Source organism: Devosia sp. (assembly GCF_048261455.1).
GTDB lineage: Bacteria > Pseudomonadota > Alphaproteobacteria > Rhizobiales > Devosiaceae > Devosia_A.
Genome location: NZ_JBLXGA010000015.1, coordinates 1 through 56,142, shown reverse-complemented (window position 1 = coordinate 56,142; position 56,142 = coordinate 1). Strand labels below are relative to the sequence as shown.

At 64.5% G+C, this 56,142-nt stretch carries 55 protein-coding genes, 1 tRNA gene and 1 rRNA gene (1 of these 57 only partly in view); 31 read left to right on the top strand and 26 right to left on the bottom strand.

What is annotated here, in order from left to right:
- Together purB and ACN0TK_RS15060 are read right to left on the bottom strand one after the other, a co-directional pair.
- Positions 1–109, bottom strand: the 5' end (the start) of a protein-coding gene (gene purB / locus ACN0TK_RS15065) for an adenylosuccinate lyase (RefSeq protein WP_417310346.1). Its footprint begins 1,193 nt before the window's first position; only the first 109 of its 1,302 coding nucleotides appear in the window; its start codon is at positions 107–109; its stop codon lies beyond the left edge, outside the window.
- 138 nt (positions 110–247) lie between these two features.
- On the bottom strand, positions 248–946 hold the full coding sequence (locus ACN0TK_RS15060; protein ID WP_417310345.1) for a hypothetical protein: 699 nt from the start codon (positions 944–946) through the stop codon (positions 248–250).
- A gap of 312 nt (positions 947–1,258) precedes the next feature.
- Here ACN0TK_RS15060 and ACN0TK_RS15055 point away from each other — a divergent pair, with 312 nt between their 5' ends.
- Entirely contained in the window at positions 1,259–1,789 is a 531-nt protein-coding gene (locus ACN0TK_RS15055) for an REP-associated tyrosine transposase (protein ID WP_417310344.1), read from the top strand.
- A gap of 136 nt (positions 1,790–1,925) precedes the next feature.
- Here ACN0TK_RS15055 and ACN0TK_RS15050 read toward each other — a convergent pair whose 3' ends face one another.
- The 5 genes from ACN0TK_RS15050 to ACN0TK_RS15030 all read right to left on the bottom strand — a co-directional run bounded on the left by ACN0TK_RS15050 (position 1,926) and on the right by ACN0TK_RS15030 (position 8,271).
- Entirely contained in the window at positions 1,926–3,143 is a 1,218-nt protein-coding gene (locus tag ACN0TK_RS15050) for a threonine synthase (RefSeq protein WP_417310343.1), read from the bottom strand.
- Positions 3,144–3,165: 22 nt separating this feature from the next.
- Positions 3,166–4,920, bottom strand: a complete 1,755-nt coding sequence (locus ACN0TK_RS15045) for an amidohydrolase (protein WP_417310342.1) — start codon at positions 4,918–4,920, stop codon at positions 3,166–3,168.
- Positions 4,921–4,987: 67 nt separating this feature from the next.
- Entirely contained in the window at positions 4,988–5,728 is a 741-nt protein-coding gene (gene radC, locus ACN0TK_RS15040; RefSeq protein WP_417310341.1) for a RadC family protein, read from the bottom strand.
- Positions 5,673–6,509, bottom strand: a complete 837-nt coding sequence (gene map / locus ACN0TK_RS15035; RefSeq protein ID WP_417310340.1) for a type I methionyl aminopeptidase — start codon at positions 6,507–6,509, stop codon at positions 5,673–5,675. The genes radC and map overlap by 56 nt, the downstream gene beginning before the upstream one ends.
- 88 nt (positions 6,510–6,597) lie before the next feature.
- Complete coding sequence (locus ACN0TK_RS15030) at positions 6,598–8,271, bottom strand: M28 family metallopeptidase (RefSeq protein ID WP_417310339.1); 1,674 nt, start codon at positions 8,269–8,271, stop codon at positions 6,598–6,600.
- A 222-nt stretch (positions 8,272–8,493) separates the two neighbouring features.
- On the opposite strand from ACN0TK_RS15030, the gene ACN0TK_RS15025 reads away from it, so the two are divergent.
- The 3 genes from ACN0TK_RS15025 to ACN0TK_RS15015 all read left to right on the top strand — a co-directional run bounded on the left by ACN0TK_RS15025 (position 8,494) and on the right by ACN0TK_RS15015 (position 10,811).
- The gene (locus tag ACN0TK_RS15025; RefSeq protein ID WP_417310338.1) at positions 8,494–9,066 is read left to right on the top strand and encodes a DUF7010 family protein; all 573 of its coding nucleotides are present in this window, start codon (positions 8,494–8,496) and stop codon (positions 9,064–9,066) included.
- Between the two features lie 64 nt (positions 9,067–9,130).
- Positions 9,131–10,216: a sensor histidine kinase gene (locus tag ACN0TK_RS15020; RefSeq protein WP_417310337.1), complete on the top strand. Its 1,086-nt coding sequence runs from the start codon at positions 9,131–9,133 to the stop codon at positions 10,214–10,216.
- A complete protein-coding gene (locus tag ACN0TK_RS15015; protein WP_417310336.1) occupies positions 10,209–10,811 on the top strand; it encodes a response regulator transcription factor in 603 nt (200 codons plus the stop codon). Before ACN0TK_RS15020 ends, ACN0TK_RS15015 begins: the two co-directional genes overlap by 8 nt.
- A 90-nt stretch (positions 10,812–10,901) precedes the next feature.
- Here ACN0TK_RS15015 and ACN0TK_RS15010 read toward each other — a convergent pair whose 3' ends face one another.
- From ACN0TK_RS15010 to sfsA, 3 genes are all read right to left on the bottom strand, one after another.
- Positions 10,902–12,602, bottom strand: a complete 1,701-nt coding sequence (locus ACN0TK_RS15010) for a tetratricopeptide repeat protein (protein ID WP_417310335.1) — start codon at positions 12,600–12,602, stop codon at positions 10,902–10,904.
- A 241-nt stretch (positions 12,603–12,843) separates the two neighbouring features.
- Positions 12,844–13,308, bottom strand: a complete 465-nt coding sequence (locus ACN0TK_RS15005) for an acyl-CoA thioesterase (protein ID WP_417310334.1) — start codon at positions 13,306–13,308, stop codon at positions 12,844–12,846.
- The gene (gene sfsA, locus ACN0TK_RS15000) at positions 13,308–14,012 is read right to left on the bottom strand and encodes a DNA/RNA nuclease SfsA (protein WP_417310333.1); all 705 of its coding nucleotides are present in this window, start codon (positions 14,010–14,012) and stop codon (positions 13,308–13,310) included. Before sfsA ends, ACN0TK_RS15005 begins: the two co-directional genes overlap by 1 nt.
- A gap of 64 nt (positions 14,013–14,076) precedes the next feature.
- On the opposite strand from sfsA, the gene ACN0TK_RS14995 reads away from it, so the two are divergent.
- The 4 genes from ACN0TK_RS14995 to ACN0TK_RS14980 all read left to right on the top strand — a co-directional run bounded on the left by ACN0TK_RS14995 (position 14,077) and on the right by ACN0TK_RS14980 (position 18,480).
- Positions 14,077–14,859 (top strand): competence/damage-inducible protein A, encoded by a 783-nt coding sequence (locus ACN0TK_RS14995; RefSeq protein WP_417310332.1) that lies wholly within the window; start codon positions 14,077–14,079, stop codon positions 14,857–14,859.
- A 123-nt stretch (positions 14,860–14,982) separates the two neighbouring features.
- A complete protein-coding gene (locus ACN0TK_RS14990; protein ID WP_417310331.1) occupies positions 14,983–16,791 on the top strand; it encodes a vWA domain-containing protein in 1,809 nt (602 codons plus the stop codon).
- A gap of 148 nt (positions 16,792–16,939) precedes the next feature.
- Positions 16,940–17,025, top strand: a tRNA-Leu gene (locus ACN0TK_RS14985).
- Positions 17,026–17,343: 318 nt separating this feature from the next.
- Positions 17,344–18,480 carry a site-2 protease family protein gene (locus tag ACN0TK_RS14980; protein ID WP_417310330.1) on the top strand — a complete coding sequence of 379 codons (1,137 nt, stop codon included), beginning with the start codon at positions 17,344–17,346 and terminating at the stop codon, positions 18,478–18,480.
- 9 nt (positions 18,481–18,489) lie between these two features.
- On the opposite strand, the gene ACN0TK_RS14975 is transcribed toward ACN0TK_RS14980, so the two are convergent.
- The 3 genes from ACN0TK_RS14975 to ACN0TK_RS14965 form a co-directional block, all read right to left on the bottom strand.
- On the bottom strand, positions 18,490–19,977 hold the full coding sequence (locus tag ACN0TK_RS14975) for a methyl-accepting chemotaxis protein (protein WP_417310329.1): 1,488 nt from the start codon (positions 19,975–19,977) through the stop codon (positions 18,490–18,492).
- Positions 19,978–20,274: 297 nt separating this feature from the next.
- Positions 20,275–22,371, bottom strand: a complete 2,097-nt coding sequence (locus tag ACN0TK_RS14970) for a TonB-dependent receptor plug domain-containing protein (protein WP_417310328.1) — start codon at positions 22,369–22,371, stop codon at positions 20,275–20,277.
- 64 nt (positions 22,372–22,435) lie between these two features.
- Positions 22,436–22,852 carry a hypothetical protein gene (locus ACN0TK_RS14965; protein WP_417310327.1) on the bottom strand — a complete coding sequence of 139 codons (417 nt, stop codon included), beginning with the start codon at positions 22,850–22,852 and terminating at the stop codon, positions 22,436–22,438.
- A gap of 84 nt (positions 22,853–22,936) precedes the next feature.
- Here ACN0TK_RS14965 and ACN0TK_RS14960 point away from each other — a divergent pair, with 84 nt between their 5' ends.
- From ACN0TK_RS14960 to ACN0TK_RS14945, 4 genes are all read left to right on the top strand, one after another.
- Positions 22,937–23,569: a DNA-3-methyladenine glycosylase family protein gene (locus tag ACN0TK_RS14960; protein ID WP_417310326.1), complete on the top strand. Its 633-nt coding sequence runs from the start codon at positions 22,937–22,939 to the stop codon at positions 23,567–23,569.
- A 58-nt stretch (positions 23,570–23,627) separates the two neighbouring features.
- Entirely contained in the window at positions 23,628–23,870 is a 243-nt protein-coding gene (locus ACN0TK_RS14955) for a type II toxin-antitoxin system ParD family antitoxin (protein ID WP_417310325.1), read from the top strand.
- Entirely contained in the window at positions 23,867–24,181 is a 315-nt protein-coding gene (locus ACN0TK_RS14950) for a type II toxin-antitoxin system RelE/ParE family toxin (RefSeq protein WP_417310324.1), read from the top strand. Before ACN0TK_RS14955 ends, ACN0TK_RS14950 begins: the two co-directional genes overlap by 4 nt.
- A gap of 134 nt (positions 24,182–24,315) precedes the next feature.
- A complete protein-coding gene (locus ACN0TK_RS14945) occupies positions 24,316–25,278 on the top strand; it encodes an NAD(P)H-dependent flavin oxidoreductase (RefSeq protein WP_417310323.1) in 963 nt (320 codons plus the stop codon).
- Positions 25,279–25,283: 5 nt separating this feature from the next.
- On the opposite strand, the gene ACN0TK_RS14940 is transcribed toward ACN0TK_RS14945, so the two are convergent.
- Positions 25,284–25,943, bottom strand: coding sequence for an HAD hydrolase-like protein (locus ACN0TK_RS14940; RefSeq protein WP_417310322.1), 660 nt, complete (start codon positions 25,941–25,943; stop codon positions 25,284–25,286).
- Positions 25,944–26,025: 82 nt separating this feature from the next.
- Positions 26,026–27,144, bottom strand: a complete 1,119-nt coding sequence (gene ald, locus ACN0TK_RS14935) for an alanine dehydrogenase (RefSeq protein WP_417310321.1) — start codon at positions 27,142–27,144, stop codon at positions 26,026–26,028.
- Positions 27,145–27,351: 207 nt separating this feature from the next.
- On the opposite strand from ald, the gene ACN0TK_RS14930 reads away from it, so the two are divergent.
- Positions 27,352–27,834: an Lrp/AsnC family transcriptional regulator gene (locus ACN0TK_RS14930; protein ID WP_417310320.1), complete on the top strand. Its 483-nt coding sequence runs from the start codon at positions 27,352–27,354 to the stop codon at positions 27,832–27,834.
- A gap of 84 nt (positions 27,835–27,918) precedes the next feature.
- Positions 27,919–28,380 (top strand): preQ(1) synthase, encoded by a 462-nt coding sequence (queF, locus tag ACN0TK_RS14925; RefSeq protein ID WP_417310319.1) that lies wholly within the window; start codon positions 27,919–27,921, stop codon positions 28,378–28,380.
- 271 nt (positions 28,381–28,651) lie between these two features.
- On the opposite strand, the gene ACN0TK_RS14920 is transcribed toward queF, so the two are convergent.
- Entirely contained in the window at positions 28,652–29,161 is a 510-nt protein-coding gene (locus ACN0TK_RS14920) for a nitroreductase (protein ID WP_417310376.1), read from the bottom strand.
- A gap of 235 nt (positions 29,162–29,396) precedes the next feature.
- On the opposite strand from ACN0TK_RS14920, the gene ACN0TK_RS14915 reads away from it, so the two are divergent.
- The 10 genes from ACN0TK_RS14915 (at position 29,397) to ACN0TK_RS14870 (ending at position 39,954) form a co-directional block, all read left to right on the top strand.
- Complete coding sequence (locus tag ACN0TK_RS14915) at positions 29,397–30,038, top strand: TetR/AcrR family transcriptional regulator (protein WP_417310318.1); 642 nt, start codon at positions 29,397–29,399, stop codon at positions 30,036–30,038.
- A gap of 139 nt (positions 30,039–30,177) precedes the next feature.
- Positions 30,178–31,275 (top strand): efflux RND transporter periplasmic adaptor subunit, encoded by a 1,098-nt coding sequence (locus tag ACN0TK_RS14910; RefSeq protein WP_417310317.1) that lies wholly within the window; start codon positions 30,178–30,180, stop codon positions 31,273–31,275.
- Positions 31,272–34,415, top strand: coding sequence for an efflux RND transporter permease subunit (locus tag ACN0TK_RS14905; RefSeq protein ID WP_417310316.1), 3,144 nt, complete (start codon positions 31,272–31,274; stop codon positions 34,413–34,415). The genes ACN0TK_RS14910 and ACN0TK_RS14905 overlap by 4 nt, the downstream gene beginning before the upstream one ends.
- Positions 34,416–34,440: 25 nt before the next feature.
- Positions 34,441–35,031, top strand: a complete 591-nt coding sequence (locus ACN0TK_RS14900; RefSeq protein WP_417310315.1) for an NUDIX domain-containing protein — start codon at positions 34,441–34,443, stop codon at positions 35,029–35,031.
- Positions 35,032–35,046: 15 nt separating this feature from the next.
- Positions 35,047–35,868 (top strand): serine O-acetyltransferase, encoded by an 822-nt coding sequence (cysE, locus tag ACN0TK_RS14895; RefSeq protein ID WP_417310314.1) that lies wholly within the window; start codon positions 35,047–35,049, stop codon positions 35,866–35,868.
- A 119-nt stretch (positions 35,869–35,987) separates the two neighbouring features.
- Complete coding sequence (locus ACN0TK_RS14890) at positions 35,988–36,212, top strand: DUF3126 family protein (protein ID WP_417310313.1); 225 nt, start codon at positions 35,988–35,990, stop codon at positions 36,210–36,212.
- The gene (locus ACN0TK_RS14885) at positions 36,209–36,988 is read left to right on the top strand and encodes an ATP-binding cassette domain-containing protein (RefSeq protein ID WP_417310312.1); all 780 of its coding nucleotides are present in this window, start codon (positions 36,209–36,211) and stop codon (positions 36,986–36,988) included. The genes ACN0TK_RS14890 and ACN0TK_RS14885 overlap by 4 nt, the downstream gene beginning before the upstream one ends.
- On the top strand, positions 36,985–38,544 hold the full coding sequence (locus ACN0TK_RS14880; RefSeq protein ID WP_417310311.1) for an ABC transporter permease/substrate-binding protein: 1,560 nt from the start codon (positions 36,985–36,987) through the stop codon (positions 38,542–38,544). Before ACN0TK_RS14885 ends, ACN0TK_RS14880 begins: the two co-directional genes overlap by 4 nt.
- Positions 38,544–39,041, top strand: a complete 498-nt coding sequence (locus tag ACN0TK_RS14875; RefSeq protein ID WP_417310310.1) for a hypothetical protein — start codon at positions 38,544–38,546, stop codon at positions 39,039–39,041. The genes ACN0TK_RS14880 and ACN0TK_RS14875 overlap by 1 nt, the downstream gene beginning before the upstream one ends.
- 136 nt (positions 39,042–39,177) lie before the next feature.
- Positions 39,178–39,954, top strand: coding sequence for a hypothetical protein (locus tag ACN0TK_RS14870; protein WP_417310309.1), 777 nt, complete (start codon positions 39,178–39,180; stop codon positions 39,952–39,954).
- Between the two features lie 58 nt (positions 39,955–40,012).
- On the opposite strand, the gene ACN0TK_RS14865 is transcribed toward ACN0TK_RS14870, so the two are convergent.
- Complete coding sequence (locus ACN0TK_RS14865) at positions 40,013–40,777, bottom strand: PhoH family protein (protein ID WP_417310308.1); 765 nt, start codon at positions 40,775–40,777, stop codon at positions 40,013–40,015.
- A 291-nt stretch (positions 40,778–41,068) separates the two neighbouring features.
- Here ACN0TK_RS14865 and ACN0TK_RS14860 point away from each other — a divergent pair, with 291 nt between their 5' ends.
- Positions 41,069–41,599 (top strand): gamma carbonic anhydrase family protein, encoded by a 531-nt coding sequence (locus tag ACN0TK_RS14860; protein ID WP_417310307.1) that lies wholly within the window; start codon positions 41,069–41,071, stop codon positions 41,597–41,599.
- Between the two features lie 126 nt (positions 41,600–41,725).
- Here the strand turns inward: ACN0TK_RS14860 and ACN0TK_RS14855 are convergent, their stop codons facing one another.
- The 3 genes from ACN0TK_RS14855 to ACN0TK_RS14845 form a co-directional block, all read right to left on the bottom strand.
- Positions 41,726–42,226 carry a DUF4339 domain-containing protein gene (locus ACN0TK_RS14855; RefSeq protein ID WP_417310306.1) on the bottom strand — a complete coding sequence of 167 codons (501 nt, stop codon included), beginning with the start codon at positions 42,224–42,226 and terminating at the stop codon, positions 41,726–41,728.
- A 138-nt stretch (positions 42,227–42,364) separates the two neighbouring features.
- A complete protein-coding gene (locus ACN0TK_RS14850; protein WP_417310305.1) occupies positions 42,365–42,988 on the bottom strand; it encodes a PilZ domain-containing protein in 624 nt (207 codons plus the stop codon).
- A gap of 58 nt (positions 42,989–43,046) precedes the next feature.
- The gene (locus tag ACN0TK_RS14845; protein ID WP_417310304.1) at positions 43,047–43,607 is read right to left on the bottom strand and encodes a PAS domain-containing protein; all 561 of its coding nucleotides are present in this window, start codon (positions 43,605–43,607) and stop codon (positions 43,047–43,049) included.
- A gap of 197 nt (positions 43,608–43,804) precedes the next feature.
- Here ACN0TK_RS14845 and ACN0TK_RS14840 point away from each other — a divergent pair, with 197 nt between their 5' ends.
- Positions 43,805–44,713: a hypothetical protein gene (locus ACN0TK_RS14840; RefSeq protein ID WP_417310303.1), complete on the top strand. Its 909-nt coding sequence runs from the start codon at positions 43,805–43,807 to the stop codon at positions 44,711–44,713.
- 79 nt (positions 44,714–44,792) lie between these two features.
- Here the strand turns inward: ACN0TK_RS14840 and ACN0TK_RS14835 are convergent, their stop codons facing one another.
- Entirely contained in the window at positions 44,793–45,602 is an 810-nt protein-coding gene (locus ACN0TK_RS14835; protein WP_417310302.1) for a dimethylarginine dimethylaminohydrolase family protein, read from the bottom strand.
- 377 nt (positions 45,603–45,979) lie between these two features.
- Between ACN0TK_RS14835 and ACN0TK_RS14830 the strand changes: the two genes are divergently transcribed.
- Both ACN0TK_RS14830 and ACN0TK_RS14825 read left to right on the top strand, forming a co-directional pair.
- Positions 45,980–46,951, top strand: a complete 972-nt coding sequence (locus ACN0TK_RS14830; protein WP_417310301.1) for an LLM class flavin-dependent oxidoreductase — start codon at positions 45,980–45,982, stop codon at positions 46,949–46,951.
- Between the two features lie 276 nt (positions 46,952–47,227).
- The gene (locus ACN0TK_RS14825) at positions 47,228–47,566 is read left to right on the top strand and encodes a tRNA-binding protein (RefSeq protein ID WP_417310300.1); all 339 of its coding nucleotides are present in this window, start codon (positions 47,228–47,230) and stop codon (positions 47,564–47,566) included.
- A 907-nt stretch (positions 47,567–48,473) separates the two neighbouring features.
- On the opposite strand, the gene hfaD is transcribed toward ACN0TK_RS14825, so the two are convergent.
- Genes hfaD through hfaA form a run of 3 tightly spaced genes read right to left on the bottom strand, consistent with a single transcriptional unit; the run spans position 48,474 to position 51,064 of the window.
- Positions 48,474–49,667, bottom strand: a complete 1,194-nt coding sequence (gene hfaD, locus ACN0TK_RS14820) for a holdfast anchor protein HfaD (RefSeq protein ID WP_417310299.1) — start codon at positions 49,665–49,667, stop codon at positions 48,474–48,476.
- Complete coding sequence (gene hfaB, locus ACN0TK_RS14815; RefSeq protein WP_417310298.1) at positions 49,627–50,634, bottom strand: holdfast anchoring protein HfaB; 1,008 nt, start codon at positions 50,632–50,634, stop codon at positions 49,627–49,629. Before hfaB ends, hfaD begins: the two co-directional genes overlap by 41 nt.
- Positions 50,627–51,064 (bottom strand): holdfast anchoring protein HfaA, encoded by a 438-nt coding sequence (gene hfaA / locus ACN0TK_RS14810; RefSeq protein WP_417310297.1) that lies wholly within the window; start codon positions 51,062–51,064, stop codon positions 50,627–50,629. The genes hfaB and hfaA overlap by 8 nt, the downstream gene beginning before the upstream one ends.
- A 156-nt stretch (positions 51,065–51,220) precedes the next feature.
- Between hfaA and ACN0TK_RS14805 the strand changes: the two genes are divergently transcribed.
- Entirely contained in the window at positions 51,221–51,904 is a 684-nt protein-coding gene (locus tag ACN0TK_RS14805; RefSeq protein WP_417310296.1) for a rhomboid family intramembrane serine protease, read from the top strand.
- Here ACN0TK_RS14805 and ACN0TK_RS14800 read toward each other — a convergent pair whose 3' ends face one another.
- Both ACN0TK_RS14800 and ACN0TK_RS14795 read right to left on the bottom strand, forming a co-directional pair.
- Positions 51,905–52,519 carry a GDYXXLXY domain-containing protein gene (locus ACN0TK_RS14800; protein WP_417310295.1) on the bottom strand — a complete coding sequence of 205 codons (615 nt, stop codon included), beginning with the start codon at positions 52,517–52,519 and terminating at the stop codon, positions 51,905–51,907.
- A complete protein-coding gene (locus ACN0TK_RS14795; RefSeq protein WP_417310294.1) occupies positions 52,516–53,838 on the bottom strand; it encodes a DUF2157 domain-containing protein in 1,323 nt (440 codons plus the stop codon). The genes ACN0TK_RS14800 and ACN0TK_RS14795 overlap by 4 nt, the downstream gene beginning before the upstream one ends.
- A 154-nt stretch (positions 53,839–53,992) precedes the next feature.
- Here ACN0TK_RS14795 and ACN0TK_RS14790 point away from each other — a divergent pair, with 154 nt between their 5' ends.
- Together ACN0TK_RS14790 and ACN0TK_RS14785 are read left to right on the top strand one after the other, a co-directional pair.
- A complete protein-coding gene (locus ACN0TK_RS14790) occupies positions 53,993–54,421 on the top strand; it encodes a CBS domain-containing protein (protein WP_417310293.1) in 429 nt (142 codons plus the stop codon).
- A gap of 1,180 nt (positions 54,422–55,601) precedes the next feature.
- Positions 55,602–56,142, top strand: a 16S ribosomal RNA gene (locus ACN0TK_RS14785); the annotation flags it as partial.

Genomic DNA, 56,142 nt, shown 5'->3' with positions numbered 1-56,142 from the left:
GCTCCGCCAGCTTCTCGGTCGCATGCGCCTCGATCAGATACCAGATCTTGTACTTGTTCTGGTCCGACCAGATGGCGGCCATTTGCGGGCGGGTATAGCGGGGGATCATGGGCGGCTCCGTCGGCGCGTTGTGAGCAAGCGCGGGAGATGCGGCAAGGGGGCGAAAAGGTCAAGGGGAGGGACGTGTGCCGCAAGCGACTACAAAGTTTGGAGTCTTCTGGAACTGGTCGGTTCCGAAGCCTTTCGGTCACCACCTGTGGCTAGTGGTCGAGAAGCCTGCCGCTATCAGTTGGAGATAGAAAGATCGACCGATATCGGTGATTTCGTATCCTGTCTGGGTCGGGCGTACCAAGCTCATCCGAACCAGAAAAGACATCCAATCACAGATGTTGCGATAGGCCCGATTGCCCGCGCGCGCCACATGAGTATCGAAGTATGGGGCCAGTGCCTCATTGGACAAGGCGCCGCGTCTCAGAGCCTCCAGGGCCTCGATTTGGCTTCCATATATATCGCGACCAACAGACTCCCAGTGCGCTCGTCTATTGGCGAGAGCGAGTTCCAGTTTTAGGTGATCAACCGAACCCAGCGATGCATCGTTCGCTATGACGTTGTTTATGTGATCAAGCCAGGGGCGAATATCTGGGTTGGGTTCTGAATCCAGACCACTCGACACTTCACTGGAATCCGGCTTCGGAAGAGACTCGCTGGCAAAGCGGGCACCTTGTTGATCCCGGGGTCTAAACTTAAATGCGGATCCATCGAAACTCATAACTCGATCAAGTAGTTCCGAGATGTCCTTCTTAAACAATAGCGCAACCGTAATCGCCACCAGTGGCCACGCGAGCGGAACAAGGACTCCTGTGAGGAATGAAAAAAGCCCTTCCACAATGAACCCTGTCCAACCGAAGAACGTCAATGTTGGGGCCTCGCCAGCGAGTGCAAGCATCACTCTCAAGAAGCAATAAACCTCAGCGCAACTTCGTGTGCAACTGATTCCCGCTTCGTCCCTGATTCGTCCTTCGGGCACCCGCTCCGCGCGGAGAGGATGACGCGGCGCTAAATCGCCGTGCTGAGAGGGACGTGTACCTCTGGTACGCGTCCCTGGGAGGACTCTATTTGGGGCGTGATTCCAGGCGATGAAGCCCGGCATCGGCCGAAGCCGGGTTTTTCTTGGGACAGGTACCAGAGGTACCTGTCCCTCTTCAGGCGTTCCGTGCAAATTATTGCATTAAATGGAAATGCACTTTATAGGTGCGCCATGCCCCGCTCCGCCCGCATCGTTCATCCCGGCGCACCCCATCATGTCACGCAGCGCGGCAATCGGCGGCAGCAGGTTTTCTTCACCGATCAGGATTATGCGCAATACCTCAAGCTGCTGACGGAAGCCTGCCAGCGCGAGCAGGTGCAGTGCTGGGCCTATTGCCTGATGCCCAACCACGTTCATCTGGTATTGGTACCTGACGATGCGGCGGGGCTGTCGCGGGTGCTTTCCTGGACACACCGCCTCTATACGCACTATTTCAACACCACCGGAGCCGGCGCCGGAATTCTTTGGCAAGGCCGTTTCAAATCGTCACCGATGGACGAGGCGCGGCTGCATTCCGTTTGCCGCTATATCGAGTTCAATCCGGTCCGGGCCGGGCTTGTGGCTCATGCGCAGGATTGGCAATGGTCGAGTGTGCATGCGCATCTCGCCGGGCAGAGTGATGGCCTGGTGAGGGTAGAGCCGATGTTGTCGCGGATACCTGATTGGCACGCCTACCTGCACGCGATTGATCCCTACGCGTGAAGAGGGACGTGTACCTCTGGTACGCGTCCCAGGGAGGAGTCTGTTCCTCCCGGCTCTTGCAGGCGCCTGCGCCCGGCATCGGCCGAAGCCGGGTTTTCCCTGGGACAGGTACCAGAGGTACCTGTCCCTCCTCAGATCACATCGCCCCCCAATCCACCTCGGCATTGCGATCCAGCACCCGCGACCCATCCGGCATCGCATACTTCAAACCCGAGCCGCAATTGAACAACACGCAGTCGGCATCGCGTTCGATCAGCCCGTCATTCATCGCCTTTTCCATCGCGGCCAGCGTTGCGGCACCTTCCGGGCACAAGAGGAGACCGTCCTCGCGGGCGCACCGCACACGAGCCGCCTCGATGGCCAACTCGGAGACGGCGATGGCGAAACCTTCGCTCTCCTTGCAGGCATCAATGATCAAGAAATCGCCGATGGCCTTGGGCACGCGGATGCCCATCGCGGCGGTGGTGGCGTCGAGCCATTCGTCGGCATGGCGTTCGCCCTTGTCCCAGGCGCGGACGATGGGGGCGCAGCCTTCCGCCTGGACGGCGATCATTTTCGGGCGGCGTTTGCCGATCCAGCCGAGTTGCTCCATCTCGTCGAAGGCTTTCCACATGCCGATCAGGCCGGTGCCGCCGCCGGTGGGGTAGAAGATCGCTTCGGGCATGCGCCAGCCGAGCTGGTGGGCGAGTTCGAGGCCCATGGTTTTCTTGCCCTCGATCCGGTAGGGCTCTTTCAGGGTCGAGAGATCGAACCAGCCCATCCTGTCCTTGCCGGCCGCGACCAGGGCGCCGCAATGATGGATCAGCCCGTTGACGCGGAAGACATGGGCGCCCTGCAGCGCCATCTCGCGGATATTCACCTCGGGCGTGTCATCGGGCGCGAAGACATAGCTCTCCATCCCCATGCGGCTGGCATAGGCCGACATCGCGGCGCCGGCATTGCCATTGGTCGGCATGGCGAGGCGCTTGATGCCGAAACGGTGGGCCATGGCGACGGCCAGCGCGAGGCCGCGCGCCTTGAAACTCCCCGTCGGCAGCCGGCCCTCATCCTTGATGCGCACGCGGCCGGTGGCGCCGGAGGCTTTCGCCGTCGCGGGGACATCGATCAGCGGTGTTGTCAGCTCGCCGAGGCGGCAGACATCCGCGTCATTGGCGACGGGCAGAAGCTCGCGCCATTTCCAGAAGCCGCCCCGGCGGGCCGAGATGGCGCCGCGATCGATCTCGCGCTTCGCCTTGGCGAGGTCATAGCGCACCAGCAGCGGCTTGCCGGCGTCGGAGAGATTGTGCGGCTGGTCCTTGTCGTAATGCTTGCCGGTCTCGGAGCATTCCAGATGGGTGACATAGTCGTGGTGCATAGGGGCGCTCCAGGGCTTGTGATCAGGTGGTGAGACTGGACCAGATTGCCCTCAACACCAATCCGGCATGGCGCAGGGTGATCATGCGGGTGTCGACCGGCCGGCCGGCGACCCAGGTGCCGCGCACTTCAAGCTGACGCAATTCGCCGGCATCAAGGCTCAGCGGATCGCGTGCCAGCCAGGTGAAATCGGCGCGCTTGCCCGGCTCGATGGTGCCGATCTCAGCCTCCAGCCCGAGCTGGCGGGCGGCATTGATCGTCATCGCTTCAAGCGCCTGTTGCGTATTGAGCCGCTGGTCGGGCCCGATCAGCTCGCCGCCCTGGCGCGGCTGGCGCTCGATGGCGGTGCCCAGGGTGCGCATCGGATCGATCGGGGTGGCGGGATGATCGCCATGCAGGGTGATGACGGCGCCGCTGGCGAAGGCGTCGCCGACCGGCATGTAGCGCGCGGTGCGGTCCGGGCCGACCAGGTCGGGCAGGATATGGCCGTAAAACCGGACATGATCGACGAAGAAGCCAAGGCTGACGCCGAGCCGCGCGGCGCGCTCGATCTGGGCCGGGGTGATCAGGGCGAGATGTTCGAGCCGGTGATGCAGCATGGGGTCCGGCGCGGCGGTCTGGGCCGCCTCGATGGCATTGAGCGCCATCTCGATCGCCGCCTCGCCCTGGGCGTGGATGGCGATCTGATAGCCGCCGCGCTGGGCCTCGAGCACCAGGGCATTGGCGGCGTCCTGGCTGTAGTTGAGTGTGCCGCGCCAGTCGGGGGCGAGGCCGAGCACGTCTTGCGTGAAATGCGAGCGCTGATAGGGCTCGGCCAGTGCCGCGCCGCCGATGAAGGGCGAGCCATCCATCCAGATCTTGATGCCGGCCAGCGAGGTGTTGGCATCCTCCCCAGTCCAGAGCTCGAGCGCATGGTCGCGCCGCGCCGGGGCCGTGTAGAGCGCGGTGCTGACCGGCGCGCGCGGCTGGCTGGCGACGCCGTGCACCAGGGCGAGCGGATCGCGGGCATTGCCGACAAGGCTGGCGGCACCGATCGTGGTGTAGCCGGCGCGGGCATAGGCATCATATTGCAGATTGAGCAGCAGGTTCAGCGCCGCATCGCCGGCCTGCGGCACGGCGGCCATCACCTGGCCGATGGCGCTGATCTCGATCAGGCGGCCGGTGAGATTGCCATCGGCATCGCGTTCAAACTGGCCGTTTTCCGGATCGGGCGTGGTGCTGCCGAGACCGGCGGCGGCCAGGGCGGCGGAATTGGCGAAGGCCTCATGCATCATCTGGGTGAGGATGATCATCGGCCGCTCCGGCGCGATGGCGTCGAGCTCGGCCAGGCCGGGCGGTGGCAGCGGGTCGAGCATGGCCGGATCCCAGCCGAAGGCGATGATCCACGGCGTCAGCCCGCGCTGGCTCGCAGCCCGGCGCAGCGTCTCCATGATCTCGTCGCGGCTGGCATGGCTGACCCCGCTGACATCAACCGCCGCGCCCAGCTGCGCCGAGGCGAGCGGATGCGTGTGCGGCTCGATCAGGCCGGGCACAAGCGTGCCGCCGAGCAGGTTGACCCGCTTGGCATTCCACGGCGCCAGCGCCTCGATCTCGGCCTTGCTGCCGGTCGCGATGATGACGCCATCGCGGACATAAATGGCCTCGACCGTTTCATCGCCGGCCATGGTGCGGATGGTGCCGCCATGGAAAATCTGGTGTTGTGACGCCGCCGGCGCCCTCAGTGACACGCCCCAGCTCAGCAAGAGCAGGGCAAGGGCGGTGACGATCAGTCGTTTCATGGCGAGGCGCTTCTGCTGCTGTGTCAGGCGCCCATGCTAGGGCAATGATCCGCCATGACCAGAGCTTTCACATCAGACCCAGAGTCTTGAAACTCGCCGTATTCTCGCGCCCGATCACGAGATGGTCGTGGACGACGATCTCGAAGGGTTTGCAGACATCGATCAGGGTGCGCGTCATCTCGATATCGGCCTGGCTGGGGGTGGCGTCTCCCGAGGGGTGGTTGTGGACCAGGATGATTGCCGAGGCCTCATTGGCCAGCGCCCGTTTGACGACTTCGCGCGGATAGACCGGGGCGTGGTCGATCGTGCCGGTGCCGAGGACCTCATCGCCGATCACCTTGTTCTTGCGGTCGAGGAAGAGGACACGGAACTGCTCGGTCGTGGCGTGCTGCATCGCCGTGCGGCAATAAGCGACCAGCGCCGCCCAGGAGGCGATAACGGGGCGGCCGATCACCTGTTCGCGGGCCAGGCGGGCGGACAGGGCCTGGATCAGCTTGAGCTCGGCGGCGCAGCGCTGCGAGACGCCATCAATGGTGGTGAGTTGTTCGACGGGGGCTGCGGCAACGCCGCCGAGATCGCCGAAGCGCGCGATCAGCGCCTTGGCGATCGGTTTGACATCGCGGCGCGGGATGGAGCGGAAGAGATAAAGTTCCAGCAGCTCGTAATCGTGCAGGGCCTCACCACCCGCCAAGGTTAGTTTCTGGCGCAAACGCTCGCGGTGACCATCGTTTTGCGCGGGTGAGGCCATGGCGTCAGGTGTTGTAGGGGGGCTTGTCGAGGCCCTTGGGCGATTTGGTGAAGATCTCATAGCCATCGGCGGTGACGCCGAGGGAGTGCTCGAACTGGGCCGAGAGCGATTTGTCGCGAGTGACGGCGGTCCAGCCATCATTGAGGACTTTCACATCGGGCCGGCCGAGATTGAGCATCGGCTCGATGGTGAAGAACATGCCTTCCTTGAGCACGACGCCTTCGCCGCGCGTGCCGAAATGCAGCACATTGGGGCTGTCATGGAAGAGCTGGCCGAGGCCGTGGCCGCAGAAGTCGCGCACGACGGAGCAGCGGCGCTCCTCGGCATATTCCTGGATGATCGCGCCGATCGTGCCCAGGGTGACGCCGGGTTTGACGGCTTCGATCCCGGCCATCATCGCTTCATAGGTAATGTCGATCAGGCGCTCGGCTTTGCGCTTGGGCTCGCCGGCCGTGTACATGCGGCTGGTATCGCCATGCCAGCCATCGACGATGACGGTGACATCGATATTGAGAATATCGTCATCACGCAGCGCCTTGGGCCCGGGAATGCCGTGGCAGACGACATGGTTGAGCGAGGTGCACAGCGAGTGGCGATAGCCGCGATAATGCAGCGTCGCCGGCGTGGCGCCATGGTCGAGGATGAATTCGCGCGTCAGCCGGTCGAGATGCTCCGTGGTGACGCCGGCCTTGACCTCGGGCACCAGCATGTCGAGCACCTGGGCGCCGAGACGACCGGCCTTGCGCATGCCCTCAAAGCCTTCCGCACCGTGCAGCTTGATGCGCCCGTCGCGCGGCGATGGGGCATCATAATCGTCAATGCTGTCATAGGCAGTCGTCAAGGGGCAGTCCTCCGCTATCCCCCCATATAGCCAAAGCGCGCGCCGTTTGAAACGGCGCGCGCTGGGATTGCTGGTATTTTATTTCCGGTTATTCGCCGGCGTGGCCGTAGAGATTGCCGAAGAAACTGTCGTCATTCCACGCCGGGCGTTCGTCGCTGTCGGCGATTTCGCGCGCGATCAGATAGTTGATATTGGCAAATTTGGCGCCCTGGTCGAACAGGACTTCCAGGTCACCGTCGAGCTGGTCGGTCTGGCGATGATAATGGGTGCTCAAGAAGCCCATAAAGCCCTCGCCCTCATCCCAGCGCGGATCCGGCGAGGAGAAGCCGGTCATCAGGAAGAGCGACGGCACGCCCTCGCGCACGAAGTTGTAGTGGTCCGAGCGCACGAAGATCGATTGCTCCGGAATCGGATCCGGGCTGACCTCGATATTCATCCGGGCCGCTGCGCGCGTGGCAATCGGGCCCAGATTGGAATGCTCGCTCCCGAAGGCGACGACGTCGTTGAACTCATAGACGATGACCGGCATGTCGAGATTGACATTGGCGACGATGGCGTCGGCCGGCACTGTCGGGTTGCGGGCAAAATGCTCGGAACCGAGCAGGCCCTTTTCCTCACCGGCCAGGGCGACGAACAGCACCGAACGCCGCGGCGTGCCCTGTTGCATGAAGGCGCGTGCCGTTTCCAGCATGATCGAGACGCCGGACGCATTGTCGACCGCGCCATTGCAGATCGAATCCTCACCGTCATTGGAGCGGCAGCCACCGCGGCCGCGCATGTGATCGTGGATGGTGCCGATATGGTCGAGATGCGCCGTCAGCACGACAATCTCGTCGGCCAGCACCGGATCACTGCCGCGCAGCATGCCGACCACATTCGGGGCGGTGAAAGGCTCCGAAATGGTGCGCTGCTGCAGGCTGACGCTGTGCGGCAGATCGAAGCGCGGGAAGGTCGGGTTTTCCTCGTCCGACATCGCGGCCCGGACGTCTTCCAGGCTCATCTCGGCGCCCTCGAACAGGCGTGCACCGAGCGTGGCGCCAACCTCGGCGCTCACCTGGATCTGGTCACGTGAGGACGGGCCTGTGGCCGGCGTCAGGCTGGTGACCGGAAGCGCGGCGGTGCCATCGGCGTAGGTGCGCATCTGCTCGTCGGTACGGCTGGTCACGGTGATCATGCCGACGGCGCCATGGGCGGCGGCGAGATTGCGCTTGGTGGTGTACGACAAGTGATGGGCCCGCTCTTCGCTGGGCAGGCCGCCGGGGACACCATTCACGATGACCACGATCTTGCCGGCAACGTCGAGGCCGGCATAGTCGTCATGATCGCGATTGGGGGCCGAGACGCCGTAACCGACAAACACCAGCGGCGCCGTGACGCTCGATTCGGGCAGGCTCGGATTGGTCGAGATATACACCCGGTCGCCCTGGGCGAAGGTCTCGCCGTCGAGGCTGAGGCTGTTATAGGCCGCGTCGGCAGTCACATCCTGCAGCGGCACTTGCTGGAAATAGCCGCCATTGTCGCCGGCCGGTTCCAGACCGAGCAATTGCATCTGCGCCGCGACATAATTGGCGGCGATCTCATAGCCATCGGTGCCGACATCGCGGCCCTGCAGATAGTCCGATGCGAGAAAGCGGATATGCGCCTCGATATTTTCCGTGCGCACATCCGGCATGAATTCGGCCGGAGCCTCGACGGCAGTGTCAGTGGATGAGCCGCAGGCGACGAGCGCGAGACAGGCCAGAACAGGTGCCAGAAACTTCATGGAAGCCTCCCCCAATAGCGGTGTTGATGTTGGCGCGGACTATAGCGGGCGCGAGTGCGGGCACAATGTGAGCGGATGTTAATTATCCGTGAGACGGAAGCCGGGTGCAGACGGGCCGGTGATGACAGCTGTCACGGGCGATGGGTGACGCCTGTTTCTGCAATGCCGGCCGCCGCCGCGGCAAGGTGATGTCCGGACAACAGCTACAGGACGGACCCGGCCATGACCGATTTGAAGGCAATGATTGATGCGGAGCGAAAGCGCTATTGTGTCGCCGCGGGCGGCGGTGTGTCGCTGCCCGTCGCCGGCGCGCTCTACTGGGCGGTGATGGGCGGGCTCGGTTTCTACCTCGCGCCACCACAGTGGGCGATCGCGGCGGCGGCAGGGTCGGGACTGATCTTTCCGCTCGGCATCCTGTTGCAGGCTCCGATGCGCTCGCCCTTCATGAAGTCGAAATCGCCCCTGTCGGGCGTCACCATGGCGGCGATCGCGGCGATCAATCTGCTGTGGCCGATTCATATCCTGCTGATCGGTGGTTTCCCCGAGGGAGCGCCGCTGACCCTCGCCATCGGCATGAGCCTGCACTGGCCGATCATCGGCTGGGCCTATCACAGCCGGGTCAGCCTGATCCACGCCTTCGTCCGGGTCGCGGCCGTGACCGTGATCTGGTACGGCTTTCCCGACTGGCGGTTGACGGGCATTCCGTTTGTCGTCGCCGGGCTTTATCTTTTCGCTGCGGCGGGCCTGCGCTGGGAAGTCCTGCGCTTTCGCCGCGCCGGGGTGAGCGCGGCCTGATCGGGCGCGCTGTGAAGGTGAAGGTGAAGGTGAAGGTGAAGGTGAAGGTGAAGGTGGAGAGGCCATGATGCAGCGGATACTTGCCCTGTTATCGCCGAACCGGCCCTGGGTGCATCTGGTCTATCTGGGCTTTTTCTTCTTCGCCTGGCTTTACCAGCCGCCCGGTCTCGAGCAGGCGCTGGTCGCGCTGGCGGCGATGGCCGGTTTTGTCACGCTGTATATTTTCAGCCTGCGTCGGCGCGACTGGACCGTCTATCCGGCAGCACTGGTGGCCGGCGTGCTCGGTTTCGCCTTCATGCCGGTGACGATCGGCGGCGCTGTCTATCTGGTGTTCGCTGCGGCCATGCTGGGTTGGCTGCCGCCCTCCGTGCCTCGCACAGCCGCCCTGGCGGCCGTCGCGCTCGCCATCCTGTCGACCGCCTGGCTGATGCAGCAACCGCTCGTCTATGTGGCCGCGCTGCTGGTCCTGGCCGTGATCGCTGCGGCGGGTGCGGCGATGGGCGCGCGGCGTCAGCGCCAGGAGGCCGAGGGTGCCGCGCGTCAGCGCCAGGCCTCGGCCCGGGCCGCCGAAGCCGAGCGCCAGCGCATCGCGCGCGATCTGCACGATCTGCTCGGCCATACCCTCTCGGTCGTGACGCTGAAGGCCGACCTGGCCTCGCGCCTGTTCGACGCCGACCCCGAGCGGGCCCGCAGCGAGCTGGCGGAAATCCAGTCAATTTCGCGCACCGCCCTGGCCGAAGTGCGCGAGGCGGTTGCCGGTCTTCGTGACCGCAGTCTGGAGACGGCGGCTGAGGAAGCCCGCCAGCATCTGGAGGCCAGCGGTCTGGCGGTGTCGCTGCAGCTGGAGGCCACGGACCTGACCCGGCCGCAATCGACGGCGCTGGCGATGGTGATCCGCGAAGCGGTGACCAATATTATCCGCCATGCCGGCGCGCGTCAGGCCACGATCCGTACGGCTGGCGATGCCGGAGCTGTCGCGCTCACCATCAGTGATGACGGATGTGGTGGAGCCTCTCTCGGTGAAGGCGGGCTGGGCGGGCTGGCGGCGCGGATTGAAGGCCTGTCGGGGCGGTTTTCGGTGGAGACGGCTGATACCGGCACGACGGTCCGGGCCTGGATTCCCGAACACAAAGAGGGTGATGATGCCTAGACTCATCCTGGCCGAAGACCAGACCCTGCTGCGCGAGGCCCTGGCAGCGCTGCTCGGACTCGAGACCGATATCGAGATCGTCGGCACGGCCTGCAATGGCCGCGAGGCGCATGATCTCGTGCGCCGCCACGACCCCGATGTCGTGGTCACCGATATCGAGATGCCGGACATGACCGGGCTGGAACTCGCCGCCCTGCTCAAGCGCGAGGGTGCGCGGGCGCGGGTGCTGATCGTGACGACCTTCGACCGGCCCGGCTATCTGCGCCGCGCGCTCGAGGCGGGCGTGGCGGGTTTCATTTTGAAGGACGGTCCTTCAACCCGTCTCGCCGATGCGGTCCGGCGCGTCGCGGCCGGTGAACGGGTGATCGCGCCGGAACTGGCGGAGCGCGCCTGGAGCGAGACCGATCCGCTGACCGATGCCGAACGCCGTCTTCTGCGTCTGGCTGAGGCGGGGCTGGAAAGCCCGGCCATGGCCGAAGCGACCGGTTTGGCGCGTGGCACGGTGCGCAATTATCTGCACAGCGCCATTTCCAAGCTCGGGGCGGGAAACCGCATCGAGGCGGCGCGTCTGGCGCGGGAGAAGGGCTGGCTCTAGGGCGCAAGCCCTGGCCGTACGCCGGCGGGAGGGTGCGTGAAGGCAAGACCGATCCATAAGCGCGTACGGCAATAATTCGCCGCGCTGCCCTCAATCGCAGGAAAATCCGTCAACGCCCTCCGCACGGCAGCGCGGCGGGAAGCCATGGGTCTGCCAGTATTCGAGCAGGCCGGTGTCGCGGGCGATGCCCTCGAACAGCTCATTTTGAAGATATCCGGATCGCGGCTCCAGCCAGAATCCCGAAAAATTGGGCTGGATCGAGGAGCCTCGCAGACCCGCGATGAGATCGGGAATGCGCGCGGCAGTGCGAACCCCCGAGCCAATGCCAAGCTCGGAGGAGTCAGCTCCCACGAAACTCAGGATATCCAGCACAAGGGCGGTGTGATCGCTCTCGGGGTGGCGGTAGGCGTCGTAGAGATCGCCATGATGCCGCCACCCCTGGAGCATGTCGGCATCATTCGTGATCGCCTCGAAAAGAGCGCGCTCGCCGCGGCGGGCCAATACAGCGAGATCGAAATAGGTGATCCGGCCAATGCCTTCGTCGAGGTTTCTCAACAGCACAGCCATCGCCTCATCATCGCGCCCGAGGCCGGACAGGACGCTGGCCTTATCCAACAGGCACGGCGCGTATAGAGGTTCCAGTGCCAGGCAGGACTCGAAATCCGCCAAAGATTCCTGCAGATAGCCCATCTCGCTCCTGACGAGGCCGCGCCAGAGCAGTGCGGTGGCATTGCGGGGATCGGCGGCGAGGGCTTCGGTATACATGTCGAGCACCCCTTGCCAGTCCACCGGCTCGTGCGCTTCCCAGGCCGTGGCGAACTCCATTTCCGCCAACGCCGTCAGGGCCAGGCTGTTGCGGGGATCCATCGCGAGTGCCCGTGCCGCGTACTCATCGGCCAACGCGCCGATTTCCGCTCGCGTCCTCTCCGAATAGCCATAGCTGACCAACAGGGTTTGCAGCACGGCCCGCATTGCCCAGGCGTCGGCATAGTCCGGGTCGAGCGTGGTGGCGCGCTCGAGCAATAGGTCAACTTCGTCGAGTTGTCCGCGTGCCTGAAACATCGGACGGGCTTGCAGGAAGAGGTCATAGGCGTCGAGATCATTCGTCGTCACCGGCACAGAGATCGCGGTTGCCGGCGCAATGCCCAGAACGGCGCCGATCTGGCTTACGATCGCATTGGAGATCTCGTCCTGGATCGCGAACAGGTTTTGCGCGCTCAGGGGCCGGTCGTAGGTCTGTGACCAGAGGTGCCGGTCGCCAACCGCGTCAATCAGCTGCGCCGTGATGCGCACTGTGTCGCCGGCGCGGCGGACGCTGCCCTCGAGGATGAAGCGAACATTCAGTTCCGCAGCAATCTGCGGCAGGCCGATTTCCCGCCCCTTGAACTGGAAGGCCGAGGTGCGAGATGTCACATCCAGATCGTCGACGCGCACGAGGACGTTGAGGATTTCCTCTGCAATGCCGTCAGAGAAATATTCCTGATCGCCATCGGGCGAGAGATCGGCAAAGGGCAGGACGGCAATCGAGGCGGCCGAAGGTGTGGGTTGGGTGCGGGTGGCGGGTTCGGCATTGGCGGCAAGCGGTGCCGGCGCGGCGCCCTTGTTTAAGACCTGGAAGCTGGCTATGCCCAGCACCAGAACGAGCAGGGCGATCAGGGCGTAATCGCCCGCCGCCATGGGTCGTATGCTGTCGGCGCGTTCGGACGTCTCGGTCGGTTTCAAACCTTCCGGTGTCAGTTCGAATGCCCAGGTAATGATCACGGCGATCGGAAATCCGATCACCAGCACCACCAGTGCCATGCCGTCCGTCCAGCCCGGCAGACCGGCAGAGCTCTCGATCGCGAGGACAATTTGCAGAACCAGCCAGCTGGCCACGAGATAGGCGGCTGCAACGCGAAATACGTTGCGCCGGCGCAGTTCGCTCAGCAGACGATTCATGAGATTCCCCTTATCGGGGTCGGAGTTATCATAGGCGTCGGCATAAAACGAATGATTTCCGGGGCCCGCGACCGGTGAGCCTGATTGTGCCGGCTCAGTCCTCTGCCGCCAACGCTGCCGCCACCGAAGGCAGAACCGAGTAGTGCGCCTTGAAGATTTCCGTCATCCGCGCCGGCTTGCCGGTCGAGAGCTGGAAACAGACGACTTTGGTGAGCGCGCGAAACACCGTCACGCCGTCACCGACGCGCACGAATTGATAGCGCCGCTCGGCGCGCAGGCGGCCATCCGATTTTGAGATCCAGACCGCGCAGTCAAGTTCATCGCCGAGCCGGACATGGCCGAGATAGTCGGCCTCGGTGCGGATGATGGCGATGCCGCGATCATCGGCCTCGCAGACCTCGCGCGAAAACCCCTTCGAGGCCCAGTGCGTCCAGGCCGCCGCATCGGCCCATTCCAGATAGCGCGCATTATTGGCATGGCCGAAATCATCGATATCGGCGGCCACCACCTTGATGCGGTGGACGTAAGGGTCGGGCAGGTCCCACTGGAGATCGCTCATCATGTCAGCTCCACGCTCATCGGATGGGTAATCGCGATGCCCGCCGGTGTCACGTCGCAGCGATAGGCGAGAATCTCGACGCCGGCCTTGTGGGCCGCGCGCAGGGCCTCGCCATAGACCGGATCGGTATCATCGGCCGGACGCAGCCGGGTGCAATCGCTGCGCTGGACGATGAAAAGCTGGACGGCGCGCTCGCCGGCTTTCGCCTTGGCGGAAAGTTCGCCGAGATGCTTGGTGCCGCGGCTGGTGACGCCATCGGGGAATTCGGCCAGGCCCGGCTGGCGCATCCAGTGGACATTCTTGACCTCGACCCAGCAGGGCGGGCGATCCTCATCTTCCAGCAGCAGGTCGATGCGGGAGTTCTCGCCATACTTCACCTCGCGCCTGAGCGAGGCATAGCCGGTCAGCTCGGTGAGAATGCCGGCCTGTACCGCCTCTTCGGCCAGCTCATTGGCGCGGCCGGGCAGGGTGCCGATCAGCGTGTCCTGGGCCTCGACAATCTCCCAGGTGAATTTGAGTTTGCGCTTGGGATTGTCGGCGCGCGACAGCCAGACACGCAAGCCGGCATCCTTGATGCCCGCCATGGCGCCGGTATTGGCGCAATGCGCTGTCACGACCTCGCCGCCGGGCAGTTCGACATCGGCGAAGAAGCGCTTGTAGCGCGAGACCAGCCGGCCCTCGATCAGCGGTGTGGCGAATTTCATGGCTTGGCATTCTCCTGTTGCGCCACCTATACCCGAGGCGAACACGGAAACGAGGGACAATCTCATGGGCAAGGCGTCAGGCGTGACCGCGGCAGTGGTGTTGATCGGTGACGAGGTTCTCTCGGGCCGCACCCAGGACAAGAATCTGCAGCAGATCGCGCAATTCCTCGCGCCGCTGGGGATCAATGTCATCGAATGCCGCACCATTCCCGACGATGCCGAAGTGATCGCCGACACCGTCAACACGCTGCGGGCCAAGGCCGATTATGTCTTCACCACCGGCGGTATCGGCCCGACCCATGACGACATCACCGCCGACAGTATCGCCGCCGCCTTCGGCGTCGACATCGATGTCCGCCATGATGCGCTCGAGGTGATCGAACACTGGTATGCCAAGACGAAGACGCCGCTGACTGAGAGCCGCAAGCGCATGGCGCGTATTCCCGACGGCGCGAGCCTGATCGTCAATCCGGTCACCGGCGCGCCCGGCTTCCAGATCGAGAATGTCTTCGTGATGGCCGGCGTGCCCTCGATCACGCGCGGCATGCTGGAAGACGTCGCCCATCGCCTGCATGGCGGCGCCGTCACCCGCTCGCGCTCGGTCAAGGCGGACAATCTGCGCGAAGGCGATATCGCCATCCCGCTCGGCGAGATGCAGGCGCGCTATCCGCAGGTCTCGATCGGCAGCTATCCCTATTTCCTCGAGGTCAAGGACGGCGAGGTGAAACGCGGCACCCATCTCGTTACCCGCTCGACCGACGACGCGGCGCTCGATGCCGTCATCGGCGAGATCGCGGCGATGGTCTCGGCGCTGGGTTTTGACGGGCGGATTGATCCGGAGGATTAGGGCGCACGGTGGCGGCGCGTGCGGAGATGAACAAAACGCCTTGAGATGGCCGCGTTCTCGCCTTTCCTCCGATCAATTCTTGCGGGCAAATGCCGGAGCTGGGAACGGGAAGGGGAGACTTGCATGACACGGAATCTGAAAATGGGCACCGCGCTGGCCGCGCTGGTTGCCGCCACCTCGATCCAGTCGGCGCCGATGGCGCTGGCACAGGACGAGGCTGCCAAGCAGGAACTGCTCGACGCCATTCCCGCCGCCTGCCGCAATCGCGGGCGCGGCGGTGTCGGTCTGCGCGAACAGGTCAGCGTGACCGGCTCGCGCCTGATCGCCGGCGCGGTCCAGGCCGAAGCGCCGCAGCCGTCACCGCCGCCACCCCCGCCGCCACCGCCGCCACCGCACTCTTCGGTGGCACAGGCCGACATGATGGCGCCGCCGCAGGAGCAGAACATGCGCGGCTATGCGCCACTGCCCGTGATGCCGCATCCGGGCAATGTCGACCGCGAACGCTATGAGCATGTCGAGCTCAACACCGTGCACGCCACCGCCGAGGAACCGGTCTCGACCTTCTCGATCGATGTCGACACGGCCAGCTATGCCGTGGTGCGTGACTATCTCAATGACTGCAACCTGCCGCCCCAGGATGCGGTGCGCGTCGAGGAGATGGTCAATTATTTCGATTATGACTACGCGCTGCCCGAAAGCATGGACGAGCCCTTCGCGGCCCAGGTCCAGGTGACACCCAATCCTTGGAATCCGGCGACGCAGCTGATGCATGTCTCGGTGCAGGGCTATGAGCTGGTGCCGGAAGAGCGGCCGCGCGCCAATCTGGTCTTCCTGATTGATGTCTCCGGTTCGATGAATTCGCCCGACAAGCTGCCGCTGGCGGTGCAGGCGATGCATTTGCTGGTCGATGAACTCGATCCCGACGATACCGTCGCGATTGTGGTCTATGCCGGTGCTGCCGGGGCCGTGCTCGAGCCGACCCAGGCCCGCGATGCGCGGCAGATCCACGAGGCCCTGGACCGCATGCGTGCCGGCGGATCCACCGCCGGCGGGGCCGGTCTGTCACTGGCCTATGAGCTCGCGGAACGCAATTTCGACCCCGAGGCGGTCAATCGCGTCATGCTGCTGACCGATGGCGATTTCAATGTCGGCGTCACCCAGAATGAGCGGCTTGAGGATTTCGTCGCCCGCAAGCGCGACAGCGGGATTTATCTCTCGGTGATGGGGTTTGGTCGCGGCAATTACAACGACGCCATGATGCAGACCATCGCCCAGGCCGGCAATGGCACCGCCGCCTATATCGACAGCCGGGCCGAGGCACGCCGCATGCTGGTCGAGGAGAGCTTCAGCGCGCTGTTCCCGATCGCCAATGACGTCAAGATCCAGGTCGAGTTCAATCCGGCCCGCATCGCTGAATACCGTCTGGTCGGCTATGAGACGCGCATGCTTGAACGCGCCGATTTCAACAATGACGCGGTCGATGCCGGCGAGGTCGGGTCCGGCCATGCCGTCACCGCCATCTATGAAATCGCCGCGCCGGGTTCGGAAGGCGCGCTGATCGATCCGCTGCGCTATGGTGAAGCCCCGGCACTCGCATCAGACCTGTCCGCCGAATACGGCTTGCTGCGCATTCGCTACAAGCATCCCGGCGAGGATGAGAGCAATCTGATCGAACGGCCGGTAACGCCCGCCGATGCCGTGGCCGATTTCGCGGCTGCCGATCAGGAAACCCGCTTCTCGGTCGAGGTCGCCGGTTTCGCCCAGATGCTGCGCGGCGATCCCTATCTGCGTGAGGGCTATGGCTATGATCAGATCCTCGACGGCGCCAGCGCAGCGCTGGGGCCGGACGAATACGGCCACCGCGACGAATTCCTCGAACTCGTCCGCATCGCCCGCTACGCCGCCAATGCCGATGACCAGACGGCGGAATAGCCCGCCCGACAGTCCGGTGCGATGAAAAGCGAGCCGTGCCCGATGGGTGCGGCTCACTTTCTGGCTGGGGTCATGCAGCGGCGGCAAGCCGGTGAATTGCCCGCTGGCCTCGCGCCAAACCCCGTGTAGGATCGCGCCTCGGCGCCGTGCGGGCGTGGCGAAATGGTAGACGCAACAGACTTAAAATCTGTCGATTGAAAGATCGTGCCGGTTCGAGTCCGGCCGCCCGCACCAGCCTTCGCTGCGGAGTAGCGAAGGCTGTCACGCCATAGCCCGAAGGGCGAAGGCGGACCGCTCGCCATCTCGCAGCTACGGCTGGGCGAGCCCCAACGCCAAGTCCTCTGACGGCGTAGTGCCTCATAGCCCGAAGGGCGAAGGCGGACCGCTCGCCATCTCGCAGCTACGGCTGGGCGAGCCCCAACATCCAGTCCTCTGACGGAGTGGCCATCTCGCAGTTGCGGCCGGGCAATCCCGACGCCGCTGCGACGCTACGTCCCTTGAGACAGCCGGCCCGCTGGTGCACTGTGACGGCCTTCACTCAAAGGTTTCCCGATGCGCCCCTATCTCTTTTCGTTCAAAATCGGTGGTGTGGTCGTTCGCGCCGAGCCGTCCTGGTTGTTTCTGGCCCTGCTGGTCGGCTGGTCGCTGGCTGTTGGTTTCTTTCCGGACCAGAATGCGGCGCTGGAGACATCGACCTATGTCTTCATGGCGATCCTTGGTGTGTTCGGACTGACCTTCTCGATCGTCGTGCACGAACTCTCCCACACCTTTGTCGGCCGCGCCTTCGGCATGCCGATCAACCGGGTGACGCTGTTCATGTTCGGCGGCGCGGCCGAGCTGGAGGAAGAGCCGAAAACACCGATGACCGAACTGGTGATGGCGCTGGCCGGACCCTTGATGAGCCTGTTGCTGGCGCTGGTCTTCAGCCAGCTGGCCGGACTGGATGCCACCGGCGGTGCGCAGGCGCCGCTGGCCATGGTGCTGGCCTATCTCGGCCTGATCAATCTTTTGCTGGCGCTGTTCAACATGCTGCCGGCCTTTCCGCTCGATGGCGGGCGCGTGCTGCGGGCCATCCTCTGGATGGCCAGCGGCAATCGTCGCCGCGCGACCCGCTGGGCTAGTCTGGCCGGTGAGGCCTTCGCGGTGTTCTTTATCGTCGCCGGTATTTTCGTGTTGCTCTCGACCGGCTCGCTCGGCGGGCTGTGGTGGGTGCTGATCGGGCTGTTCCTGCGGTCGGCGGCGAAATCCTCGCGCGTCGAGCTGGAAACCCGCGTCGCCCTCGGTGATGTGCGCGCCGCCGATCTGGTGACGCCGGGTATCGAGACGGCCGATGCGGGCATGAGCGTGGCCGGCTTCATCGCCGACAAGTTGGTCCGACATCACCGTGACTGGTTTGCCGTCACCGAGTCGGGCCGTCTGGTGGGCAGCGCCGGCCTGGCCGAGGCGCAGGCCGTGCCGGTGGCTGCGCGGGCCGGCACGCCGCTGGCCAGTATTGCCGTGCGGCCGGGCCCACACCATCTCCTGCCCGCCGGTGCCCGCGCTGACCAGGCCTTCGCCCAGATGCAGCGTCATCACCTGCAGCGACTCTTCCTCGTCGACGGGGACCACTTTATCGGCGTGCTCTCGCTCGCCGACCTGCTGGAATATGCCCGCCTGCGTAATCTGTTCGCCGACGCGCAGCTGGGCTAGCGCCCGGCGCTAGCCGATCGCCTGCGCCGCCTCGCGCACATTGCGCGTCGCGGTATCGATGCTCTGGCTTGCCGTGGCGATGCCGCGAATGCCGGAGGCGATCTGGTCCACGCCGGCTGCGACTTCCTGCATATTGCCCGAGATCTCCCGTGTGACGCAGGACTGTTCCTCGACCGCGCTGGCCACCGAGGATGCGACCTCGTCGATCTCCGCAATGGTCTTGCTGATCGAGGCAATGGCGTCGACCGCGTCATTGGTGGCTTTCTGGACGTGGGCGATCTGGGCCGCGATACCGTCTGTTGCCTTGGCGGTCTGGTTGGCCAGTCCCTTCACTTCCGATGCGACGACAGCAAATCCCTTGCCCGCCTCACCGGCGCGCGCGGCTTCGATGGTGGCGTTGAGGGCGAGCAGATTGGTCTGTTCGGAAATGTCATTGATCAGGGAGATGACCTCATTGATCCGCCGCGCCGATTCGGCGAGGCCGCCCATCACATCGCTGGTCTGGTTGGCCATGGTGACGGCGTTGCGGGTGATTTCCGTCGCCCGGACCAGCTGGCTGCCGATTTCATTGGCCGAGGCCGCCATTTCCTCGATGCCCGCCGCAATCGACTGCACTGCGGCGGAGGTCTGTTCTGACGTCGAGGACACCGTGGTCGCCTGTTCGGCGGCCTCGCTGACGCTGTTGCCGATCCCGTCGAGATCGGCACCGATGCTCTTTTGCGCGGCAGCGCGTTGCTGGCGCAATTGCACCTGGGCGGTGATGTCTGTCGCGAACTTGATGACGCGGTAAACCTTGCCATTCATGTCGCGGATCGGGTTGTAGACCGCCTGGATCCAGACCTCGCGGCCGCCCTTGCCGATGCGCAGGAATTCGGCGGCCTGGTACTGGCCGTCGCGCAAGGCGCTCCAGAAAGCCTGGTAGGCGTCACCATCCCGCTCGCTGGCCGGGACGAACATCGAGTGGTGCTGGCCCGCGATCTCGTCGAGCTCATAGCCGAGGGCGGCGAGGAAATTGGCATTGGCTGTGAGGATCGTGCCATCGAGTTCGAATTCGATCACGGCCTGTGAGTTCTGGATTGCCGCGATCTGCCCCTGGGCGTGGGCGGCGTCGAGCTTTTGCTGCGTGATGTCGGTGGCGAATTTGACAACCTTCGTGACCTTGCCTGACCGGTCGAGGATCGGATTGTAGCTGGCCTGGATCCAGATTTCCCGCCCGCCCTTGGCGATGCGTCTGAATTCTGCCGCCTTGAAATCACCCTGCTGCAGATCGGCCCAGAACTGGTGATAGGCGGGCGAGTTGCGTTCGGCGGGATCGACAAACAGGCTGTGGTGCTGGCCGCGAAGCTCCGCGAGGGAATAGCCCATGGCATTGAGGAAATTGGAATTGGCCGTGAGGATGGTTCCGTCGGGCTTGAACTCGATGATGGCGAGCGAACGGCCCAGCGCGTCGAGCGTGGCGCGGGCGTCGCCGCCGCCGGAATTCAGGATGGACTTCATGATGCTTCCCCTTGCCGCGGCCCTGCATCGGACCCGCTTGGGGCGCAGTAGGGGGGAGTTTTGGTTAACGAAACGCCTCGGAAAAACACGAAAAATAATCGTAGATACTTAAAATCAAACAGAAAAACACTCCTAAGAGGCGTTAACTTTACGATGCCCGCCTGACGTGTAAGCCGGATGTTGACTGCACGATCCGGTTGAATGCCGGCGGGCGGCCCGTTGTGCGCGCGCTGCCCGGTATCGGCGGACCGCCCCCTTGGAGCCACGGGGCGGTCCGCCAGACCGGGTCGGTCAGGCCTACCCTCTCAGGGTCAGGCGCAGTCCGAGCGAACGGCCGGTGCCGGGCAGGCGTTCGCCCAGCCCGACATCCGAGCCCGCATTGCGGTTATAGCCGGCCAGGTGCTGGCGATAGCTGTGATCGAGCAGGTTCTCGATGCCCGCTGACAGGCTGACGCCGTCGCGAAGGGTCCAGCTGCCATACAGGTTGAGCAGGACATAGCCGGGCGTCTCCAGTTCGGAATTGGACGTCGAGACCCGGTCCTGCCGCGCCACGGCCAGGGTTTCCAGCGTCGCCGACCAGGCGCTAGCCTCACGGGTCAGGCCGAGCCGCAGGCTGGGCGGTGCGGTGCGGTAGAGATTGTCGTCAATATCGCGCCGCTCGCCGCGCACCCAGGAGGCGGTGCCGTCGAGACGCCAGGCCGCGTTGAACGCGACACCGAAATCCATGTCGAGCCCATAGAGGCGGGCATCGGTGTTGGCGAAACGCAGCGGCGTTGGATCGCCATTCATCGCCGAGACCATTTCCACCGGCGTATCGATCACGCCGGGTGTGGCGTCATAGGGCACACCCTGGATGAAATCATCGACCGAGCGATAGAACAGGGTCGGACGTGCATAGGCAGAACCCGACGCCCAGTCCAGACCCGCTTCGGCGATCCAGGCGGTCTCCGGCGACAGACCGGCATCACCGACATAGGTATTACCGTCAGCCAGTCCGCCCGAGGCCTCGGTCGGCAGCCAGGCAAAGCGTTCGACATAGCCCGGCGCCCGGGTCTTTCGGGCGAGGGTCAGGCGCAGGGTCGTGGCGTCATTGAGCGGCCGCCACAGGCGCGCAACGGCGTCGAATGTGGTGTCGTCGAGACGGCGGTCGGTGGCGTTGAAGGCCATCGCCAGCATGCCCGGCATGGCGGGCACGGCTGTCCCGACCGAGGCCAGCCCCGCTTCGGCCCTGTGCCGGTCCGCGCGCAGGCCAAGTTCGGTCTCCCATCCGCCGATGGCTCCGGTCCATTCCGCGAAAGCGCCGCTGCGCTCCATGGTGATGTCAGACAGAGAGTTGAGCACGAAGTTCGCATTGCTGGGATTGGTGATGGCGAGGTCGTGTTCGGCCTGTTCACCGTCAAAGCCGAGGCGGAGTGAGCCGCCCAGCGCCGCAAAGGCGGCATCGGCGCCGCCGGACACGGTGTGCGCCGTGGCGAGGGATTCGCGATACATCGATGCCATCGCCGGTGCCGGCCGCAGATCGAAATTATTCATCGCGTGCGCGACATCGGCCATCGCGAGATGCGCACTGACGCTGACGCCGTCCCAGTCACCGCGATAGCCGAGGCGGGCGAAGTCGGTGTCGAAATAGCGGATGTCCATGGCGAAGGGCGGATTGCCGGTTGCACCGGTTTCCTGGCGCCGCAGATCGAGGGAGATTTCATGCACGCCGGTGCGATAGCCCAGCCCCACGCCATAGACGAGGCGTTCATGGGCTGAACCGCCAATCGTGCCGCCGGGCCAGCTGATATCATCACCGGACTCCTGCGAGCCGAGCAGCTGGATGCGGAACTGGTCATTGGCGATCCCGACGACGCCGCCATAGGCGGTGCTGTCATCGGCGGAACGGCCGGCCAGGGTCAGGTCATAGCGCGTCTGCCATTGCTGTGTGTCGGCAAAGCCAACCTGTTTGAACACCGCATTGACACCGCCGGCGAGGCCGGGGCCGCTGCGCACCGGGCTGACGCTGCGGTCGACCTCGATCCGCTCGATCAGGGCAATCGGCGCGTAGTGCAGCGGCGGATCCATCAGATTGGGGCCGCCGGAAGCAAAGCTCTGGCCATCAATGCGCAGATTGATTCGGCCGCCGGAGAGGCCGCGATACTGGACCTGGCTCGACAATACGCCATTGCCGACCACGGCGGCGCCGGGCAGGCGGGCGATCAGGGCCGCAGGATCGGGCCCTGACGGCGGCAGGGTCGCCGGGTCAAGCCGGTCGATAGGTCCGGCGTCAATCTGATGACCTGAAACGGTGATGATATCGGTGAGGGGAGAGGCGTCCTGGGCCAGCGCCGGGATGGCGGTCAGGCAGGACAGCGCGAGCGCGCTCGCGGAACGCAGGAGAATGGATGACATGAATAGCTCCGTGGCAGCCCGGGCGGGCCGCCGTCTGACGGTCATTGGAAATGGGTTTTGGCTGTCAGAGCGAAGCAGGCGGGGCGCGCACCGGCGGGTTGATGCGGCGATGACCGGCGGGCAGTACCGCGTCGGCCCGTGATATGCCATCGCTGCTGATCCGGGTTGGCGGCACAAAGAGCGGCGCATGCGGCAGCGGGCCGATGGCGGCGGTCGCCATCGCGAAGGCGCAGGGCTGGCCCTGGCCGCTATCGGCAGGTGCCGGGGCGCTGCCCTCGCGCACCTCCCCGGTGGCCAGATCCAGCCAGCGCTGCTCGGCCCCATGACCGGTACAGAACACGACCGAGACCCCGCCCGAGGCGGCATCGCGGTCGAGCATATAGCCCTGGGGCAGGCTCGCCTGGATGCCGGCCGCCAGCAGCGCAAGGACGAGAATCCCCTGCGCCCACACTGTTCGGCCCTGGCGCAACATGGTCAGCATGTCCGCCGGTTAGCATGCGGGTCAGGACACGGCCATGCGACAAACGCGTCAGCGGGCTTCCACGCCTGCAGCGGGCGCGCTAGCGTGACGTCCATGACACATCGCGCCGTTCACCAGCATCTCATTGACGCTGCTGCCGACCTATCGCCCCCGCTTGAGGCGGCGCTGGTCCGGCTCGGGCCGCTGGAATTTCCGCGCCGCGACAGCCAGCCCTTTCCGCATTATCTCTGCCGCGCGATCGGTGGCCAGCAGATCTCGGTCAAGGCGGCGCAGAGTATCTGGAACCGCGTCGAGGCGAGTGCGGCGGGCAAACCTCTGCTCGATCATTTCGTCGCGGACAATACTGATACGCTGCGCGCCTGCGGCCTGTCGGGCGCCAAGACGAAAACCATTATCACCATCGCCGACACCCACCGTGAGATCGGCCTCGACACCGACGAACTGCGCGCACTTCCGGTGCCCGAACGCACGGCGCGGCTGACGGCGATCTGGGGCGTCGGCCAGTGGACCGCCGACATGATGAACATGTTCTATTTCGGCGAGCCCGATATCTGGCCCGATGGCGATGTCGCCGCACGCAAGACGCTGGAACGGCTGACCTCGAAGCGCCGCAAGACCGTGCGCACGGCGCAGCGCTTCAAACCATATCGCTCCTGGCTGGCGCTCTACATGTGGGCCCATGCCGACGCGCCGCCGGACGGGCAGGCGGTGGGGTAGCGGTGCGCTTGGCGGGTGTACCAAATTTTGGTATTATGCGGCTCTGAAGGAGATCGGCATGAGCAAGAACACCAGCTTTTCCGTCGGGGAGCATTTCGCCGAATTTATACACCAACAGGTCGAACACGGTCGCTACGCTTCGGCCAGCGAGGTCGTCCGCGCTGGGTTGCGTTTGCTGGAAGGTGAGGAGAGCCAGCTCCAGGCAGTGCGCCAGGCGCTCGCAGAAGGTGAGGCGAGCGGCAGGGCAGAGCCGTTCGATATCGAGGCCTTCCTGGCGAGAAAGCATGCAGAGCGAGCGTGAAGTCCGACTATTCTCTCACCCGCGCCGCGGAGCACGATCTGGACCGAATCTGGGATTATTCGGTCGACCGGTGGGACACCGCCCAGGCTGATGCCTATCTTCGGCGCCTCCAGGCTGCGATGGCGGGATTGTGTTTGTTTCCGGAGACCGGTCGCGCCGTGGACGATATCCGGCAAGGCTATCGCGTTCTGCCCATCGAAGCACATGGCATTTTCTATCGTATTTCGATGGATGCTATCGAGATTGTTCGCATTTTGCACGGCCGCATGGATGCCCGCGGGAAGTTTGCGGCGGTCCAACCGGGCGCTTGACCCAGCTACAAACCTCACTCGACACGTCCTGCGCCCGCCCCTAGTCTCGACCTGAACAGTGTTCACGCCTGCGGCCAGTTTCAACGAGCCGGGCGGAACCGGTCGATAAATGTCGAGACACAAGGGACTACATCATGGCTGAACCGGATATCCTGAAGGGCAGATTGCGCCTGCCCGTGATTGGCGCACCGCTTTTCATCATCTCCAATCCCGATCTGGTGATCGCCCAGTGCAAGGCCGGCATTGTCGGGTCCTTCCCCTCTCTCAACGCGCGCCCGATCAGCCAGCTCGATGAATGGCTCGACCAGATCACCTCCGAGCTCGACAGCTATAACCGCGCCAATCCGGACAAGCCGGCGGCCCCGTTCGCCGTCAACCAGATCGTCCACCGCTCCAATGGCCGGCTGATGGAAGACATGGCGCTGTGCGAGAAATACAAGGTGCCTGTCGTCATCACCTCGCTGGGTGCGCAGGCGGAAGTGAACCAGGCGGTGCAGGGCTGGGGCGGCATCACCCTGCATGATGTGATCAATCAGCGCTTTGCCCACAAGGCGATCGAGAAGGGTGCCACCGGCCTGATCTGCGTCTCGGCCGGTGCCGGCGGTCATGCCGGCGCGCTCTCGCCATTTGGCTTCGTCGCCGAGACCCGCGCCTGGTTTGACGGCCCGATCCTGTGCTCCGGCTCGATCTCGACCGGTGGCGGCGTCCTCGCCGCCCAGGCGATGGGCGCGGATTACGCCTATATCGGCTCGGCCTTCATCGCGACGGCCGAAGCGCGTGCCGACCAGGCCTACAAGCAGGGCATTGTCGAGGGCAGCGCCGAGGATATCGTCTACACCAACCTCTTCACCGGTGTTCACGGCAATTATCTCAAGAAGTCGATTGTCGCTGCCGGCCTCGACCCGGACAATCTGCCGGAAAGCGATCCGTCGGCAATGAATTTTGGTGCCGGTGGCGGTTCTGATGCCAAGGCCTGGAAGGACATCTGGGGTTCCGGCCAGGGCATCGGCTCGATCAAGGCCGTGCAGTCAGCCGGCGATTACATCGAACAACTGATCGCGGAATATGCCGCCGCCAGGGCAAAAATCTGCGGCTAGATGGCTCAGGCGCGCTGCGTCGCCTGCTCGGCGGGCATGACGCAGCGCGCAATATCCTGTGGCTCGGCATAGAGATGGTCGGGCCCGCTGGCATCGAGGATGGCCGGCGTCGCAAAGCCCCATCCCACCGCACCGCAGGCGCAGCCGGCTTCATGGGCGGCTTCGATATCGCGAACCTCGTCGCCGATGCACAGCGTGCGCTCCGGTGTGCTGCCGGCCTTCTTGACGACCTTGCGGAACACCGCCGCCTTGCCGAACAGGGCCGCGCCGCATGCGAAATGGCTGATATGGGCGACCAGTTCCGGCCCCATCACCTGGCGGATAGCCTCCTCGCCATTGGAACTCACCACGGCGATGGTGGCCCCGGCGGCGCGCAATTCCAGCAATAGCTCGGCAATGCCGTCAAACAGGGTGATCTGGTCGACATTCTTCGCGGCGCGGTCGCGGACATCGGCGGCGATGAAGGGCAGTTTCCAGGTCGGGATGCCCAGCTCGTCCATGATCGCCTTCGGCGCCATGCCGCGCAGGGCCTCGGCGCGTTCCTCGCAGATCGGGGTGAGGCCGTGCTTCTCGATCACATCGGACAGGGCGGTCCTGAACCAGGTCAGGCTGTCGGCCAGTGTGCCGTCGAAATCGAACACGACGAGGTCGTAGCGCAAGGTCAAATCGAAACTCCGGCGGGCAGCAAAAAGGGGCCAGCTGGCGCCGACCCCTTGTAGTTTGCAGATTCTCGGGCCGCTTGCACCCTTAAATCGACGTCAGCCATTCAGGTTTGACGTAGGGCATTTTGAGATCGCGGGCGACCGGCTCGCAGCAGATCTCGCCGCCGGCGACATTGAGGCCGCGCGCCAGGTGCGGATCGGCATTGAGGGCTGCGCGCGTGCCCTTGTTGGCGATCGCCAGCGCGAAGGGCAGGGTGGCATTGTTGAGCGCGAAGGCCGAGGTGCGGGCATAGGCGCCGGGCATGTTGGCGACGCAATAGTGCACCACGCCATCAATGATGAAGGTCGGATCATCATGGGTGGTGGCTTTCGAGGTCTCGAAACAGCCGCCCTGGTCGATGGCGATGTCGACGAGCACGGCGCCATCCTTCATCTCCTTCAGCATGTCGCGCGTCACCAGCTTGGGGGCCGCAGCGCCCGGGATCAGCACGGCACCGATCACGACATCGGCCTGCAACACCGCCTGGTCGAGCGCGACCTGGGTGGAATAGGCGGTCTTCACGGCGCCGGCGAATTGCGCATCGAGTTCGGACAGGCGTTTGGCCGAGCGGTCAAACACGGTGACGTCAGCGCGGGCACCGATCGCCATTTCCGCGGCATGGCTCCCGGCGACACCGCCGCCGATGATCACGACCTTGGCCGGCAGCACGCCGGGCACACCGCCGAGCATCAGGCCGCGGCCGCCTTGCGCCTTTTGTAGGCAATGCGCCGCGACCGAGACCGACATGCGGCCGGCAACCTGGCTCATCGGGGTGAGCAGCGGCAGACGGCCTTCATTGTCGGTGACGGTCTCATAGGCGATCGCGGTACAGCCGGAATCGCGCAGCGCCTGGGCCTGGACCGGATCGGGTGCCAGGTGGAGATAGGTGTAGAGCGTGTGATGCGGCTTCAGCATCGCCGTTTCCGACGGCTGGGGTTCCTTGACCTTGACGATCATCTCGGCGGCGTCGAACACGGCCTGCGCGTCTGCCAGGATGGTCGCGCCGGCGGCGATGTAGTCGTCATCGCTGCAGCCAATGCCTTCGCCGGCACCGCTCTGGACCACGACCTCGTGGCCGGCGAGGGCGAGTTCGCCGACGCTGGCCGGTGTCAGGCCGACGCGGTATTCGCGAACTTTGATTTCTGTGGGGACCCCGATACGCATGATATTTCCCGCTTCTGTGTGATCGATGTGGCGAATCCGGCGTTCAGGGCATTCCTGCGATCCAGAAATAGAAGAATCTTCAAGGTTTTCGGCATTTCGCTTGAGTTATCGTGCGCGTCACGCCATAAAGCGCGTCATATATCGTTTGGTTGGGCGCAAATCCAGAATATTTTGCGCGCCCGATCGGGGATTGGGGGAGAGTGCCCGTTGCGCCTTGATAATGTTGATGTCGCCATCCTGACCGAATTGCAGGAGCATGGTCGCCTGACCAATTCCGAACTGGCCGAACGGGCCGGATTGTCGGCCTCGGCCTGTCATCGCCGTGTCAAGACGCTCGAGAGCAGCGGCGTGATCGACCGCTATGTCGCCATCCTGTCCGAGAAGGCCCTGGGACGGGGCATGAATGTCTATGTCCAGGTGACGCTCGACAATCAGAAGCGTGACACGCTGTCCGGCTTCGAAGCCGCCGTCGAGGGCGTTCCCGAAGTGATGGAATGCTATCTGATGAGCGGCGATGCGGACTATCTGATCCGGGTGCTGGTGCGCGATGCCAATGATTATGAGCGCGTGCATCGCGAAGTGCTGTCCGGCCTGCCCGGCGTGGCGCGCCTGGTCTCATCCTTCACCATTCGCCGGGTCTTCTCGCGCACGACCATGCCGGTGCCCGAGGCCTTGCCGGTCGCCGGCTAGGTGAGGCGTCTTGCCACCGCGCGCAAATTGGTGCGGGGGCGTTTGACGATTGCATCGCGCGCTTGCCGGGGTTAATGGCGCGTCATGACCGATAACCGCTATCAAGACCTCGGCCAGCTTGGCGCCACCACGCCGCTGCCCGACCATCCCGACACCGCCACGCTCGAGCGCGTCGCCAATCCGTGCGATGCGCCCTATATGATCCGCTTTGCCGTGCCGGAATTCACCTCGCTCTGCCCGGTGACCGGTGCGCCTGATTTCGCACATCTGGTGATCGATTACGTGCCGCGCGACTGGATCGTCGAATCCAAATCGCTCAAGCTTTATCTCGGATCCTTCCGCAATCATGGCGCTTTCCACGAGGCGTGCACGACCGGGATCGGCCAGCGCCTGGTGAAGGAACTCGATCCGGTCTGGCTGCGCATTGGCGGCTATTGGTATCCGCGCGGCGGCATCCCGATCGACGTGTTTTTTGCCACGGGCGAGCCGCCGGCCGGGGTGTGGATTCCCGAACAGGGTGTCGCCAGCTATCGCGGCCGCGGCTGAACAGAAAAAAGGCGCTGTTCCTTCGGGGGGAGGGAGGAACAGCGCCTGGGCCGGATCGGCAGGGGGGTGCCGGTCGGACGGGGTGTCAGATCGCCAGCTGGCGATGCGAGCCCTGAGCGGGCGGCCTGTTTGCGGGGAGCGGTGCGGGTCTGTCACCTCATCCACCGGCTGCGTGCCCGGGACTGCAGGACTTCTTCTGACCGAAGGATGGTGCACGCGCCAGTATTATGAAATCTGAACCGGCTTAGTGGCCTGTTAATCTTGCGCTGACTCAGGCCTTCCAGCGGCCGACATGCGCGCGCGGCCGCGGCCGCTCCACGACCTCCTCGGTGGCAGTGCCGATATAGATATAGCCGGCAATGCGCTCGCCGGATCGCAGGCCGAGTGCGTCCTTGATGTCGGGGTCAAAGGCATACCATTCCGTCAGCCATTGCGCGCCAAAGCCCATCGCCGAGGCGGCAATCAACAGGTTCTGGCATACCGCGCCGGCCGACAATTCCTGCTCCCAGACCGGAACCTTGTGGTCTTCGGTCACGGTCGAGATGACGGCAATCACCAGCGGCGCGCGCTCGAGGCGCTGTTGCTCGAAGCTGATCTGATCGGCGGTGGCGCCCGGATTCTTGACCGCCCAGACCTTGCTCATGATGGTGCCGAAACTGCTGCGCGCCTCGCCTTCGAACAGGATGAAGCGCCAGGGAGCCAGCTTGCCATGATCGGGGACGCGCGCTGCGATTCCCAGCAAATGCTCGACCTGATGCGCATCCGGTCCCGGTGACGACAGACAGATCGCCGGGGTCGAGCGCCGCCGGGTCAGCAGGGCCAGCGTGTCCGGGCTGGCGTGCGATGACGCCAGGCGCTCACCGGGCACGGGGAAATCACGGGAGATCTTGTCGTTCATCGGGGGGCCTCATGGCGGTGGGAGAGAATGTCGCTTTGACGTTTGGGCTCTGGGATCGTTATATCGGTCAGGTAAGCATGTAGCCACGCCCCGTTGATACGGGAGGGAAAGTGTACGGATGACTGTGGAAATTGCCATTGAGGATGACACGCCGGCAGATCGCCGCCGCCGCAAGGTACGCGATGCGATCATTGATGCCGCCGAGGTCATTTTCTCCGCCGAGGGCGAAGAAGGCATCTCCATGCGCCGGCTTGCCGAGTCGATCGATTACAGCCCGGCGGCGATCTATAAATACTTCTCCTCCAAGGACGATCTGTTCGAGGCGATTCGGGAAACCTTCTTCGAACGCCTGATGGAACGCATCAATGGCGCCCGGGAGGAGGGCGGTGATACGCCCAGCCTCTGTGCCCGCTGCATGCGTGCCTATATCGAGACCGGTATGGAAGAGCCCAATCACTACATGATGGCCTTCTATTCGGGCAAAAAGATCGAACCGCACGCCCATGACGAGCAGGACATCGCCTTCCAGGCCGAACATGCCCTTGTCGACATGATCGAGGCGGGTATGGAGCAGGGCGTGTTCCGGTCCGTCGACCCCAAGCTTGCCTCCAAGAGCGTCTGGGCCAGCCTGCATGGCCTGACGACGCTGATGGTGTCGATGGAAGGCTTCCCGGCGGGCATGCCTGGCTCGGAACATGTCACCGCCGATGCGGTGATCGATTTCCATACCGACATGATCCTGCGCGGGCTGCGAGCGTAACGCATAGCAGTTATGCAAACAAAGTGAACACTGTTCACTTTTCAAACGGTATGTGGCACCCTATATGAAGCTGTAACGTCACAGCGAGGGTGGGCATATGTCCGGAACAAGTCGGCGACTGGGTGCAAGAACGGGGGTGGTGCTGGCCGCCATCTGCGTGGCCATACTGGTCTTCGGGGTCTCGTCCCTGCGTGCGGAAGCGACCCTGAGCATCAATCCGCCTGCACCATTGCCCGTCTCCGTGGTCACCGCCGATTATGACGGCGATGCCCGTATCGAGGAATTCTTCCCCGGCCTGATCCTGGCCCGCCGTCAGAGTGCACTCGGTTTCGAGCGCGGCGGCCGCATCGATGCCATCCATGTCGATGTCGGCGACCGGGTCGAGGCCGGCCAGGTCATCGCCGTGCTCGACACGCGCGCCGTGCAGGCCCAGGTCGCAGCCGCCGACGCCCAGACGTCGGAGGCTGCAGCCCAGACCGCATTGGCCGCCGAGACCGAGGCGCGCCAGGAACAATTGCTCGAACGCGGCCATATCTCTCAGCAACGCCTTGACGAGGTGCGCACCACCACCCGTGCTGCCCGCGCGCGCCAGGCCGCGGCTGCAGCGGCGGCCAATGCGCTGCGGATCGAGCTCGATCTGTCCATCATGACGGCGCCCTTTGACGGTGTTGTCACCGCGCGTCTCGCCGATGAGGGGGCCATCGCTGCGCCGGGCCAGGCCCTGCTGGAACTGGTTGAAAGCGACTCGCTGGAAATCCGTGTCGGCCTGCCGCCACTGCTCGCGGCGCGGCTGGAGCCGGGGCGCGACTATCCCTTCATCGCCGATGGCGAGCCGATGACGGCCCGCTTCCGCGCCTCGACTGGCGTGGTTGATCGCCAGACCCGCACCGTGACGGCGCTGTTCGACATTGAATCCGGCCCGGCTGCGGCCGGCCAGGTCGTGCGCCTGTCCATGGCGACACCGATCGAGGCGGAAGGCTTCTGGGTTCCCACCTCTGCCCTCGCCGAGGGGCGGCGTGGTCTGTGGACCGTCTATGTCCTCAATGAGGACGGGGCCGGTTACCGCCTTGAGGCCCGCGTTGTCGAGACCGTCCGCATCGAGGCGGACCGGGTCTTCGTGCGCGGCACGGTCGCCGATGGCGAGCTGGTGCTGGCATCGGGTATCCAGCGCATCACACCGGGCCAGAGCGTCCTGCCCGCCGTTGAGGGCGAGCTGATCGAGGCGCGCGCGCAATGAGCACGATCTTTTTCCGCTATTCCCGGCTGACCATCCTGGCCGTCATCCTGCTGGTTGCGGCCGGCATGGGCGCCTTCATGTCGCTGGGCCGCCAGGAAGATCCCTCACTGGTCGAACGCTTCGGCGTTGTCGTCACGGCCTTTCCCGGCGCTTCGGCGGAACGGGTCGAGGCGCTGATCACGGCGCCGCTCGAGGACTCCATTCACGAGCTGGCCGAAATCAACGAGACCAGCTCGACCTCGCGCTCGGGCATTTCCATCATCCATCTGCGTATCCGCGAGGATCTCAGCGCTACCCAGGTCGACCAGGCCTGGACCCAGATCCGCGAACAGGTGGAGAGCGTGCGCACTGCGCTGCCCGCCGGCTCCATGGCCCCTGATGTGCGGCGCCAATATCTCGGCGCCGCGACCATGATCGTTGCCCTGTCCTGGGGCGATGAGGGCACGGAAAACCTGCCAATCCTCTCGCGCCTCGCAACCGATCTCGAGAACCGGCTGCGCAATATGGCCGGCACCGAGGAGACCGCGATTTTCGGCGAGGTCGAGGAAGAGATCCGCATCATCGCCGATCCTGACACCCTGGCGGCGCTCGGCCTGAGCGTGGCCGATGTCGCGCGGCTGACTGCCAGCGCCGACGCCAAGGCACCGGCCGGTGAATTGCGCTCGGACACGGTCGATCTCAATGTCGAGATCGCCGGTGAGTTCAACAGTGTCGACCGCATTCGCGCTATTGCGCTTGGACAGGGGCCGGACGGCTCCTTCATCCGCGTCGGCGATGTTGCCGATGTCGAGAAGGGCGCCCGCAACCCCGTCGAGGCGATGGCCACCACGGACGGGCGCCGCTCGGTCTTCGTCGCCGCCTATCTGCAGCCGGAACTGCGCGCCGATCTCTGGTCGCTCGATGCCGACGCACTGGTGGCGGAATTTGCCGCTTCGGTGCCCGGCGTGCGTGTCGAAACCCTGTTCCGCCAGGGCGATTATGTCGCCTCGCGCCTCAACGGGCTGGCGCAGAATCTCGGTTTTTCGGCCCTGATCGTCTTCGCCGTGCTGTTCCTGATGATGGGCTGGCGCGCCGCCCTGATTGTCGGCTCCGCCCTGCCGCTGACCGTGCTGGCGGCGCTGCTGCTGACCCGGATCTATGGCGAGCCCCTGCACCAGATGTCGGTCACCGGCCTGGTCGTCGCGCTCGGCCTGCTGATCGATAATGCCATTGTCGTGGTTGATGAATACCGGCTGTTCCGCGCCCGCGGCCGCTCGCCGGTCGATGCGTTGGATGCCTCGCTGAAGCATTTGTTCGCGCCGCTACTGGCCTCGACCATGACGACCATCTTCGCCTTTGCCCCGATCGCGCTGATGCCCGGTGCGGCGGGCGAGTTCATTTCGATGATCGGGATTTCCGTCATCTTTGCCGTCGGTTCCTCCTTCATCCTGGCGATGACCGTGGTGGGGGCCTTCGCGGCCTGGTTCGACGATGCCGGTGCCGGCGAGGAGCCCAAGCGCTTCTGGCGTCACGGCATGGGCGCCGGTCCGCTGGCACCGCTCTACCGCCATATGCTCGACACGATCACGGCGCGGCCCTGGGTCGGGATCGGGGCCAGTCTGTTGCTGCCGATTGCCGGCTTTGCCGCCGCCTCGACCCTGCCGGTGCAGTTCTTTCCGCCGACCGATCGCGACATGTTCCAGATCGAACTGGAATTGCCGTCCTCGGCCTCAATCGCCGAGACCGCGCGCCAGACCGAGCGGGCCCGCGCCATCATCGAAAGCTATGAGGGCGTCGAACACGTCTCCTGGGTGATCGGCCAGAGCGGGCCGCGTACCTATTACAATGTCGTCGGCAACCGTTCGGGCATGCCCAACTACGCCGCCGGTTTCGTTCACACCAGCTCGGCCGCAGCGACGCACCGCATCCTGCCGGCGCTGCAGCGTGAAATGCTCAACGCCTTTCCGCAGGCGCGATTTCTCAGCCTGCCCTTCGAGCAGGGCCCGCCAATCCCGGCGCCGATCGAACTGGTGCTGGTCGGTCCGGAACTGACCGAGCTCAACCGGCTGGGCAATGAGATCCGCGCCGTGCTGGCAACAACCCCGACCGTGACCCACACGCTGGCCCTGCTCGAAATGGGCGAGCCGGTGGCCCGTATCATGGCCGACGAAGCGTCGGCCGAACTCTCCGGCATGCGCCTTTCCGAACTCGCCGACCGTTTGCGCGGCGATCTGGACGGGGTCGTCGGTGGCAGTGTCCTGGAAGGTGTCGAGGAACTCCCCGTTCGCGTCATCACCCGGGACGACAGGCGATCCAACCTCGCCTCTGTCGCCGGCGCTCCCCTGACGTCCCGTGGCGGCGATATCTTCGCCGCGCCGGTTTCAGCGCTGGGCGAGATGACGCTGGCGCCGCAGGTCTCGGTGATCCCGCATGAGGATGGCCGCCGGGTGAACACGATCTATGGCTATCTCGAGCCCTACACCCTGCCGGCTCCGGCGCTGGAGCATTTCTTCACTGCGCTGGACGCCGCCAATATCGCGCTGCCGCCGGGCTATGAGCTGCAGATTGCCGGCGAGGCCGCCGAGCGCGGTAACGCCATGGCCGATCTGCTCAGCACAGCCGTGCCGCTGCTGGTGCTGATGATCGGCTCGGTCGTGCTCGCCTTCAACAGTTTCCGCTATGCCGCCATCATCCTGGTCGTCGCGGTCCTGTCGGTCGGGCTGGCGATGTTCGGGGTCTGGCTGTTCGGCACCCCGCTGGGCTTCAATGCCATTGTCGGCTCGATGGGGCTGATGGGGTTGTCGATCAATGGCGCCATCGTCGTGCTCTCGGCCCTGCGCACCAATCCCGCCGCCGTCGCGATGCAGCCCGGTGCTGTGCAGGAAACGGTGGTCGATGCGACCCGCCACATCATCTCGACGACGCTGACGACGATTGGCGGTTTCGTGCCGCTGCTGCTGTCGGGCGATGCCTTCTGGCTGCCCTTCGCCGCGGCCATGGTCGGCGGCGTTGCCGGTTCGGCGATCCTGGCCCTGGTATTCGCACCCGCGGCCTTTGCCCTGCTGGCCCGCTTCGAGGACCGCAAGCGCCGCATCAAGGAGAAGATCCGAAACTACAAGCAAAGACGTGATGGCTTGATGCCGGCGGTCGAACAGGCCTAGAGCGCTCCCGATGGAGGCGCGAAGCATGACCAAGACACGAGGGCCCTGGACCATACATGACGAGCGGACCGTGTTTGAAAGCCCGTGGATGCAGGTGCGCGAGTTCGAGGTTACCCGGCCGGATGGCAAGCCCGGCGTCTATGGTGTCATGTCGCCGCGCAATCTGGCGCTGGCGATCTTGCCGGTTCATGCCGACGGCACCATCACCCTGGTCGGCCAGCACCGCTTCCCGCTTGATCGCTATAGCTGGGAGATTCCCGAGGGCGGCGGTCCGCTTGGCGAGGCCGCGCTGGACGGCGCCCGGCGCGAGCTGAAGGAGGAGACGGGCCTCACCGCCGATCACTGGCACGAGATCCTGCAGCTGGACCTGTCCAACTCGATCACCGACGAGCGCGCGATCGGTTATCTGGCGACCGGTTTGCACCCCGGCGAGCCGGAACCGGAGGGCACGGAAGTCCTGCTAACGCGCAGCCCACACTTTCTTGATGCCCTCGATGAGGCGATGTCGGGCCAGATAACCGACGCATTAACGGTGGCGATGTTGTTGCGCGCTTACTATATGGCCCAGCAAGGCCTGTTGGCGGCAGGGCTTGCCAATGTCATGCTACGCCGCTGAAGGCAGGAGAGACCGATGTCACTGAGCCAGGCCAATGCCCCCATCGCCGCGCGGACCGGAATCCAGGCCGTCTGGGCGCGACTGCGCGTCGAAGCGGCTGCCGCTGCGGCGGAAGAGCCGATCCTCGCCAGTTTCCTCAATGCGGCCGTGCTGCGCCATGACGAGTTTTCCCATGCGCTGGCCTATTGCCTGGCCAGCAAGCTCGCCGATGCCCAGCTCGATGCCATGCTGGCGCGCGATGTCGCCGAGGCGGCCCTGGCGGGCGATCCGGGCATTGTCGACCAGGCGATTGCCGACATGGTGGCCGTCGAGGAGCGCGACCCGGCTTGCAAGAGCGTGCTGCAGCCCTTCCTCTATTTCAAAGGCTATCAGGCGCTGCAACTGCACCGCATTGCCCACTGGCTGTGGAGCGAGGGGCGGCAGAACCTGTCCTTCCACCTGCAAAGCCGGGTGTCCGAGCGGTTCGGTGTCGATATCCATCCCGCCGCCAAGATCGGGCAGGGCGTGATGATCGACCATGCCACCTCCGTCGTGATCGGCGAGACCGCCGTGGTCGGTGATGATTGCTCGCTGCTGCACGAGGTGACGCTGGGCGGTACCGGCGCGGCGCATGAAGATCGCCACCCCAAGGTCGGGCGCGGCGTGCTGATCGGGGCCGGCGCCAAGGTGCTCGGCAATATCGAGATCGGCGATCATGCCCGTATCGCGGCCGGATCGGTGGTGCTCAAATCAGTGCCCGCCGGCTGCACCGTCGCGGGCGTGCCGGCCAAGGTGGTCGGCAATTGCTGTCCGCAGCCCGCGCAGAGCATGGACCAGAGCATCCCTGACGGGAAATAGCGCCGCTCGTCTGCGTTCGGCGCGCCGCGGGCGCGAATCAACGCAGGCATCGCACTGGACGCGCCCCCCCTGCATGGGCTTATTTGTCGCCAATTCGAATCCCCGACCGGAGAGATACCGTGAACAAGAACATGACCGCAGTCGAAGCCGCGAAACTGCAACGCTTCCTGCGCACCAAGCTGCACCCGGACATGGCCGTGCAATGCCGCAACCGTCCGGACGAATGCGCCGAGATCCATATCGGTGACGAGTGCCTCGGCGTCGTCGCCAAGGTCATTGACGAGGGTGAGACCTCCTACTCCTTCGAGATCACCATCCTGGACATTGACCTGGAAGACCTTTGATCGCTCCGTCGACGACCGTTCTTGAAGCGCGCCAGGTCACCAAGACCTATCCGGGCGGTGTCGAGGCGGTTGCCGGCGTTGATCTGACGCTGCAGCGTGGCCAATTGCTGGCCCTGGCCGGCGCATCGGGCTGCGGCAAGACCACCATGCTCAAACTGATCAACCGCCTGGAGGAGACTTCGGGCGGTTCGATTCTGTATGAGGGCGAGGATATTGCCGGCCTCGATGGCGTCACCCTGCGCCGCTCGATCGGCTGGGTGATGCAGGGCGATGGCCTGTTTCCCCATTATACCGTGGCGGAAAATGTCGCCATCGTGCCGCGCCTGCTCGGCTGGGAGGCGGGGGCAATCGAGACCCGCGTGCGCGAAATGCTCGAGCTGGTCCGTCTCGATCATGACGTGTTCGCCGACCGCTATCCCGACGCCCTCTCGGGCGGCCAGCGCCAGCGCGTCGGCTTTGCCCGCGCCCTGGCCGGCAAGCCGGACCTTCTGTTGATGGATGAGCCCTTTGGCGCGCTTGACCCGATTACGCGTGACGGTCTGCAACAGGATTTCATGGCGCTGCAGGCCCGGCTCGGGTTTTCTGCGCTGATGGTCACCCATGACATGGCCGAAGCCCTGATCATGGCCGACACGGTCGCGGTGATGCGCGCCGGGCTGATCGTGCAGCAGGGCAGCCCGGGCGAACTGCTCAAATCGCCGGCCGATGATTATGTCGCCGATCTGCTCGAAACCCCGCGCCGCCAGATGCGCCGCATCGCGGAGCTGGAGGCATGAGCGCGAATTTCGCCGAACGCTGGGCCGAGCTGCCGCATCTTCTCGCCGGCCATGTCCTGCTTTCGCTCGCCGCGATCGCGGTCGGCATGGCGATCAGCGTGCCGCTCGGCATTTACGCGGCCCGGCGCCCGCGTCTGGCCGGCAGCGTGCTCAATATCGCCGGTGTCATCCAGACGATTCCCGGCCTGGCCCTGCTGGCGCTGATGGTGCCGCTGCTGGGCGGGATGATTGGCTACTGGCCGGCCTTCCTGGCCCTGATGCTGTATTCAATCCTGCCCATCCTGCGCAATACGATTGTCGGCCTGCAAGGCGTCGAGCCCGGTGTGCGCGAGGCCGCGCGCGGGCTCGGCATGACCGAATCTCAGCGCCTCTGGCGTGTCGAGCTGCCGCTCTCCCTGCCGGTGATCGTCGCCGGTCTGCGCACCTCGGTCGTCTGGGTCGTCGGCGCGGCAACGCTGGCAACGCCGGTCGGGGCGTCGAGCCTGGGCAATTATATTTTCGCCGGGCTGCAGACGCGCAACTGGCTCTCGGTCCTGTTCGGCTGCGTCTTCGCGGCCGGCCTCGCCATCGTGTTCGACCAGATGATCCGCCTGCTCGAGGTCGCGGCACAGACCCGCCGCCGCGGTCTCGCCGGCGGCGTCGGCATCGCCCTGGCGCTGGTGGTCGGCCTTTCCGTCCTGCCCTCGCTGATGCCGGCCGCATCACCGGCAGCGACAACAAGCGGCGGGAGCGTCGCGGCGCCCGCCAGCCTGGCCGGCGAAACCATCCGCATCGGTGCCAAGGCCTTCACCGAGCAATATATCCTCGCCGAACTGATGCAGGGCGCGCTCGAGGATGCCGGCGCTGTCGTTGAACGCCGCGACAATCTCGGTTCGACCATCGCCTATGACGCGCTGCGCTCGGGCGAAATCGATGTCTATATCGATTATACCGGCACGATCTGGGCAACGGTGATGGGGCGGCCGCAGGCCGCGGAGCGTCATTTGATGCTCGCTGAGATGACCGCCTGGCTGCACCAGCGCGACGGTGTGCTCAGCCTTGGACGCCTCGGCTTTGAAAATGCCTACGGATTCGCCATGGCCCGCGGACGCGCGGCGGAGCTCGGCGTCGACAGCCTGGCGGAACTGGCACCGATTGCCGGCGAGCTGACCGTCGGCGGCGATCCGGAGGTTTTCGTGCGCTCGGAATGGATCGGCACGCGCGATACCTATGGTCTGGCCGCCATGCGTACCCGGGCGATGGATTCGACCTTCATGTATGGCGCCGTGCGTGATGGCCAGGTCGATCTGATCAGCGCCTACACCACCGATGGCCGCATCGCCGCCTATGATCTGCAAGTGCTGGCCGATCCGGCGCATGTCCTGCCGCCCTATGATGCCGTGATCCTGCTGTCGCCGCGCGCTGCGGCGCTGCCGGGTCTGGCCGGGGCGCTGGCACCCCTGATCGGGGCGATTGATGGCGACGCGATGCGCGAGGCCAATCGCCAGGTTGATCTCGAGCATCAGACGCCGGCCCAGGCGGCGGCCTGGCTCGCGGCGCGGCTGGAGGAAAACTGATGGCGGGTTATGTCGGTCATGGCCGCTTGCAGGATGGCGAATGGCTGATGCGCGCCTGCGCCGTGATGAATCGCGATCTGCCGCCGCACGCGCCGGAATACACGCCGGACACCCAGCTCAATCGCGCCTACACCACCCAGGCGGCCGAGTTCGAGACCCTGCTGGCGAAAATCGACCCGGAAGGCGATATCGATCGCTCGATTTTCCCGACCCTGGCCTATTTCACCGCGTCAGAGGGCTGGCCGCTGGATATCATCTTCGCCGCCATCGCCGCCTTCCTCGTCTGGATCTTCATGCCCAACTGGTATGGCATCATGGAATATGCGGCCTATGTCGTCATCGCGGGCTTCGTTGCCGTCCAGTATCTGCGCGCCCGCCGCGTGCGTGAGCGCGCCGAGCGCGGAATGCAGCGCCTCGGCTTGCAGCCGGGTGAAGAAAACAGCCTGACCCTGCGCATGCTGGTGAAATACCGGGTGATTCCGCCGACCCTTCACTGAAGCGACCGGGCGATGACGGGACCGCCGGTGCGCGGGCCGGGAGGGCACGGCGGCCCCTGATTCGCGCCCGCGCCAAGAGTGTGCTACCAGTAAGTGTATTCACAGTGCGTAGAAACCCCGACTTGCGGAGGTAAAAATGCGCGTAATCCTGTTTATTCTGCTGACGGCGTCGCTGTCCGGCTGCATGACCCAGCGTAATGGCGACCTCGTGTCGTCAGCGCTTCCCGTGATTACTTTCAGTGCTGCCGAGTACCACCACTATACCAATCTGGAACCGACGCCCGGTCAGGATAGAGTCTCCTGGTTTGAGCTGGTTTCGGCTCGCTCGCGCAGTTCCGACGTCGACGCAGTACGCGATCGAACGGATGCTGCGATCGCCGGGATCCTGATTTCCAAGTCTGACCTGATCTGCGACCAGTATTTTGAACGCGTGATCGTCGTGCGCAATCAATCCGTGTCGGTGCTGCAACTGGGCGCGCTGGCCGCGTCCGGGGCCGTGCCCCTGGCCACGCCGGACCGGAGCGGTCGCTTGCTGGGTGGTGTGGCCTCCTTCCTGACCGGCTCTCGTGCCGCGCTGGAGCAGACGGTGTTTGACGGGGAAGATATTCGCGAATTGCGCCGCGCGGCCCTGACCGCGCGGGAGGAAACGCGGCTCGCCTTGCTGGCCCGAATGGACGAGGCCCAGGGCGGGACGGCCCAGCTCGCGGTGCTCGCGGCAGAGCTCGGCAACTATCACCGTCAGTGCGGGATCGAGTTCGGGGCCGACTTCCGCTCCTCCCTGGTCGACCAGGCGGCGCGGGAAACATCGGATGAGCCGGCTGGTGCACCCGCTGCCGGCGCTGAGCCAGCCGGGGCGGGCGGCGCTGAACCGCCGGGCGCTACAATCGATCCAGGCGCTGAAACCCCGGCCTGACCCAAAACGGCGCGGCTCGTCAGAGCCGCGCCGTCCTGATTCCCTGTTCGGATCGTCGTTACAGCACAGTCAGCATCGTCGCCACCAGTGGATGGCGCACGATGTCCTCCGCTGCCAGGCGGCAGACGGCGATATCCTCCAGCGGTTCCAGCTTGTCGGCGATGATGCCGAGGCCCGACATGCCGGGCAGGAGATCGGACTGTGCCGGATCGCCGGTGACGACCATGGTCGCATTCCAGCCCAGCCGTGTGAGCAGCATTTTCAGCTGCACATAGGTGCAGTTCTGCGCCTCATCGACGACGACGAAGGCGTTATTGAGGGTGCGGCCGCGCATATAGCCGATCGGCGCGATTTCGATCAGGCCCTCGGCCATCATCGCCTGCAGGCGTTTCGGCGACAGCCGGTCGGCGAGGGCGTCGTAGAGCGGGCGCAGATAGGGGGCGAGCTTCTCCTCCATGGCGCCGGGCAGGAAACCGATCGATTCGCCGGCTTCGACAGCGGGGCGTGAGAGCACGATGCGGCTGACCTCTCCCGCCTCGAGCGCCTCGACCGCCTTGGCGACGGCGAGATAGGTCTTGCCGGTGCCGGCCGGCCCGAGCGCCAGCACCAGATTGTGCTCGTCGACCGCTTTCATCAGGACGGCCTGGCCCTCCGAGCGGGGTTTGACATTCTTGACGTATCTCTGGTCGCGCATGGGATCGCGCGTTTCCGGCGTCCAGTTGGTTCCCGGGAAAAGGGCGCGAACCTTCGTCTCCTCTGTCTGATAGTGGGCCGAATTGAATTCACCGGTCCGGCTGCGACGTTTGGCGATACGCTTGGTCATGGCAGGGCTCTCCACACATGAAAAACCCCTCGGCCGAAGGCAGAGGGGCAACAAATAGCTTGCGATGGGGATGCTTCGGACGAATCCGGCAGGCAGGGCCGTGGGGCACCAGTTTCTGGCGGGCTGGGGTGCAGACTGTCCATGACGTCTGATCAGGCCTTCCGTCCGGCGTTACCGAAACGATTGCGAGGCAGCGCCCCGAATCGCAGCTACAGTGTGAGTGTAGCGTGGTGAATCAAATCTCAACGCGCGCGTCGCTAAAATTTCATCGAATTCTTCAGGGAGACAGACATGGCCATTTATGCGTTGGGTGATTCCCGGCCGGAACTTCCGGGCGATGACCAGTATTGGGTCGCCCCCGATGCCAGCGTGATGGGACGTGTGATCCTGCGCGAGAATGCCAGTGTCTGGTATGGCGCGGTCGTGCGCGGGGACAATGATCCGATTGAAATCGGTGAGGATTCCAATGTCCAGGACCTCTCGGTCCTGCACACCGATGTCGGCGCGCCGCTGACGATTGGCAAGGGCGTGACCATCGGGCACCGGGTGATGTTGCACGGATGCACGATCGGCGATTATTCGCTGATCGGGATCGGCTCGACCATCCTCAACGGGGCCGTGATCGGGAAAAACTGCATCATCGGTGCCCACACATTGATCACCGAGGGCAAGGCCATCCCCGATAATTCACTGGTGGTGGGCTCGCCGGGGCGCGTCATGAAGACGCTCGACGCGGATACGGCCGAGATGCTCAAAGCCTCGGCCGATCATTATGTCGAGAACTGGAAGCGGCACAAAGCCGAGCTGCGCCGAATCGACTGATTCGATCCGGCCTGGAAACCGTGTCTGAAGCCGATTCATCAGATGGAAAATGGTGAAGCGGCTCAGGTTTTTGAGCGGTCGCATTTTCGAACCGCAAAACCGGTTCCCACTTTTGCTGAAAATGCTCTAGTTGGCGCGGCCCCAGAGATTGCGGATGTTTTCGTCGGCATCGCGTCCCAGATTGAACCAGGCGGCGCGATCATGGGTGGCGTCGATAATCAGCAGGCGATCATCGCGATCGAGGATGTGGCTGAGCTCATTGCGCAGCACGGCGGCCGTGGTCGGCCCGCGCAGCAGCCAAGTGCCCGGCGTGATCTGTTCCAGTTCGCCATAGGCGGTCAGGGCGTTGCGGAATTCGGGACCGGCTTCGGACTGGATTTCCGTCACGATGACGAAGTTTGCGGGCCGCACGCCTGCTGTGACACGCTTTTCCGGGGCAGGACCGCCGGCATTCGCCGCGAGCCAACCGGTGAATTCCTCGACTTCAGAGGCGGCGCACCAGCCTTCATCGCGGGCATTGGAGACCTGGGAATGGGCCGCAATCCGGCCCTCGCTGACGAAAGCCTTCATCTGCGGCGGGGTATAGGGGCCGTAAACACGGCCTTCGACTTTTACAAACCAGGACATTGCGATTCCGTCATCGCGAGGCATATCGGTTCTCTCTCGCACTTGCACAAGTACTTTCTATTCCACGGATACGGCAAGAATCAGGCCGACTCGGCGTTTTTACCGGGGAAACGCGACTCAAGTACGATCGGGGGGTGATCAGGCGGCTTCGCTACTCTTCTTATCTGCGTCAGGGGGATCGAACACGACCGCGAAGCCATTGTCCAGAATACGAGCCACACATCCTGTCATTTCACCCACACGTAGCAATTCGCCCAGGCGCGGCCTTTCCAGGCACTCGAAGGCGGCGCCGGAAACCGAGACATCGATCACATTCGCCTGGATCACCACACCGTCATTGAGCAGGATGCGCGCGCGGCCACGTCCCGGCTTGCGGGCGGCGGTGCGATCTTCTTCCAGACCGAGCCGGTCCTTGTTGAAGCGCCAGGTAATGGTGTCAGCGAGCTTGTCGCGCTTGCGCGATGTCGCATTGAAGCGGATCGAGAATTCCTCGCCTTCGGCGCGGACAATCGTGCCCTCGATGCGGCCAATGCTGGAGATCATCAGCACGATGCGGGTATTCGCCGCCGGCATGGTGCGCGATGTCACCCGGGCGCCGCCCGGCGAGATATCCAGCAGCCGGCAGGCGTGCTCACCCAGCGTTTCCGACCAGAACCGGCCATGAAGCTGTAGCGGCACGCGCGTGTGACGGCGCCTTTCCTGGGCACCGCGGGCGGCGATCTTGATCTTGCGGCGGTCTAACCGGCCTGTGTCCTGCTGCATGGCATCCATCTCCTGCAAGCAAGGACGATAGAGCCAAGCGGTTAAGAAGTGTTTTCAACTACTGGTCGTTTGCGATCATCACTGAAAGACGCGGATCCCGGCCGGGCTGCGGGGGAAACAGGATGCCGGGATTGGCCGGCGGGCGCACTTCCCGCAGGCTGGTACGCAGAATCGGCCGTCCGTTGAGCGAATCGGCAGCCTCGAGCGGCTGGAACAGGCCCAGGGTGCGGTCGACCAGGCCTTCCGGGCCGCGCAGCGGCAGGAAGCAGATCTCGACCTGGATCTGGTGCATGTCCATCGTTGTCGCGCGCGCAATCACAGAGGCCGGCGATACACCGCCGAGCGCGGCTTCCAGCACGGCCTCGATATGGGCTGCGTCATGACCGCGCCACAGGCTGAGGAAGTTCTGGTCGCGAAATTCACGCTGATACAGCTCGCACAGGCTGGTGCCCGCCAGCCGGAACACATGATGTTGCGGATCGATCCGCCCCAGAATGAAGACATGACCGAGCAGGGCGGCAATATCCTGTGGCTCGATATCAGCCCGGTATGGCGCCGCGCCGCCGAAACGGCGGGCCTGCCAATAGGCATGCAGGGCTTTCGATTGCGCGTGGCGCATTCCACTCTCCTGACACTGCGGTCACATCCCCCGGCGGCGCGATTGCCGTGCCGGTCTGGCGGAAAGGTTTCAAGATCGGGGCCATGCAAGCGGCTGGAGAAACACCCTGGTCACGCTCGCCAATCGCGGGAATCGCCTCTGCGGGGAAAACGGCCCGGGGTTTGCAAGACCGGTCCCAGGATAGAAGGAGCATGGCCATGCGCGTATCAGCCCGGCACGGTTTTACCATTCTGGCGAGTTTCGCCTTCGTTTTGTGTATCGCTCCGGCCGCTTCGGTCAGTGCGGTGGCGCAGGATTGCTGTACGCCAGCACCGCCACCCACCTCGTGTTGCGATCATGGCGGCGGACATACGGTCAACGTGCCCAACATCAATATCCATGGCGGCAATATCAATGTCGGCGTCAATGTCTCGACGCGCGTCAACGTCAACACCAATGTGACGACGAATGTCGATGCCTCCTCGAGCGCGACATCCAATGCCACGGCTGGTGCGGGCGCCGGTTCGCGGGCGGGCGCCGGCTCGGTCACCTATATCGGTGGCGGCAGCTATTCACCCTATGCCTCCGCACCGGCAGCCACCGCGATCACCGGCCTCAATGTCGCCGGGCTCGAGCGCGAGGCCGAATACGAATTCCGCGAGGAGCAGCGTTCGCGCTGGGTCGAGGAATGGCGCCTGGTGCGTGCGGTCTGTGTCGATGATACCGGCACGCCGCATCCCGCCTCACGCGTGGACAATGGCGACCGGGTCGCTGCGACCTATGACGGCGAGGTCTATCGCTGCGTTGCCGGCACCGCGATGCAGGTGACGATCGGCTGGCGCCAGGACGGGCAGGACAACTGGACCGACGCGCCGACCATCATGTGCCGCAAGGGCGAGGCCCTGCGTCATTCGCCGGGCGGAACGCTGGTCTGCGCCACCCAGGAGCCTCGCCGCAATTGTAACGAGCGCTCGCTGCTGCGCATGTATGGCCCCGGCACCAAGCTGGTCTTCATGCGCCGCGAGGAACACTACACCGAACAGGTCCGCTATGAGCGCGAAAGCGAAAGCATGCGCCTGGTCTCGATGACGCTGATGCTCGATGGCGGCGTCGGCGGCTATCGCTGATCCAAACCAGGACACTCACATGCCACTCGGCATGGCCTGGCCCCGGTTCACAAGACCGGGGCCTTTTTTTGCCTTCGGCTCAGCCGTCCAGCATCTCGTCAAACCAGCGCAGTGACATGCAGGACAGGCCGGCATCGATCTTCCCGATTTCGGACGTTGCCAGTGCCACCACATTATAGCCCGCCTGGTCCAGCATTTCGATCGTGCGCGGGAATTGCGCTCCGGCCAGCACGACATCATTGAGGCGCAGGGCGTTGGCCGCCGCCTCCTCGCCCTCGGGCACGATCAGGGTTTCCAGCCCGTCAAACACGCCCGAGGCCGCGAGACGTGCCGTCGTGAGGACGCAGTTCTCCTCGATCAGCGCGCAATCTGTCTTGAAATGCAACACGCCGGGCGGGGTCGTGACGGTTTTCGAGGCCAGGCCCAGACGGGTGAGGCAGGCCCCGAGCGCGCCGGCGCCGGCGGCATTGGTGCGCGCCGACAGGCCGATCAACACCCGGTCGGGCGTCACCAGGATATCGCCGCCATCGGCGAAGCCTGTGCCGGCCATCTCCAGCACCGTCTCGAATCGCCGCTTCAGCACCGGCGCCAGTTGAGCTGTCTCGCCGCGCCGGGCCGCATTGCCCGGCCGCAGCAGGATCGCGCCGGCTGAAAACACCAGCGCCGGATCCTCGACGAAGACCGAATCGGGAAAGGCCTCCAGCGGCGGCAGCACCGTCACGGCCAGCCCGGCCGCCTCCAGCGCCTCGACATAAGCGGCATGTTCCGCCGCGACACCGTCATAATCGGGATCACCATGATCGACAGCGCGAAGCCCCTTCACCACAGACGCCGAGGCTTCCCGCACCAGGGCGGCATTAAAACGATAGACAGGGCGGGCGAGGGGCATGGACGGGGCTCTTGATGTTGACGACAGATATCGTTGTCACCTCGCCAGCGGCGGTTCAAGTGCTCACTTGCTGGTCCGATACGCGTCTGCAATGGCGATCACCAACCCACGTCATACAGGCCCGGCCTCGCCGGGGATGTTGCGGCCCCGCGCGGCGAGTTCTCAAAGCAAAAACAATAATTCTCGTCATCCTGACGCAAGTCAGGACCTCGAGCCGACAAGGGCGCAGCCTGCGATGTCGAGGTCCCGGCCTTCGCCGGGATGACGATGAGTATTGTGCGTAGCCGCCCGCGCCCGCCCCCGCTTCACGAGCCCGTCGAATGGTGATTATCTCCCGCCCGCAACCGCAACCGCAACCGTCGACAAGGCCAGCCCCCATGACCCCGCTCTCCATTCTCGAACTCGCCCGCATCACCGATACCGGCGATGTCCGCACTGCGCTCGACCATGCGCGCGATGTCGCCGTGCATGCGGAGATGTGGGGCTTCAAGCGGATGTGGCTGGCCGAGCACCATAATTTCGCGGGCATCGCCAGCGCCGCCACATCGCTCGCCATCGCCCATATCGCGGCCGGCACGAGCACGATCCGCGTCGGCGCCGGCGGCATCATGCTGCCCAATCACGCGCCCTATATCATCGCGGAACAATTCGGCACGCTGGCCAGCTTGTATCCCGGCCGCATCGATCTCGGCCTCGGCCGCGCACCCGGCACCGACCAGCGCACCGTCCAGGCCCTGCGCCGCGCGCCCGGCTCGGATGACCGCTTCCCCCAGGATGTGCAGGAGCTGCAGGCCTGGCTCGCCCCCTCGCGGCCCGGCCAGGCGGTGCAGGCGATTCCCGGCGCCGGCACCGAGGTGCCGCTCTGGATCCTCGGCTCGAGCCTGTTCGGCGCCGGCCTCGCCGCCGAGCTCGGCCTGCCCTATGCCTTCGCCTCCCACTTCGCCCCCGCCGCCCTGATGCCGGCGCTGGAGGCCTACCGCGCCCGCTTCAAACCCTCCGCCCAGCTGGACCGGCCCTACGCCATGGTCGGTGTCAATATCGTCGCCGCCGACAGTGACGAAGAGGCCCGCCGCCTCGCCACCACCCAGCAAATGAGCTTCACCAACCTCATCCGCGGCACCCCCGGCCTCAGCCGTCCGCCCATCGACGATATCGACACTTATTGGTCAGCCGCCGAAAAGGCCCATGTCACCCAGATGATGAGCTGTTCCATCCATGGCGGCCCGGAGACGGTTCGGGCTGGCATCGAGGCTTTGGTTGCACGCACGGGGGCGGACGAGCTGATCGTGGTGTCGGATGTCTATGAGCACGCGGCGCGGCTCAGGTCGTTTGAGATTATGGTGGGGTGAGGGGCTTCTCTCCCACCCATAAACCACTACGCGTTGTCATCCCCGCCGGATGTCCGGCCTTGAGCCGGACGAAGAGCGGGGACCTACCCGTTATTCCAGCTGGGTTGGCGGGTAGGTCCCTGATCTGCGCCCCGCCTTCGCGGGGCATCCGTCAGGGATGACAATTATTTGATTTATCATGGAAATATCAAACGGTTCGGAATGCTCCGAACAGGGGGTGATTTCCCTCGCGCGAGCGCTTATCTCTGCGCAAACCAACCTCGCAGGAAGCGTGTTATGACCAAAGCCCAGATCGTATATGATGATTTCGCCCGGGTGGAGATGCGGCTGGGCCGGATTGTCGAGGCGCTGGAATTCCCCAAGGCGCGCAATCCTTCCTACAAGCTGTGCGTTGATTTCGGGGATTTCGGGACGCGCTGGTCGAGCGCCCAGATCACCAATTATGCCCGCGAGGACCTGGTCGGGCGCCGCGTCGTGTGTGTCGTCAACATGCCGCCGCGCAATATCGCCGGCTTCCTCTCCGAAGTGCTGATCCTCGGCGTGCCCAATGCGGCCGGCGCGATCATCCTGCTGACGGCCGCCGATGATGCAGAGCTGGGCGGCGAGGTCGCCTGAGGGGCGCCACGCTCGTAGACGAGATCGCGAGGCCGTCACCAGCTCCGCCCCGGACTGAAGTCCGGCGCACCTCTTCCATCAAGGAAGAGGAGGAGACAGGCGATGCGGCAGGGATAATCACCCTCCTCTTCCTTGATGGAAGAGGTGGCCGCGAAGCGGTCGGAGCTGGTGAGGATGACGGGAACAGCGGTGCCGACGCCGGCACTTATCCCCCACGCCTCACAATTATCCCACGTCATCCCGGCGAACGCCGGGACCTCGACGCGACAAGTGCGGAGCCCGTGATATCGAGGTCCTGACTTGCGTCAGGATGACGAGGTCTGGGTCAACTTATCCTCACCCCATCCATCCCCGCGCATAATGCCCCCATCTTCAGCCGAGCGGGGCGTTTCTAGACCGTCTGGTGATGTGGCTGGGGTGCGGTGCCTCGAGTGGGCCGGGAATAACGGTCCGGTCCATGAAAGAGCGAAGGAGACAGACGGCAATCCTGGAGGTTCACTCACTGACGGTGACCAGACCCTTGTACCGGCCAAGGCCGGGACGTGACAGGCAGGGGCATCAATGGGCGGAGGCAAGACCGGGTGTTACGCCCCGGCGCGATCTGCCCCACACGATGGTGAGGGCGTGGCCACTGGCCCCGCCGGACCGGCAGGCTTGGAATTGGACAGATAAGACAAGTCGCGACCTTCGTAAAAACATCGCGTGCGGGAAGATCCGGAGGATCGGATTTTCACTAAAGCGCTTAACGAGACAAGGGTTCAACGGATCTTCCCGTGCATCCCGCCTGATGATGACCCCATCCCTCCAGCGGCTTGCCGCGTGGAGATTTTGCTGCAGGCGGACAGGAAAAGGCCCCGGACTCCCCCAAGTCCGGGGCCTCCACCCATCCGGCGGTACTGATCGTGGATCAGTCGCTGGAATAGGGATTGATGCTCTGGAAGGTGGCGCTGTTGCCGATCGCGGTCGCGGTGCCCGACATCACGCTGCCGCTGGTCATCTGGCCGGTCACCACCGAGCTGATGGCGGCATTATTGGTCTGGTTCATATTGCCATAGGCGGTGACGGGGCATTCCGAACAGACATAGGTCGTGGCGGCATTGCCGAAGGCCGTCGCCGAGGCCAGCGCGACCCCGCCGGCACCGCCGGTGAAGGTCGTCGTCGCGTTGACGGCGCCATCATTGGTCTGGTCCAGGCCCATGAAGGCATCGGCGCCGATATTGGAGATGACGGCCGAATTGCCGACGCCCTCGGCCGAGAGCGTGACGACATCAATGTCGAAATTGCCGATATCGGCGCTGGCTTCCGCATCGACCTGGCCGGCATTGTCCTGGCTGCCCTGCATGTGGGCATAGCCATTCTCGTTCTGCATCCAGGCCGAATTGCCATTCGCCGAGGCGATGATCTGGGTTTCCTCGGCCCCGCCGCCGGCCTCGAGGCTGGCGCTGGCGCCGACATTGCCGCGATTGTCCTGGTCGAGATCGACGATGTGGGAGGGATACATGTAATAGCCCTCGATCGAGGCCGAATTGCCATTGGCCGCGGCCACCGTCGAGGCCGACCAGCCGAGCCCGCCGCCATTGGCGAGGACATAGCTGTCGGCGCTGACATCGGCGCCGGAATCCTGGCGCAGGTCGAGCGTATTGTCGCCGCCATAAGACACCGAGCCATAGGCATTGGCGCTCGCCGTCGCCGTGGTGACAGAGCTCATGGCATAATTCGAGACATTGAGGCGGGCCGTCGAGCTGACACTGGAGCCGTCGAGCGCAGTCTGCGTCGCCGTTGCATCCATCGTCTCGTCATTGATCAGACTGGCCGAATTGCCGATCGCCGAGGAGGTCGTGATCGCGGTGCCGTGGATGATTCCCGCCGTCGTCGTCGCCGAGGTGGCGACCGAACCGGAGAAGGTCTGGTCGCTGTCGACATCGTGCGCTGTGGCGAAATCACCGGTCACGGCATTGGCCATGCCGATCGCGGTCATCGTCGCGGTATGGGCCTCGGGCGTGTCACCATTGGCGACCACCGAGATCGCGGCATCGAGATTGAGCTGGCCGTTGAGGACCTCAGTCGTATCGTCCGCGAAGATAGGTGCGGACACTGTCATCACGGCGCTCGTGGCCATGATCCACACTCTCACGCATTTGGACATTGGAGGTCTCCCTGGAGCCATAGGCCGTGGCGATATTGATACCGCCGGTCGTATTGGTTGGTCCGCTGCTGACGCCGCCGCCGATCGGGTCGCTATAGGCACACGCCGCCGACGGATCGACGCCGTAGAGCTGGGCGGAAATTTCAAGCACGGCGCGTTCGATCACGGTGCGCACGGCGAGCTGAACCGGCTCGAGCGAGCGGCCGCCGGCCGAGATGTCGACGACAGCATCGCCCCAGAAGGCGAAGACGCCGGCGCTGATCTCGCGGCCGATGATCTGCTTCTGGTAGGAAATGACGTCGACGGTCTCCATGGTCTGGGTCTCGTTGAGACGCAGGTCGAGGCCGATATTCATCACCCACATGCGGCGGGAGAACAGGCCCGTCGGGTCGCTGTCGATCCGGTCGCCGGCCAGCACGTCGGTGCCCGAGGAGCGGATATTGTAATTGAGCTCGGTGATGCCGCCGACCAGATTGTAATCGGAGCCGGGCAGGGAGGCCGCGCGGATCTCGCGCTGGGTGCCGTCGGCATTGCCGATCAGGGAATTGTTGGCATAGCGCAGTTCGAGCTCGGAAATCGAGGTGTCGAATCGCTCGACCAGGCGGATGCCGGCTTTCGAGAAGGCCGAGATCGCCATCAGCGAAGCGCCCTGGGTGATGGCGGCGCCGCCTTCCAGCGAGGCGCGGCCGGTATAGTCCGACAACCGTCCGACCGCGACGCGCGGCGAGCGCAGATTATGGGCCCGGGCGTAATTGGCCAGGCAGACCAGCGCTTCTGAATAGGGCGTCGGATTGGGCGTCACCGGCGAATTGCCGATCGGCGTCACGTAATTGCCGTCGGGGCCGGAGCGGTCTGTCGACGCGCAGCCGGTCAGGGCAAGAACGCTCGCCAGCGAGGCGAGGAGGAGTTTGGCTTTAATCATTATCGCTACTCACATTGCCGTCGGACTGGGCACTGGCGTTGATGTCGCCATTATTGATCTGGGTCGAATTGACGATCACGGTGTTGTACTGGCCGCTTACATTGACATTGAGCTGGTTGCCGATCGCGGTGGCGCCGGACCCGACCCCGCCGCCGAACAGGCCGCCATGGGAGGAGACGCCGACGCCGGTCTGGATCACGCCGTCAATGATGACGCGATTGCCCGCCGTCGAACGGCTCGCCGCGCCGGCGCTGGCGGCAGCGCCCGCACTGGAGCTTGCTCCGGACCAGGCCTGGGTCTCCTGACCGCTGGCAACGCCATAAGGGCGCTCCCACTGAGCCGTCGTCGAGACCGACTGGCCCAGCGCGGTGGCCGGGGCCAGAATGGCCGTGATTGTTGCAAGGGCGATCGTGATCCTGCGGGTTTTCATTGTCTCACGTCCTTCAAAACGCAATTCTCACAACGGTGATGTGCAATGGGCGTGCCAGCGGGTGAATGGGCCGATCTCCGTTCGCCTGTTGGGGGAAACCTTCTGTTAGGACGTTGAAAGTGCCCGATTGGGCCAGAGTTTCGAGGAGAATGACTGGTGAGTGTGCCGCAACGGGACGATCAGGTCCGGACGCCGATCTTCAATGCCATGCCAGCCGCTGTCCTGATCCTGGCCACAGCGATCCTGGCCAGTGCCGCGCTCATGGCGCTGAGTCCCGAAGCGGGACGCTGGATCCTGGCCAGCAGCCTGGTGATCAGCGGTCCGGCCGGCACGGCCCTGCCGGCACAGCCGCTCGGTCATGTCGCGCCGCTGCTGCTGCACGTCTTCATCCATTTCGGCCTGCTGCACCTGGTAATGAATCTGGCGGTGCTGGTCGGGGCCGGCCGTGCCGTCGGCCTGGCGCTGGGCGCCGGGATCAAGGGGACAGCAGGATTCCTGGTCTTCTTCTTCATGTGTGCGGTGGCCGGTGCCGGACTGGAAGTGCTGTTGCCGCATGACGGGATCGTGCAGATGGGCGGCGCCTCGACCGGCGTCTCCGGCCTGATCGCCGCGGCCGGCTGGGTGCGCGGCGGCTATCGCGGCATGCTCGGCCTGGCGCTGCCCTGGATCGGCTTCAATATCCTGATCGCCCTGACCGGCATGGTGCTGCCGATCCCGATCAGCTGGGCCGGGCATATCGGCGGCACGGTGGCCGGCGCGCTGCTGTTTCCGCTGGCGCTGGCGACATTCGGCGAAGGCCGGGGCAGGGATGGCGGCGATGGCGGTCGCTTCAGCGCCTGATCACCACAGCCGGTCGATCTGACGCACGCCATCGATTTCGAAGCCCTTGATGATCGCGTTGCCACCCGGCGACAGCGACAGGATCAGCCGCACACCATTATCGCCATCGGAATCGCGTTCGCGCAGCCGCCGTTCGAAGGCCAGGGCCAGCTCACGCGAGGCGTAATAACGCTCGATATTGAACACGCCATACACCATGACCCGGTGCACCGGGCGGGGCTCGTCGAGGCGATCACCGGTCTGAGGGTCGGTCCATTCTGAGTCGATCGTATGGCTCGAGCGGACAAAGCCATGGATGAAGACACCGCTGTCCGGCCGCCGTGTCTGCAATGAGACCGGATGCCAGTTGCCATCCTCGCCCGGCGCCAGCGTGACATAGAGCGCATCGCCAGCCTTGAAGACGTCCTCGTCCGTAAGCTCGCTCGCATCGAGCGACTGCAGCTCGGTGGTGATCATGCTGAAATGGCCCAGGAAGATGTCGCGCGGATCATAACCGCGCACATCGAGCACGACTTCGGTGCCATGCGCCCGGGCTGTGGCGTGATTGACGACGAGGAAGCCGAGAAAGGCCGTCATCGCGGCGGCGATCAGGGCGAGGCGCGCGGTGGTCTTCATGATGCGTCCTCCGTGGACGGCGCGGGCGGCGCGGCGGCGACCTGTTGCCGGCGCAGGCGCAACAGGCCGAGGCTGAGACCGAAGAGAATCGCGCCGCCCATCAGGAAGAAGAGCGCCGTATCGAGCAGGCCGCCGAAGGTCTCGGCATAGACGTAAAGCGTCTGCAGCACGAAGCCGGCAATCCCCAGCCCGCCGACAAAGGACTGGCCGGGCCGCGTGCCCTGCACGATCATCGCCACGCACAGACCGTAGAAGATGGCGCCGATCAGGATGCGCACCCAGATCAGCATTTCCGGTCCGGCCGCATTGACCAGGCCGGGGATGGCTGCAGCCACCAGGCCGGCCGCAACATAGGCGAGGGCGGTGGTCCAGCCGGCATGGCCGGCCGTGACCCGGCGCCAGGCGGCAAGGGCGAGGACGACCACACAGCTCCCGGCGATGACGCCAAACAGGCCGGAACCGTCGCCGGGCGCCAGAAAGCGGGCCTCATCAAGGGGCCATTGCAGGAGGTAGGCGCCGAGCAGGGCGAAGGCGATTCCCCACGCGGCCAGCACCCCACCGCCGGCGATGCCGCGGTCGCGGGCCCGGGCGGCGATGAGGCCGATGGCGGCGGCGATCAGTATGCCGGCCATGAAGGCCTGCAATTCTCCGAGCCGGTGCGTCGCCTGCTGGGTCCACACCAGGTGGCCGATCCACAGGAAGAGGGCGAACGAGAGCAGGTTGAAGCTGACGCGCGAGCCGAGCCGGTGGGCCAGCGCTGCGGTCAGCCCCCAGACCGGCAGATAGCTCCACACGATGCCGGTCACATTGGGATTGAAGATTTCCAGCCCCGCCCACAGCGCTCCCAGTACGGTCGCCAGGATCAGCACCGGGCGCGAGGGCAATACAAGGGCGATGGTCCCGGCCGCTGCGGCCCAGACGAGGACGGCTGTATTGCGGAAGGAGGTCATGTTGAAGGTCTGCGCGGTGAGCATGATGGCAGCACCGAACAGGGCCGCGCCCAGCAGGGCCAGGGCGTGGCCGATGACCGGAGCGCCGCGGTCGAAGGCGCGGCCGGCGCCGAGCAGGGCGGCCCACAGCGCCAGCACAATTGTGCCGAAGCGCAGCAGGCGCGGCATCGCATCCCAATTGGCGGCGACAAAGCTCAGGGCCGACATTGCCAGCAGGGCGGCCCCGAGAATGGCGAGGGCGCCGGCGGCGTTCCAGCGTCCCGGTTGCGCGTCGACATCGGCGAGAATGGCCGGGCGGTGGCTGGCCTCGACCCATCCGGCGGCAATCCAGCGTTCCAGGTCGCGGGCCAGTCTGGCGCGATATCCCATCGTGTCTCTCCCCTGAGATCGGTCGCAAAAGCGTGCCCGTGCACCGTGGGCTTGTCCATGTTTGTTTGATTCACATCGCCCCCGGGCTCGGGACCGCGTGCGCCCCGGCCGGTTTTGTGGTATGAAACAACTGCACCTGCGAGGAGGGCTGGCGATGAATATGGACTCCATTCTGCGCGGCAAGGGACGCGACGTCGTCGCGATCAATGAAGCGCTCAGCCTGGGCGAGGCGGCCAAGCTGATGGACGCGCACGGAATCGGCGCACTGCTGGTCTGCGACAGCCATGACAGGCCCACCGGTGTGGTGTGCGAACGCGATATCATCCGCGAACTGGCGCTCAATGGCGCCGCCGGTCTCGGCCGGCCCATCTCCGGCGCCATCACCGCCGCATTCCTGACGGCCGCGCCCGAGGATCTGACCGAGACCGTCATGGTGCGCATGACCGAACGACGCGTGCGGCATCTACCGGTGCTGGATCAGGGCCGGGTGGTTGGAATCGTCTCGATCGGCGACCTGGTGAAGGCCCGTATCGCCGAGGTCGAGGCCGAAACGGACGACCTGCGGAACTATATCCATCACTGATGCAGCCGGGCGCAGTCCCGTGTGTGCCTGCCAGACAAGGGCGATGCGGCGATTGCTGCCACAAAACTGATACAAAATGCCGTCAGGGGGTTGCTCTATCCCGGCCATCCTGTAGAACCCGCTTCACCAACGGCGCCGGCGCAGCGGTTTACCACTTGCGCCTCAGCGCCGTTTGTTTATTATGTGAGGTCTTGTCGCTTTTTGAGGATGACTCGTTCCACTTTCGGGTGTGACGGTCGGGAATTTTTTCGCCGGTTTTGGCCGCTGAAACATCTTCTGCACTTCCTGAGAATAGCGAATTGACTTCAAAAACCGGGCGGCTTAAACCCCGCCCTCCTCAACGGGGCGGCCCAGAAAATCGGGTCAGAACAGAGAGGGGAAGGCTCTCGCCTTTCAGTGCCAAAATGGTTCGATCCTGGATCTTACCGGAGACATTTTCGCAAGAAAATCATCCGGTTTCCACGAACTGCAGAGGCCCTGAAATAAGCGTTTGACTTCAAAAACCGGGCGGCTTAAACCCCGCCCTCCTCAACGGGACGGCCCAGAAAATCGGGTCAGAACGGCGAGGGGAAGGCTCTCGCCTTTCGGTGCTGAAATGGTTCGATCCTGGATCTGACCGGAGACATTTTCGCAAGAAAATCACCCGGTTGCCACGAACTGCAGAAGCCCTGAAATAAGCGTTTGACTTCAAAAACCGGGCGGCTTAAACCCCGCCCTCCTCAACGGGGTGGCCCAGCAGATCGGGCCCGAACAGAGAGGGGAAGGCTTCGGCTTTTCGGTTCCGAAAATGGTGTGACCCTGGATCGCGCCGATGAGTGTTCTCGCAAGAGAAACGGTCGGCTCCATCGCACTGCAGACGGTACTGAAACAGCAGTTGACACGGAATGCCGGGCGGCCTAAACCCCGCCCTCCTTAGCCGGAAAGATCGCCCCAGGTGATCGGCCTGGCGCGGACCTAAGCGACGGAAGTTGTTGACGGTTCTGCTCTTTGACATTGTTGATTGGAAAGAGAAACGCAGGCGGCGGCGCTCTGCGGTGGGTCAGACCACCATAGAGACCGATAACGCTGAAGCGTTTTTCTACGACGATTTAAGTTTCGTTCGGTCAGTCTTCGGGCTGGCCTGAATGGAACCACAATCCCGTTGAACTTTGAAATGCCATGCGATGTCGGGATCGAAACTCAACCTGAGAGTTTGATTCTGGCTCAGAACGAACGCTGGCGGCAGGCTTAACACATGCAAGTCGAGCGCCCACTTCGGTGGGAGCGGCAGACGGGTGAGTAACGCGTGGGAACGTACCTTTTGGTTCGGAATAGCCCCGGGAAACTGGGTGTAATACCGAATGTGCCCTTAGGGGGAAAGATTTATCGCCAAAAGATCGGCCCGCGTTAGATTAGCTTGTTGGTGAGGTAATGGCTCACCAAGGCTACGATCTATAGCTGGTCTGAGAGGATGATCAGCCACACTGGGACTGAGACACGGCCCAGACTCCTACGGGAGGCAGCAGTGGGGAATATTGGACAATGGGGGCAACCCTGATCCAGCCATGCCGCGTGAGTGATGAAGGCCTTAGGGTTGTAAAGCTCTTTCAGCGAGGAGGATAATGACGTTACTCGCAGAAGAAGCCCCGGCTAACTTCGTGCCAGCAGCCGCGGTAATACGAAGGGGGCTAGCGTTGTTCGGAATCACTGGGCGTAAAGCGCACGTAGGCGGACTTTTAAGT

Coding starts and splice junctions, on each gene's coding strand:
- ACN0TK_RS15060 (WP_417310345.1), bottom strand. CDS start 946: ATGCTTGCACTCGCTGGCGAGGCCCCAACATTGACGTTCTTCGGTTGG.
- ACN0TK_RS15055 (WP_417310344.1), top strand. CDS start 1,259: ATGCCCCGCTCCGCCCGCATCGTTCATCCCGGCGCACCCCATCATGTC.
- ACN0TK_RS15050 (WP_417310343.1), bottom strand. CDS start 3,143: ATGCACCACGACTATGTCACCCATCTGGAATGCTCCGAGACCGGCAAG.
- ACN0TK_RS15045 (WP_417310342.1), bottom strand. CDS start 4,920: ATGAAACGACTGATCGTCACCGCCCTTGCCCTGCTCTTGCTGAGCTGG.
- radC (WP_417310341.1), bottom strand. CDS start 5,728: ATGAGATCTTCACCAAATCGCCCAAGGGCCTCGACAAGCCCCCCTACA.
- ACN0TK_RS15030 (WP_417310339.1), bottom strand. CDS start 8,271: ATGAAGTTTCTGGCACCTGTTCTGGCCTGTCTCGCGCTCGTCGCCTGC.
- ACN0TK_RS15025 (WP_417310338.1), top strand. CDS start 8,494: ATGACCGATTTGAAGGCAATGATTGATGCGGAGCGAAAGCGCTATTGT.
- ACN0TK_RS15020 (WP_417310337.1), top strand. CDS start 9,131: ATGATGCAGCGGATACTTGCCCTGTTATCGCCGAACCGGCCCTGGGTG.
- ACN0TK_RS15015 (WP_417310336.1), top strand. CDS start 10,209: ATGCCTAGACTCATCCTGGCCGAAGACCAGACCCTGCTGCGCGAGGCC.
- ACN0TK_RS15005 (WP_417310334.1), bottom strand. CDS start 13,308: ATGAGCGATCTCCAGTGGGACCTGCCCGACCCTTACGTCCACCGCATC.
- sfsA (WP_417310333.1), bottom strand. CDS start 14,012: ATGAAATTCGCCACACCGCTGATCGAGGGCCGGCTGGTCTCGCGCTAC.
- ACN0TK_RS14995 (WP_417310332.1), top strand. CDS start 14,077: ATGGGCAAGGCGTCAGGCGTGACCGCGGCAGTGGTGTTGATCGGTGAC.
- ACN0TK_RS14990 (WP_417310331.1), top strand. CDS start 14,983: ATGACACGGAATCTGAAAATGGGCACCGCGCTGGCCGCGCTGGTTGCC.
- ACN0TK_RS14980 (WP_417310330.1), top strand. CDS start 17,344: ATGCGCCCCTATCTCTTTTCGTTCAAAATCGGTGGTGTGGTCGTTCGC.
- ACN0TK_RS14975 (WP_417310329.1), bottom strand. CDS start 19,977: ATGAAGTCCATCCTGAATTCCGGCGGCGGCGACGCCCGCGCCACGCTC.
- ACN0TK_RS14970 (WP_417310328.1), bottom strand. CDS start 22,371: ATGTCATCCATTCTCCTGCGTTCCGCGAGCGCGCTCGCGCTGTCCTGC.
- ACN0TK_RS14965 (WP_417310327.1), bottom strand. CDS start 22,852: ATGCTGACCATGTTGCGCCAGGGCCGAACAGTGTGGGCGCAGGGGATT.
- ACN0TK_RS14955 (WP_417310325.1), top strand. CDS start 23,628: ATGAGCAAGAACACCAGCTTTTCCGTCGGGGAGCATTTCGCCGAATTT.
- ACN0TK_RS14945 (WP_417310323.1), top strand. CDS start 24,316: ATGGCTGAACCGGATATCCTGAAGGGCAGATTGCGCCTGCCCGTGATT.
- ald (WP_417310321.1), bottom strand. CDS start 27,144: ATGCGTATCGGGGTCCCCACAGAAATCAAAGTTCGCGAATACCGCGTC.
- queF (WP_417310319.1), top strand. CDS start 27,919: ATGACCGATAACCGCTATCAAGACCTCGGCCAGCTTGGCGCCACCACG.
- ACN0TK_RS14915 (WP_417310318.1), top strand. CDS start 29,397: ATGACTGTGGAAATTGCCATTGAGGATGACACGCCGGCAGATCGCCGC.
- ACN0TK_RS14905 (WP_417310316.1), top strand. CDS start 31,272: ATGAGCACGATCTTTTTCCGCTATTCCCGGCTGACCATCCTGGCCGTC.
- ACN0TK_RS14900 (WP_417310315.1), top strand. CDS start 34,441: ATGACCAAGACACGAGGGCCCTGGACCATACATGACGAGCGGACCGTG.
- cysE (WP_417310314.1), top strand. CDS start 35,047: ATGTCACTGAGCCAGGCCAATGCCCCCATCGCCGCGCGGACCGGAATC.
- ACN0TK_RS14880 (WP_417310311.1), top strand. CDS start 36,985: ATGAGCGCGAATTTCGCCGAACGCTGGGCCGAGCTGCCGCATCTTCTC.
- ACN0TK_RS14875 (WP_417310310.1), top strand. CDS start 38,544: ATGGCGGGTTATGTCGGTCATGGCCGCTTGCAGGATGGCGAATGGCTG.
- ACN0TK_RS14870 (WP_417310309.1), top strand. CDS start 39,178: ATGCGCGTAATCCTGTTTATTCTGCTGACGGCGTCGCTGTCCGGCTGC.
- ACN0TK_RS14865 (WP_417310308.1), bottom strand. CDS start 40,777: ATGACCAAGCGTATCGCCAAACGTCGCAGCCGGACCGGTGAATTCAAT.
- ACN0TK_RS14860 (WP_417310307.1), top strand. CDS start 41,069: ATGGCCATTTATGCGTTGGGTGATTCCCGGCCGGAACTTCCGGGCGAT.
- ACN0TK_RS14855 (WP_417310306.1), bottom strand. CDS start 42,226: ATGTCCTGGTTTGTAAAAGTCGAAGGCCGTGTTTACGGCCCCTATACC.
- ACN0TK_RS14850 (WP_417310305.1), bottom strand. CDS start 42,988: ATGCAGCAGGACACAGGCCGGTTAGACCGCCGCAAGATCAAGATCGCC.
- ACN0TK_RS14845 (WP_417310304.1), bottom strand. CDS start 43,607: ATGCGCCACGCGCAATCGAAAGCCCTGCATGCCTATTGGCAGGCCCGC.
- ACN0TK_RS14840 (WP_417310303.1), top strand. CDS start 43,805: ATGCGCGTATCAGCCCGGCACGGTTTTACCATTCTGGCGAGTTTCGCC.
- ACN0TK_RS14835 (WP_417310302.1), bottom strand. CDS start 45,602: ATGCCCCTCGCCCGCCCTGTCTATCGTTTTAATGCCGCCCTGGTGCGG.
- ACN0TK_RS14830 (WP_417310301.1), top strand. CDS start 45,980: ATGACCCCGCTCTCCATTCTCGAACTCGCCCGCATCACCGATACCGGC.
- ACN0TK_RS14825 (WP_417310300.1), top strand. CDS start 47,228: ATGACCAAAGCCCAGATCGTATATGATGATTTCGCCCGGGTGGAGATG.
- hfaD (WP_417310299.1), bottom strand. CDS start 49,667: ATGACAGTGTCCGCACCTATCTTCGCGGACGATACGACTGAGGTCCTC.
- hfaB (WP_417310298.1), bottom strand. CDS start 50,634: ATGATTAAAGCCAAACTCCTCCTCGCCTCGCTGGCGAGCGTTCTTGCC.
- hfaA (WP_417310297.1), bottom strand. CDS start 51,064: ATGAAAACCCGCAGGATCACGATCGCCCTTGCAACAATCACGGCCATT.
- ACN0TK_RS14800 (WP_417310295.1), bottom strand. CDS start 52,519: ATGAAGACCACCGCGCGCCTCGCCCTGATCGCCGCCGCGATGACGGCC.
- ACN0TK_RS14795 (WP_417310294.1), bottom strand. CDS start 53,838: ATGGGATATCGCGCCAGACTGGCCCGCGACCTGGAACGCTGGATTGCC.
- ACN0TK_RS14790 (WP_417310293.1), top strand. CDS start 53,993: ATGAATATGGACTCCATTCTGCGCGGCAAGGGACGCGACGTCGTCGCG.